The organism is Psychroserpens burtonensis DSM 12212 (genome assembly GCF_000425305.1).
GTDB classification, from domain to species: Bacteria; Bacteroidota; Bacteroidia; order Flavobacteriales; family Flavobacteriaceae; genus Psychroserpens; species Psychroserpens burtonensis.
In genome coordinates this window covers 1-57,671 of sequence record NZ_AUDE01000019.1, presented here as the reverse complement: position 1 = coordinate 57,671, position 57,671 = coordinate 1, and the positions used below count along the sequence as shown (strand labels likewise).

The following is a 57,671-nucleotide window of genomic DNA, read 5'->3' as shown; positions in this document are numbered from 1 at the left end:
AAAAAAAATTAGCGACCACCTTGAGCATAACAAAAAGCATAAATTTTATACTATAGTTGATTATAGTTTTTTTGTCGAGTCTATTAGAAAGCATATTAATGATAAAAAAATTGATATGATAATAATGGGTACAAAAGGTGCCTCAGGATTTGAAGAATATATCATTGGAAGCAATGCAGGCGATGTTGTTACCAAAGTAAAATGTACCACTTTAGTTGTTCCAGAACATGCAAAATATGATAAACTAAAAGAAATTGCATTTCCAACAGATTACAACTTATCTTATGATATAAAAATACTTCAACCATTTACAGCTATTTTAAGTATGGTTAAAGCTAATTTAAGAATTATTCATATTCATAAAAAAGACACCAAACTAAATACTGAGCAGCTCACAAACAAAGATGTATTGAATGATTATTTCGAAGATTTTATGCCGAGTTTTCATTTTCTTACCAATAAAAATGTAGAAAATGCCATACAATGCTTTGTAGAAAGCAAAGGTGTTGATATGATTGTTATGGTTGCCAAAAATCTTAATTATTTTCAAAACATGTTATTTCATACTAGAGTTGAAAAAATAACATATCACACACACATTCCTTTTTTAGTATTACACGAATAAAAAACAGTAATTATGAATCAATCAATTTTTTTAGCAAAGTTTTGGGGCTGGTATCTTATTATTTTCTTTTTAATATTAAGCTTTAACCCAAAACGTATAAAACAAATATTTAATGACCTTAAAGATGAAAAATTCTTAATCCTTTTTTCTTTTCTAGCTATCATTATTGGACTGCTAAATATTTTGTTTCATAATGTTTGGGAACCAAGCTATAAACTTATTATTACCCTAATAGGTTGGTCATCACTATATCTTGGGTTAGTGTTATTTATATTTCCAAAAAAAACTGTAGCTTGGTTAGAAATCACCAATATTAAACTGGTACAAGTGGCTTACACTTTATTATTCCTGGTAGGCCTCTTTTTACTTAATGTGGTTTATGATATCATTACTATATAAATTTTATAACCAAAGAACATGCTCATATAGATTTTAAGTCCTTTTAGCAAACCAAACGCTTAGGAAATAACTAAGGCGATACTAACTAGTTAAAACAAATAATAACCCAACTGATATATATCAGTTAATTTTAATTCACAGTTTATTAAATTTATTAAGTCATCAAACGATGACAGTAAGAATGGGGATTCTTAACAATTTATTTACTATTAATTTTAAAGGAATCCAAATATTAATATTTGGATTCCTTTAAAATTAATAGGCCCTAAAACTAATCCAAAATACGTATTTTACATCCAAAACAATGTGCATACTATAAATTTCCCATTCATTGACGCAAAACCCTAAAAACAAAAATTATGAAAAATAGTTTATCCAAAATCAAGTCAGAATTAGAAACTTACGCAAGAGAATCTAATGTAACAGAATTACAAATTATTGATCAACTGAAAGAGTATTACTTCAATAAAGAAGTGAATGAAAATCTTAAACTTTATAAAAAAAGTAAGAAAAAAGTAAGTGAAATAACAAAAGACTTAAGAATCTCACCTCGTAAATTTTATGCTATTTTAGAAAAGAAAAAAGTAGAACATACTAAATACAAAAAGGCAAAAAACGAAGTGGAATAACATATTAATTTTTGAAAAAAAATAGTCTAAAGCAAAACGTTTAATTATTGCTCAAATCGAAAATTCAGCATATTGCAGTATTACTCACTCAAGCCAATTTAAAAACATAGTCCATCGACATTATTAAAGGTACTATAATTGGGGCATTTATTACACTATTATCTTAATACCTATGCTCCCACAGCAATTTACGAATTAGCCATAAATCCTAAATAACAGCTAAAATAAAAAGAACGAACTAGCGACAATGTCTCTCATTTATTGTTAATTATGACCAACTCATAAAGCCTTGCAGTTTCCCCTCTGATGCGCTCCATTTTTATTTAATTTACTGCTTAACCAAGTAATAAATCAAAGATCAAACGATAACACTACATTCAAAAAAGCAGCCATCTACAAACATTTTAGCGACAACCATGAGCTTCAAAACACTAAGATTGCTAAAAAGTTGTATCTGATATATATCATAGTTTTTACATAGTCAACTATTTAATTTTACTAGTGAATATTAAAAACGATCACTATGTTATCTATACTACTTCCTACAGATTTTTCTAAAAACGCAATGAATGCTATTACCTATGCATTGGAGTTTTTTAAATATCAAAAAACTAAATTCTATTTTATGCATGCCTATCAAAATGAGTTTTACGACCATGAAGAATTGCTTTCACGCGAGGTTTTTGACGATGTATTAGATAACGTTAGACACCAATCTCAAACCAATTTAGAGCAACTGCTTAAAACGGTTAAAGACATGGCTCCAAACCCAAGGTTTACGTATCATATTATTTCGGCATATAATACATTAGTTGAAGAAGCAAACCTGATTACAGATGCTAAAAACATAGATTTAATTATTATGGGGACAAAAGGAAAATCAGACGAGCGTCATATAGTATTTGGAAGCCAAACGTTTCAAGTGCTTAAATATGTACAATGTCCTGTTCTTGCAATCCCATCTAATTACACCAATACACAACCTAAACATATTTTATTTCCAACCAACTATTTAATACCGTATAAGCGTCGTGAACTAAAATTACTGTCAGAATTAGCAAAATCATATAGAAGTACAATAGATGTTTTGTACGTCTCAAAAAGTCATAAATTATCAATGCGACAAGAGGATAATCAATCTTTTATAAAAAACACACTTAGCAACAACGAGGTGAATTTTATCCAGGAAGACAGTAAAAAAATAGCAGATACGATAAAAACTTATATAACAGAAAATGACGTAGACATCATTACAATGGTTAACACACAACACTCCTTTTTAGAGGACATGCTATTTCCATCTACCATTGATAAAGTTAGTCTTGGCTTACATATACCAATACTTGCCATGCAAAATACAGCGCGATTTTAAAATTTTATTATGAAATGAATCATTACAATTAATGCTACTAATCAATAAATACATATCAACAGATGAAACATATTTTATTACCCACTGATTTTTCTGAGAATTCTTGGAACGCTATTAGCTATGCCTTACATCTCTTTAAAGAGGAAGCATGCACCTTTTATATACTGAACACCTATACGCCTGTCATTTACCATGTTGAGTATGTCATGGGATATCCTGCACAATTTGGTTTAGGTGATGCCATTAGAAATACGTCACAAAAAAACTTAAAAGAGTTGGTTGATAAAATCTCTAGTGAATTTGGAAATAATACAAAGCATAAATTTGAAACCATAGCTAGATTTGACACCTTGATTTTAGGCATTAAAGAGGTTGCCATCAAGTACAATATTGATCTTCTAGTCATGGGCACCAAAGGAGCTACTGGAGCAAAAGAAGTCTTATTTGGATCAAATACAGTACATGTATTCAAAGAAATAAAATGCCCAATTCTAGCTATTCCATCCCACTTCAAATATGAAGCACCACATGAAATCTTATTTCCAACAGATTTAGAAGTTCACTATAAAAACGCACAACTTAATATTTTACAAGAAATAGTTGCGACAAATCACTCTAGAATTAACGCGATGCATATTTCTACAGGTTATGATTTAACGCAAAGGCAGAAAGACAATAAATCAAATTTAGAATCCATTTTTGAACACACTGCTTTTTTATTCCATGATGTTAGAAGTATGAACATCACAGAGGCCATTAGTGAATTTCAATTGAAGCATAAAATCAATTTACTAGCCATGATTAATAATAAACATTCATTTTATGAAAATCTATTCTTTAGGAATACGGTGAATCAAATTGGGTTTCATTTAAACATTCCGTTTTTAGTACTCCCTGTGAAAATATAGTTCAATATGTATTATCATTCTTTTAGCTTATCATAATACACGCTAGTTTCCGAAGTAAATTTAGATATTTTTAGATATGAAAAAAAACATCTTATTACCAACAGATTTTTCAGATAACGCTTGGAGTGCAGCAGTTTATGCTTTAAAATTATATTCAAAAGAATACTGCACATTTTACTTTTTACATGCATCAAAAATGGTTGTTTCAACGATGTCTACTATGTCTAATAAATTAATACGTGTTATGGCAGAAAACGCTATGAAAGAGCTCATAGAACTAAAAGACATGGCAGAAAACAGCAATATAAATGCCAACCATAATTTTGAAATTATATTGAGCTCTGAAGACGTCCAAAGTGGCATAGAAACTGCTGTTAACAAACATAACATAGACCTCATTGTTATGGGAACAAAAGGTGCAACAGGAGCTAAAGAGTTTTTCTTCGGAAGTCATACAGTTAAAATTATTAAAAAAGTAAGACACTGTCCTGTTCTAATTGTACCAGATGAGTTTGATTTTGTTGAACCAAAACAAATAGGATTTCCAACAGATTTTAGTCGTTGTTATGATTATAAGGAATTAGACCCTTTAAGAGATCTGGCAGAACTTTATGATTCTAAGATTATGCCTGTTTGCATTCTTTCTAAAGAAAAACTCACAGGTATCCAAGAGTATAATATGGCCTTATTAGAGAGCCATTTAAAAAATCATAATACTAGTTTTCATTTTATGCCTAATTATGCAAAAAAGACTCTTGAAATCAATGATTTTATCGAATCAGCAGACGTGAACATTCTTGCTATGATTAACTACAAACACAGTTTCATAGAGACTATCGTGAAAGAACCAGTGATACATAAAATTGGCTTTCATCCATTAATTCCTTTTTTAGTGATTCCTGCATAACAATATGATATATATCATTTTAAACTACATATTGATGGCTTAATTTTATAGAAACGAGCTTTACCTATTGCAAAGTATGAGCACTTCATAAATTAAACAAAATAGGCATGAATATTCAAAACCAAACAAAAAAAGAACTCATAAGGCAGTTACAGGAATTACTTAAGGAGAATAAGTCTTTAAGACTTTTAGTAGAAACACATTCAGATAAATTAATAATTGCCAACACAGAAATTGAATTTCAAGATAAAGAAAAGGACGAATATGAAACAACGCTAGGTATTGCAAATCTACAAATTAGGTTTCAAGATGAAGAAAAGGAGAAACGAGCAGCAGAGTTAGGTATTGCCAATAAAGAACTTCGCTTTCAAAATAAAGAAAAACAAAAACGGGCAGATGAATTAATAATTGCTAATAGAGAACTGCTATTCCAAAATAAAGAAAAGCAAAAACGGGCAGATGAATTAATAATTGCTAATAGAGAACTGCTATTCCAAAATAAAGAAAAGCAAAAACGTGCCGATGAATTAATAATTGCTAAAGATCACGCGGAAGAAAGCGACAAATTAAAATCAGCTTTTTTAGCTAATATGAGTCACGAAATACGAACGCCGATGAATGGTATACTCGGTTTTGCCGATTTATTAAAAGAACCAGGTCTCACCGGAGATGAGCAACAAAAATATATTACAATCATCAAAAAAAGCGGATTACGAATGCTTAATATTATTAATGATATTATTAATATTTCGAAAATAGAATCAGGACTAATGGAAGTTAATATCCAACAAGCAAATATTAACAAGCAAATAGAATTCATTTATACCTTCTTTAAACCTCAAGTTGAGGCTAAAGGCATACATTTTAAAATTAAAAAAGGTTTAACAAACAAAGAAGCCTTTATTAAAACAGATAGTGAAAAACTGTATTCTATTCTCACTAATCTTGTTAAAAACGCCATTAAATACACCAACAAAGGCACCATAGAATTGGGATATATACTAAAAAGAGAAAAGGACTCCAAAGAACTAGAATTTCAAATAAAAGACACAGGTATTGGGATACCCAAAGACAGGCAAAAAGCTATTTTCAAGCGTTTTATACAAGCTGATATTGCCAATAAAAAAGCACATCAAGGAGCAGGTTTGGGCTTGTCGATTTCTAGGGCATACGCAGAAATGCTTGGTGGAAAAATTTGGATGGAGAGCCAAGAAGGGAAAGGATCTATATTTTATTTCACACTGCCATATCGTACTAAATTTAAAGATAAACTTGTTGATAATAATGAAGATTGGTTTGAAGATTCTGGCGTAACGGTTGAACCTGAAGCTTCGAAACTAAAAGTATTAATTGCAGATGACGATGAAATATCGAGAATACTTATGTCTACCATAGTTAAAAACCACAGTGCGGTAATTCTTAAAGCGGTTACTGGTAAAGAAGCTGTAGATATTTGTCGTGATAATCCTGACATTGATTTAATTCTCATGGACATTCAAATGCCTGATTTAAATGGATATGAAGCAAGTAGACAAATTAGAAAATTCAATAAAGATGTTATCATAATAGCGCAAACAGGATTTGCTCTAAACGGTGACAATGAAAAGGTAATTAAGGCAGGCTGTAACGATTATATTTCTAAACCGTTTAATAAAGTCAAATTACTTGCTGTAATAAAAAAGTATTTCAAATAATAATAATAATAATAATAGCAAATAATCACCATATAGCTCACTCTAAGGTCATTATAACTTGACAGAATCGAAGTACTCACAAGGCGACAATTATTAGACTAAGTCTTAAAGACCAATACTATGAAACATAAAATTTTAATCCCAACAGACTTCTCAAAGAATGCTACCCATGCTTTGCATTATGCTATAGAGTTATACAAAAATGACACTTGTATTTTCTACTTACTTAATGTATTCTTATCTCCAATTAATTTTATGGAAAACATACTCAAAATGGAGCCTGGAAGTGAATTATATGAAACCGCAAAATTAAGTTCAGAAAATGGCTTAGCAAAAACGTATGATATGATTGCTATGACTGAATATGAAAATCCAAAACATGAATTTAAAACAATGTCTGTCTTTAACGACCCTATTGAAGCTATTAAAAATGCTGTAGATCAAAAGGACATTGAAATGATTATAATGGGCACAAAAGGCGAAACACATTCAAGAGCAACAGCATTTGGAAGTACAGCTATATATGTGATGGAGAAAGTACGTAATTGCCCTGTGATCGTTGTACCTCAAAAAGCAAAAATAAAATTACCAAAAGAAATTGTTTTTCCAACTAATTATAAAACCAATTATAAAAGAAGAGAGTTGAACTATTTGATACACATAACTAAAAAAAGTAATGCCTCCATTGTTGTTCTCCATATACGTGAAGAACATGAGTTAGATAAAACTCAAAAAGAAAACAAACAACTACTTGAAGATATTTTAGAGGGTAACGATTATAAATTTCATGATTTGTCCCAAAATAATATAATGAGTTCCATTAATATTTTTGTTGAAAGTAGAGGCAGTGATATGGTTGCATTTACAAACAAAAAACATACTTTTTTTGGAAGTATCCTTACAAATACTTTGGTAAAGGAAATCACATTTTACTTAAACATACCCCTATTAGTAATGCACGATTTAAGAAACTAAAACATATTTAAAATGAAAAAAACAGGCATCTGGTTAGACAAAGACAAAGCACTCATTGTAACTATTGAGAATGACAAGGAAACGCTTCAAACTGTTTCATCAAACATAGAACATTATAATATTCGTGGCGGTTCAGGAACACGTCAAAAAGGGGGCCCACAAGACGTTGTACAAGACAGTAAATATTTAGAACGCGAAAAGCAACAACTAAAGCTGTATTTTAAAAATATAATTGCCAAGATTAGTGATAGTGATGCATTAGTCCTTTTTGGTCCTGCAGGAACAAATAAAAAATTTAGTGAGGAATTACATCAAAATCACACACTTTTGAGCACCAAAATAAAAGGCACAAGAAAGACTGATAGCATGACAGATAATCAAGTAAAGGCCTGGGTAAAAGACTTTTTTGTGTCGCTTTAAAGCTCTACATGTTTAATTAGTTAGTGACGTTAAACTATCAAAACCCGTATTGGGTATGGCCATTTTTAAAACAATAGTATGGAAATTCAAAATATAGAAGTCATTAAATCTTCTGGTGAAAAAGTAAAATTTTCACTCGATAAATTACGATCGTCTTTAAAAAAAACTGGAGCAGATGATACTATTGTTAATCAAATTTTAGACAAAGTTCGTGATGAGTTATATCAAGGCATTTCTACTAAAGAGATTTACAACAGAGCGTTCGCTTTACTTAAAAAAAACAAAAGTCATCTCGCTTCAAAATACAAACTCAAAAAGGCAATATATGAGTTAGGACCTACTGGCTTTCCTTTTGAACGTTTTGTGAGTGCTATTTTAAATTTTTCAGGATATAAGACTCAAGTTAGCACCACCTTACAAGGTAAGTGTGTATCACATGAAATAGATGTTATAGCCTTCAAAAACTATGAAGCAACTATAATTGAATGTAAATTTCATAGTGACCAAGGTCAAAATTGTAATGTCAAAATCCCTTTATATATCAACTCACGGTATCGTGATGTAAGAGACAATTGGTATCAAAGTTCAAAAAAGGAAACTACACTCAATCCAGGTTGGGTTGTCACTAATACAAGGTTTACCAAGGATGCATTGCGATATGGCAACTGCTGTGGTCTATATCTATTAAGCTGGGATCACCCAAAAAATAGCGGTCTAAAAGATAGAATTGATAGATTAGGATTATACCCAATAACAGTCTCCACGCAACTTACAAACAGAGAAAAGCAATTTTTATTAAGTAGAGATATTGTACTCTGTCGCGAATTAATAAATGATAGTTTTTTCTTAGATCATTTAGGAGTATCTGAAACAAGAAAAGAAAAAATTCTAAATGAAATCTCACAACTATGTCTCTAAACAAAAAATCAAAATGGAAAAATTTGTAAAAATTAATTTTTTAGGAGCCGCAGGAGTTGTCACTGGTTCCAAATTTCTTATCGAAACTTCAGAAAAAAACATACTTATTGATTGTGGTATGTTCCAAGGACTAAAAGAGCTTAGAAAACTTAACTGGGTCGATCTCCCTGTAGACGTTTCAACTATTGATGTTGTTTTATTAACACATGGTCATTTAGACCACGTTGGTTACTTACCTCGATTAATACAACAAGGGTTTACAGGAAAAATTATTGGTACAGCACCTACTTTGGCTATAGCAAAAATCATATTAGAGGATAGTGCTAAAATTCATGAAGAAGAAGCCCATAAAGCAAACAAAGAAAAATATAGCAAACATACTCCTGCTCTACCATTTTATACAATTAAAGATACTGAGAGCACCCTAAAATTATTTAATTTAGAATTAGACGATAAATGGATTCTGTTATCTGAGCATATCTCCTATCGTTTTCAATATAATGGTCATATTATTGGTGCAACATTTATAGAAATTGACATCAACGGAAAGCGTTTTGTGTTTTCGGGAGATATTGGTCGACAAGATGACCACCTCCTCAAGGATCCAAAAACTCCTGAATGGGCTGATTTTTTGTTTATAGAAAGCACCTACGGAAATAAATTGCACCCAGCAGACAACACTGAAGATTTTCTCACTGAAATCATTATAGAAACCCTACATAAAAAGGGCAACCTGATTATCCCGAGTTTTGCTGTTGAGCGACTACAAACGCTCATGTATATTCTATGGAAATTATACAAAAAGAATAAAATTCCAAATATCCCAATATTTGTTGATAGTCCAATGGGCAACAATGTATTAGATGTTTTTAAAAGGTTTCCTGCATGGCATAAACTCCCAATAGAGGATTATAATGCGATGTGTAACCATGTTAACATCATTCAATCCTACAAAGAAACTTGGGAAACAATTGATGATAAACGGTCTAAAATAATTATTGCTGGAAGTGGAATGGTCACCGGAGGGAGAGTACTTACCTATTTGCAACAGCTCATTGATGAGCCATCAACTACAGTACTGATAGTTGGGTATCAAGCTGAGGGGACTCGTGGAAGACAACTTCTAGATGGTGCTCACGAAATTCGTTTCTTTGGAAAATATTATCCTGTAAACGCTACAATTAAAAGCATTGAAAGTTTATCGGCTCATGCAGATCAAAAGGATTTAATAAATTGGATGAGTACCATTAAAAACATACCAGAAAAAGTATATTTAGTCCACGGAGAACCTACAGCTCTAGATGCATTTAGAGTAAAGATAAAGGATGTTTATGGGTGGCATGTGAGTATTCCAAAGCTAACAGATGTTGAAAAAGTAATCGTTTAAGTAATGCGTTACGAAACTGATATTTATCATTTTAAAAAGCAGGCTTAATTAGTAACTTAGTGACATGAATAAAGTATAACATTAAAATTCTAAAATTATGTCACTTATTAAATCTAAAAACGGAAACAGACTATTACCATGGTCAAATGACAATCTTAAAAACTTTTTAGGTAGCGATGATTTTTTCAACAATGACTTTTTAGATGAAGACAGTTTAATGCCTGCAATGAATATCAAAGAACACAACCAAGACTTTGAAATTGAATTTGCAGCTCCTGGATTCTCAAAAAAAGATTTTGAAATTACTATTGTGAACAACACACTCAATGTGTGCGGTGAAAAGCAAAAAGAAACCGAAGACAAAGTTAAAGGCTACACTCGTAAGGAGTTTAATTACAATTCATTTAAAAGATCATTAAATCTACCGCAATTAGTTAATACTGATCAAGATGTAAAAGCTATTTACAAAAACGGTATTCTTAGGTTAAAACTTCAAAAGAAAGAAGCAGCAGAAGCGAAACAGAAGCCTAAAAAGGTTATTAAAATTATATAATAATCAAGAAAGCAGATTGTGATTAGAGGGATTACTTTCTGCTTTCTTATATAAAAAATCACACTATGAAAACAATACAAACACAGGCACGCTATGTAGAATGGCTAAGCCCAGAAGACATGCATAATACTTCACAAGAATGGTTATCTGAATTAAAATTCACAAAAGACGAACATCTGTTTTTTGAAGATCTCATAACCACGTTTACAACTCAATTAATTGAATCTGGAAAATTTTCTGATAATAAGGAAATTATTGATGCTATAAATAGATCAGAAAAACAGAACAACCTACTCATAGAGGCTATTAAGATTCATGAAAATGAACTTCAAGTAATGGTAGATGGAATTGATCAATTAGAAGAAGAAAAGGCATACACCAAAGAGCATAGTGATTTAATTATTGCAATTGCAGCTTTTCTAAAAGAATATAAATCATTAAAAACACAACTCTTCAGCATTATAAAAAACATCAAAAAGGAAGAAAAATTAAGACACCTAATCGATAAAAAATAACTGACATAAAAATTGTTATGAAAAAATTAATCTTAATACTAGTAGCCACTATTTTTATGAGCTGCTCTTCAGCTCAATTAGTAGAAAGCTGGAAAAACCCAGATATTGATACGTATGAGCCTTATAAGGTTCTTGTTATAGGATTAACTTCAGACGAAGCAGCAAGACAACAGTTTGAAGAAAAACTAAAAGTTGAATTAGAACTCAGAGGTGCTGAAGCTGTCATTAGTTTAGATATCATAGATGCTACTAAAACTGATAAAATGACGGAGGCCGACTTAGATGCTCTGGAGAGTCAGCTTATTGTAGAGGGGTTTGACACCATCCTACTTACTAAAATCGTAGGTGTTGAAGATAAAACAGCCTATCGTAAAGATTATGAAAATTTTGATGAAACATATCTAAAATTTAAAGATGAGTATTTGCGACATCAAGATGTGTTCTATAATCCTGACTACTATGAGGAATTTAAAATTTATAAAGCAGAAACCTCCATGTATTGTATTTGTCCAACTAAAGACAGAGAACTTATTTGGAAAGGCTATATCAACATCACAGATCCAAGATCTATAGAAAAAACCGTAAATGATTACGTTAGATTAGCTATTGTTGTTCTAGAAGAAGAACAACTAATTAATCCTCTAGTCATAAAAGAAGAAAAAGCGGAAGACATTATTAATTAGTAAAAAGGGACTAGATAAATCTTATTTATTATCCTTTTCTTTCTTCTTCAAAAACCCAAATAGTCCTCGTTTCTTTTTCTTTTTATCTTCTTCGGAAACGGTATCAAACTCGCGTTCTTTTTGATCCTTTTTGAACATACGTTTTAAGAATCCATCACGCTTTTCTGCAGCACAAGCTAAGGCATTGAGAACCTCTTCACTAGGCATTTCAAATTTAGCTTTTGTAATCGTATTGAATTTTTGATCGGCATTCATTTGCTTTAAAAACAAAGCTACTGTTGGTAATGCAGAATTTGCGCCTTGACCAATAGTGGTATTACTAAACCCAATACGATGATCATCATTACCAACCCAAGACAACATAACCAATTTAGGACTAACACCTACAAACCAACCATCTTTATTATTTTGTGTAGTTCCTGTTTTTCCTGCTAAGTCATTTTGGAGTCCGTATTGAGTCCGTATCCGTCTTGCTGTTCCCGTATTTATGGTAGACTTCATCATTTCAACCATCAATTGTCGTGTTTCTTTAGAAAAGGCTTCTGGTAAAGTTTCTGTTGTTGCACGTTCGTAAATAATTGTTCCAAACTTATCTGCAATTTTTGTAATATAGAATGGTTTTGACACGTAGCCTTCATTAGCAAAACTTGTGTATGCGCCAATGAGTTCTAGCATGGACATTTCCGCAGTACCTAAGGCTAAAGAGGGTACTTCTGGTAACACTGAGGTAATTCCCATTTTTCTAGCTTGTGAGATTACAGCGTCAATGCCAACATCTTCGAGTACTTTTACAGCAATTGTGTTAACAGATTCGCTCAATGCCTTCTCAAGCGAATAATTAAGATATCTATCCGTTTCCTGTTTTCCACCATTGGTAGGTGTCCAGTTTTTTTGATTGGTATAAGTTATTTCTTTAACTGGATAATAAGCACAAGGGTCAATACCATATTCTAAAGCAGTTGTATAAACTATGGGTTTAAACGTAGAACCAACTTGTCGTTTTGAAACAGACACATGATCATATTTAAAATGTTCAAAATCAATGCCTCCAACATAAGCTTTTATTGCTCCAGTTTGAGGATCTACAGCGACAAAACCGGTATTCAAGAATTTTAAATTATGTATCATACTGTCAATTATAGAACCTTCTAAAACAGCATCGTCCTCCCAGGAAAAACCAGTAAACTTAGATGTCACATTTAGGCTATCCATGATTGCTTTGTCACTCCATTTTTGCCTTTGTAGTGTTTTATAAAGAGGTAAGCTCTTTATTTTATTTGTAATTAATGTTTTGTTTTTTAGCCATGGCGCATTTTTACCGTAGGCATTTTCAAATTGCTTTTGAACTATTTTCATGTGCTGCTGCATCGCGTTTTCAGCATAGCGTTGCATCGTAATATCAAGTGTGGTATGTATTTTTAATCCGTCTTTATATAAGTCGTAAGACGTCTTATTAGTGGCATTTAAACTATCCAATAGCCCCTTAACTTCTAATCGTATTTTCTCTCTAAAATAAGGAGCGACACCATCAATATGACTAAATTTCCTGTATTCCGTTTCTAATGAAGTATCACTTGTTTCCTTTTTTAACGCGTTATCGATATAATCATGCTTTTCCATTTGCTGTAAAACGACATCACGACGTAATTGACTTCGCTCAGGAAACAATCTTGGATTATACCCGTGAGGAGCCTTCAAAGTTCCAACTAAAGTGGCAGATTGCGCTAAACTAAGATTTTTAGTTTTTGCACTAAAAAAGCGTTGGGATGCACTTTCTATTCCAAAGACATTTTCACTAAAGGGTACCGTATTTAAGTATAAGACGATAATATCTTGTTTTGAATACAAGTTTTCAAAACGCTTAGCCAAAATCATCTCCTTGACTTTATTTACAGGCATTGTAAACCAACCATGGTGCTCTCTTCCATAGATGTTTTTAACCAATTGCTGACTAATAGTACTTCCTCCTCCAGAAGAATTATCATGCATTAAAATAGACTTAAAGAAGACACGCAATAAACTCGTATAATCCACTCCATTATGGTCATAGAAACGAGAATCTTCAGTCGCTACCAAGGCATCAACCAAATGCTTTGGTAGATCTTCATACGTTACAATTTGTCGATCAAAAATAAAATATTTACCGAGTAGTTCATTTTCAGCATCTAATAACAAAGACGCTTCTGCATGTTTGATATCTTTTATATGTTCTTCGGAAGGCAAGGTTCCCCAAAGACCTATATATACAGAAAACCAAAATAAGGCAAGTGCAGAAAACCCTAAAGCAATAGTGTATAACAAACGTTTAAGCCATTTAGACTTGAGAGTGAATTTCATAAACAGTTTTAGTTAGTTCTCCTTTATATACGTGTAAAATGCATGAATAGACGTGACTGTTTTATTTAAGAACAAAGCCTATTTATCTTTATGAGATACCAAATTATAAAATAGTGCCCTCAAATTGCACATCATAGAATTCACTTTTTAGTGATGGTAATAATGGCTAACACTTTGACTGTAAAAACAAGTTTAAAATCATAGTACGAGGACATCGTATGGCGCTGTCAAAATAGATGAAGCATCTTGAAACAAATCACCGTCAAAGAAATTTATAGCTTTTTATTGGTTATCCTCTAGTCTTGAGACTTGGCTATGTGATAGAAGACAAACTTTATAATGTTATAACCTAGTTTTATGATTTTATAAAGAAACCTTAACGATTTATCTCGTAAATTTATAGTGAACTTTTTTTGTAATAAACTGGAATCATTCACGACTTATATTAAGGTTAAACAATTAATTAAAATAGAAAGAATACGACTATGTTAACTTGGAAAGAAATCATAAACTTCTCAGTAAAAGGAAACCCTATACCAGACCGTAGAGTTGAAAAAACAGATGCTGAATGGCGTCAACAATTAACTCCAAAACAATTTAGAATTGCGCGACAAAAAGGTACAGAACGACCATATAGTGGAGAACTGTGTAGTATATACGATGAAGGACAATACAACTGTATTTGTTGTGACACTCCTTTATTTGATTCAACTATTAAATTTGAATCTGGATCTGGCTGGCCTAGTTTCACGCAGCCTATTGCACCTAAAGCGATTAAATACCATAAAGATTCATCTCTTGGGATGGTTCGAGTTGAAGTCATGTGCAATACTTGTGATGGTCACTTAGGTCATGTATTTCCTGATGGACCAGAGCCAAGCGGGTTGCGCTATTGTATTAATTCTGAATCTATGACCTTAGATTCTAAAGTGGAAGAAACAAAATAATGGAAAATAAAAAATTAGAACAATTAACCGTTGGATGCGGTTGCTTTTGGTGTATTGAAGCCGTTTACGACCATGTAAAAGGGGTTGAAAAAATAGTTTCTGGATATAGTGGAGGAACTGTTCCAGGAAGACCTACCTATAGAGAAATATGCTCGGGACTAACTGGTCATGCCGAAGTCGTTCAAGTCACTTTTGATGCGAATGTTATTTCGTATAAAGACTTACTAATCATTTTTATGACCAGTCATGATCCAACTACGCTAAACCGTCAAGGCGCAGATGTAGGCTCGCAGTATCGGTCTGTTATTTTCTATCATGATGATGCTCAAAAAGAAATTGCAGAAGTTGTCGTAAAAGAAATAGCGCCCTATTTTGAAAACCCTATCGTAACAGAGGTTAGTGAACTAGGCGAGTTTTTTGAAGCAGAAGCTGAACATCAAAATTTCTATAACAATAATAAAAGACAAGGCTATTGCACTTATGTAATTGAGCCTAAGCTGACAAATCTCAGAAAATTACATGCTGATAAATTGAAGAATCGTGTTGCATAAACAATAGACATATTGAATGAAAAACAGACTGTTCCAACAATAAAAATTTATGGTGCAAAGAGATGCCATAAAACCCGATTTTATATCAATTTATTGGATGAAACTAAATTGCAATATTCGTTTTTAGATGTTGAAACTAATGAGGACCACGCAGTAGAATTGCGTGGACTTTATGCACATAGAAAACTTAACTTCCCTACAATTACTATAGGTTCTAAAAAATTAAGAAATCCAAGTATTCAAGATCTCGAGAGATGGCTAAAGAAGTTAATTCCTAATCATTAAATAAAATCATTATTTTAACACATCAACCGATTCAAAACTTATGTCACTAATAGATAACATTAGAACCTATTTTAATAAAAAAAGAAACGACGAAACCACAGGATTAGCTCCTAAGGGGATTTGCCCAAATTGTTGGGGAAAGCAACAGTGGGATAATGAGTTTTATGAGGTTATGAAAGGTAGTAAAAACGACAAACGAGATGATACTTATAATAATTTCATTAATAAGATTGTAGAAACTAATATCTCTGGAATTACTATTCATAAAGATACATATACGTGCAAGACTTGTCAAGTTAAATATGACGATTAACACTAAATGACTAGAACAAAAATAGGATTAGGATTAGCAGCATTAGGACGACCAGATTATATAAACATTAGACAAAACTCTAATATTGATAAATCAAAAATCGCATTTAAAAGGAATGCCTTTGAGGTTATGGACTTTGCTTACAAGAATGGTGTGCGTTATTTTGATACTGCGCCATCGTATGGTTTAGGAGAACAATTTTTATTAGAGTGGAAAAATGCCAGACAACACAAAGACCTTATGTTAAGTACAAAATGGGGTTACACTTATGTGGCAAATTGGGAGTTAGGGTATGAAGGGAAACATGAAATTAAAGAGCATTCGGTATCAAAACTAAATGAGCAATGGGAAACGTCTAAAGCACTTTTTCCGCAATTAAAAATCTATCAGGTACATTCTGCTACTTTAGAGAGTGGAATTTTAAAAGACAACTCTATACATGAGCGCCTCTTTCAGTTAAAAAAACAATATGGATTACAAATAGGGATTACGACAAGTGGTTCTAATCAGTCTGAAATTTTAAATAGCGCGAAAGACATCGCAGTAAAAAATAACTTACTTTTTGACAGCTTCCAAGTCACGTACAATGTGTTTGAACAATCCACTTTTAACACCTTACAACAACTTAAAGCTATGGGCAAAACAGTTATCATCAAAGAAGCTTTAGCCAACGGACGAGCATTTACCAACGAACACGCTAAAAAGCAATTAGAAGCACTCTCAAAAACATATGATGTTGGTGTGGATGCTATAGCTCTGCGATTTGTTATAGACACATTGCAACCAAATGTGGTATTAAGTGGTGCGTCAACTTCCAATCATCTGGATCAAAACTTAAAAGCACTTGATTTTAAATTATTATCAAAAGATCTAGAACTTCTAAAAGCTTTAACAATAAATTCTAAAGCGTATTGGGACGAAAGAAGTGATTTGACTTGGAATTAGTTTATTCCTCAAACTTATCAATCCCATCACTTAACCAACTAAAATAGGCGTCAGCATCTGGCGTATAGGCCACAGGAGGGTTTAGATTATTCTCATCATGATCTATCAACACATAATAAGGTTGTGTATTCGTTTTATATTTTATAGTTTGAAGTTCACTCCATTTTTGTCCTATATTTCTTAATTTTTTACCTGGTTTCAATTTAGAATCTGGAGCTTCACCTTCTGGAAAACCTGTTTTTTGATCAACATAGAGAGAAATTAAAACCACATCGTTCTTAAGCTTCTCAAGTACTTTAGGAACTACCCAAACTTGTTGTTCCATCTTACGACAGTTCACACATGCCCAACCTGTAAAGTCAATCATTACTGGTTTTCCAACTTTTTTAGCATATGCTAATCCTTTATCATAATCATTAAATGCCAAAATATCATGTGGCGCTAATAAATGTGCCCCGTCAGGAATATCTTTATTTTGATTGGCAACAATACCTCCCCCTGTTTTCGAGTTTCCTACGCCATAAGGTGATTCGCTATAATCTAAAGGTGGTGGAAATGCACTAATTAAATTTAAAGGTGCTCCCCAAAGTCCTGGGATCATATAAACTGTAAATGACAACGTCAACAATCCTAATAATAATCTTCCTACGGAAATGTTCTTCAACGGAGAATCGTGCGGTAGTTGGATTTTACCAAAGAGATACAAGGTCAATGCGCCAAATATAGCTATCCATATGGCGATAAAGACTTCTCTTTCTAACCAATGTAATTGCAACACTAAATCAGCTTGAGATAAGAATTTGAAAGCAAAAGCTAATTCTAAAAACCCTAAAACAACTTTTACTGTATTTAACCATCCTCCAGATTTTGGGAGCGAATTCATCCAACCGGGAAATGCTGCAAATAATCCAAAAGGTAATGCTAGCGCTAACGAAAATCCAAGCATACCAATCATAGGCGCTAGACCTCCTTCGGATGCAGAAAGCACTATAATATTCCCTACAAAAGGCCCTGTACAAGAAAAGGACACAATTGCTAAAGCTAAAGCCATAAAAAAGATACCTGTATATCCTCCGCTATCTGCTTTTCTGTCAATTTTGTTTGCCCATGAATTGGGTAGCATAATTTCAAATGCACCTAAAAAGGAAACCGCAAAAACCACAAGTACTGCAAAGAAAACAAGATTGAATTCGACACTTGTAGAAAATTCATTAATTGCACTGGCTCCAAAAATTGCGACAACTCCTGTTCCTAGAATCACATAAATTACAATGATGCATAAACCATAAACAACAGCATTTTTAATACCTTCTGCTTTTGTTTTACTTTGTTTGGTGAAAAAGCTAACAGTCATAGGAATCAAAGGAAATACACAAGGTGTAAATAAGGCAATAAATCCTGCTCCTAAACCTAAAATAAAAATGGTCCATAAGCCCTCTTTACTGCCTTCATTTTCGGAAGACGAAGAATTAGTTAAACCTTCTTTTGCATCTACACTCTTAGTTATATCAAAACGTAAGTCTATATACTCTGGAGCCAAGCATTTCTCGTCATCACAAGCCATGAACTCTACTTCACCTTCAACAATAGATAACTCTTGATTTAAGATCTTGATACGTTGTCTAAATTGTGCTTTATCTTCAAAGAACTTAATTTTCATTAGAAAAACTGGATCATCAACCGTATGTCCTTCTTCTTCTTGTGTTGTACCGTTTAATTCATAATCAGCAGTTGCTTTATAAATAAATGTTGTAGGTATTGGACCGTCATCTGGTACACTTTGAGAATACAAGTGCCAACCGTCATCTACAGCAGCTGTAGAAATTAGGTCGTATTCGGTATCTGATATTTTTTCAACAGAAGTTTCCCATTTAACAGGCTCTAGAACTTGAGCGTTTGCAGTAACAGAAAAGACAAGTAAACCACAAAGTGTAATGATTAAGTTTTTCATTTGAAATAATTAGGTTAGTTATGTAACTATTGTAGTTAAACGCAAATACAAGGTGTTACTTACAATACCACATAAAATAATTTGGCTATAGAAAGCTGCTAAATTAGAAAAAACAAAGGAATTAAGCGTTAGCAATTGGACTTGATTGACAAATATCAATTTAGGTCATAAAAAAACCGAACTAAAGTTCGGTTTATAATTTTTATTCGAAAGCTTTTATTTCATATCCAGAAAATTTCCATTGGGTAATTCCCCCTTCTAAATCGTAGACTTTTATAAAGCCAGCTTCTTTAAGTTTTTTAGAACATTTCCCACTGCGTATGCCAGACTTGCAGTACACCATTATTGGTTTTGATTTATCCAATTTAACCAAATCCTCTTCAAAGGTTGGTGATGTATAATCAATGTTTTGTGCCTGTTCAATAAAACCTGTCTTATATTCTTCTAGTGTTCTTACATCTACAAGCTGTATGTCTTCTAATTCTAATAGCTCTTGCATTTCTTCTGCAGAAACCATTATAACTTCGGTTTGTGTTGCGTCCTCGCAACTAAATGTAAATGCAAAAAGTGCGAAACAGTAGATGAATACTTTATTTTTCATTATGATTATTTTTTTAAATTGAAGCAATTTCACCTTGCCAATCGGTAAAACCTCCAATAAGATTATATGCGCTTTTAAAACCTAACTGGTTCATAACACCACAAGCTTGACCGCTTCGACCACCAGACTTACAATACACATAATAGTTTTTAGTTTTATCTAATTTTCCAATATCATCGATAAATCCTTGACCTTTATAAATATCAATTGCAATAGCGTTAGGTATGATACCTTGTGCTACTTCTTCTGGTGTTCTTACATCTAAAATGACTGCGTTTTCATCTACAGATAATTTAGAGGTCCATTCGTGTTGTGTCAAATCAGCCATAGTTCTATATACATCAATAATCATGCAAATTTAACATTTCGTTATGGAAACTTTGCACTAAAGACGAAAAAAAATCCAAAGTGTTACACTTCGGGTCGTTAAATTTAAAAACGAAAGACGTTTAAACCTTTATAGAACAACCAATAGCTCTGGTTTTTGTCTCACTAACTTCTTTTCCATTCAATAATGCATTTACTGCATCTTCAGCATAGGTTTTAGTGACTGCACTTGCATCTTGATAATTGTCATCAATAGCACCAATATATTTTACTTGAGGTCCATTTTTAGATTTCTGTAATATATAAACATGAGGTGTTTTTGTTGCTCCATATTGTGGATATATTTTTTGCCCCTTATCCATTACATAAGGAAATGTAAAACCTTTTGCCTTTGCTCTTGCTTTCATTGCTGCCATATTGTCTCCAGGTTTAACGTCTGTATTATTTGGCATAATCGCAATCACGGGATAACCTTTAGCTGCATATTTCTTATTTAATGCTTCTACTCTATCTTCATAAGCTACCGCATAAGGACACGTATTGCATGTAAATACAATAATAAAGCCTTTAGCATCATTATAATCTGCCATAGACACCATAGTGCCATCAATATTTTCTAATTCAAAATCTGTAGCAATATCACCAATATCATATCCAGTGCCTGCAGTTGTAAAGGCAGAAGCTGTTACAAATACAACCAAGACTAAAAGTGTTTTAAGTGTGTTTTTCATGTGTTTATTTTTAGTGTTATTTTATAAATTGTTTCAATTCAGTTTCTAATTCTAGATAATTAAACGAACGCTCGTAAAACGCCCCTCTATTCTTATTATATATAAGGGTAGCTGGTATTGCTCCAGACCAATCTTTATTTACTTTAGGAATCCAAGTATTTGAGTCCACATCATTTAAAATGACAACCTCACTTCTAAAACCTCTTTTCTTTAAGAAAGGGACGAGCTTTGTTTCTATTTGCTTCGGAAAATCTAAACTCACCAAAACAACTTCAACATTTTTATTTTTATAATTAGTATTTAATGCTTCAAAATACGGTAATTCTTTCACGCAAGGTGCACACCATGTGGCCCAGAAATTAATAACATATGTGTTACCGTCTTTCTTTGAGTTGAGATAAGATTCAAGTTCATTAAAATCAAACACTTTTAATCCTGTAGTGGATGTGGTACTATTATTTTCTTGAGAAGTAAGCACCTGAGCGGTCACATTTCCGAAGTAAAAAAAGACAAGTATTAAAGATAGAAGTTTCACATTCATATCCTAAATTTAAGTATCAAAAAATGAACATTAATAAATTTAACAAAATATTAGAATCTATATCATAAAAATAAATTACATTTGTATATACAAATATTGTACATGAAGGAGTTAAACATTAAATTAAAAACTAAAGCTATTTTACCTTTAGCCAGCCAAACTGTAATTAATTTGCTTTTAACCAATATTACAATTAAAACTGAATTGATGAGTGTTTTAAAACCTCATGAATTATCTCTTGAACAATTTAATGTATTACGCATTTTAAGAGGTCAAAAAGGGAACCCTCTTAATTTACAAGATATACAAGAACGTATGGTTAGTAAAATGAGCAACACAACTAGGCTCATTGACAAGTTGATATTAAAAGATTTTGTAAAACGTACAGAATGTAAAAAAAACAGAAGAAAAATTGAGGTTTACATCACGGCTAGTGGTCTCGACAAATTATTAGAGTTAGACGGTCTTGTAAACGGTGCAGAACAAAAAGTGACCTCGAAATTAACAATTATTGAATTAAAAGAATTAAACAGATTACTCAATAAAATACAATAAACCTTAAAATAAATTAAACCACACAAAATAATGAAAAAGAACATTTTTAAATCAGCAATTATCGTAGTACTAGCGTTATCATTTGCATCGTTTACTACCCTTCTAAAAAAAGAATTAAAAGTTAAAACATCAACTATCACTTGGAAAGGATATAAAGTTACCGGCTCACATGAAGGTAATATAACTTTAAACGATGGTTCACTTATATTTGAAAACGACAAATTGGTTGGTGGAAACTTCTCTATCGATATGACATCAATAACCGTTACCGACTTAGAAGCTGGACAAGGCAAAGAAAAATTAGAAGGACATTTAAAATCTGATGATTTTTTTGGAATTAAAAATCATCCAAATGCTAATTTTGTAATCACAAATGTAGAAGGAGAAAAAGGCGCTTATAAAGTAACAGGAGACTTGACCATTAAAGCAAAAACGAATTCTATGACTATTAATATGAGTATTGCAGATAATACAGCCACTGCAAACCTTAAAGTAGATCGTTCTAAATTTGATGTAAGATATGGTTCTCCTACCTTCTTTAATGATTTAAAAGACAAAGCTATCTACGATGAGTTTGACTTAAATGTATCCTTACAGTTTTAATATTGCAAACAAATTAATAGCCTTTTTTGAAGAAAAATATTTCAAAATTATTAGAAATCTTTTTCTTTTTCATCAAATTAAGTTTGAAAACTAAATTATGATGTATATCTTTGAACTTTAGAAAAAACATGAATACGAATTTAAATCATACTTGGTGGTGGAACTCTCGAAACTCAAACGTCGTGAACTAACCCTATAGGTATATTTAAAACTAAATATAAAAAAGGCTTGTCATTCACGACAAGCCTTTTTTCATTTTCTGCTGAAACCGCTTTAGCGAAATTAATACAACATAAATAAAAATTCTTTCTGCTTTAAAGAAAGGATTTATAAAAAATAAATGAAAACATTTAGTCTATACACACATTACAAGAAAATACTGGCAGACACTATTACACCTGTAAGTATTTACCTTAAAATAAGAGATAAATTCCCAAATAGTATTCTATTAGAGAGCAGTGATTATCATGCTAGTGACAATAGTTTTTCATACATCTGTTTTAATCCTATTGCATCTATCAAAGTAGATAAGGATATCATTGAACAACATTATCCTGACGGCAGCTCTAAAACCAATAGTGCTTTAAATATTTCTGTTACTGAGGAAATTCACAAGTTTACGAAACGATTTAAAGTAAACTCTGACGAAGAATTCAAATTCATCAATAATGGGATTTTTGGGTACACAGCCTATGATGCTGTTAAATATTTTGAGGATATTGAAATTAGTAAAAAACCAGATTCTTTAGATATTCCAGATATTTATTATGCGGTTTATCAAAACATCATTGCCATTAATCACTTTAAAAATGAAGCCTATGTTTTTGCTCATTGCTTTGACACAGAAAACAATATTGACGAAGTGTTGCAACTCATAAGTTCTAAGAACTTTGCCTCTTATACTTTTAAAACAGATTCTAATATTTCATCAAACCTTACAGATGACGAATACAAGAGTCAAGTAGATTTAGCAAAGAAACATTGTGCTAGAGGAGATGTATTCCAATTAGTATTGTCCAAAAAATTCTCACAAGGTTTTAAAGGTGATGAGTTCAATGTCTACAGAGCATTGCGAAGTATCAACCCTTCACCTTACCTGTTTTATTTTGACTACGGAAATTTTAAAATCTTTGGGAGCTCGCCAGAAGCACAACTTGTAGTCAATAAATCTATAGCAGAAATTCATCCCATCGCAGGAACATTTAAAAGAACAGGAAACGATGAAGAAGATCAAAAACTCGCAAAACAACTCGCAGAAGATGAGAAAGAAAATGCGGAACATGTTATGCTAGTTGATTTAGCCAGAAATGATTTAAGTCGACATGGAAGTCAAGTAAAAGTAGAAACATATAGAGAAGCACAGTTCTTTTCTCATGTGATTCATTTAGTGAGCAAAGTGACTGGAAAGGTGCATGACAAAATTCCAACTATGCAGGTTGTTGCAGATACATTTCCTGCTGGAACCTTAAGTGGTGCCCCAAAACATAGCGCCATGCAATTGATCGAAAAATATGAAAAAACGAGCAGAGCTTTTTATGGTGGAGCTATCGGTTTCATGGATTTTAACGGTAATTATAATCACGCGATTATGATAAGAACCTTTATGAGTAAAAACCATGAACTGCATTGGCAAGCAGGCGCAGGACTGGTATCAAAATCAATTCCAGAAAATGAGTTACAAGAGGTATATAACAAATTAGGTGCTTTAACAAAAGCAATTGAAATGGCAGAAGATATTTAGCAAATAATCAACAAAAACAAAAAAGAACATTGGGAATAACAAAACATGGTAAAAATTCGAGTCCCAAATCAATTCAAAGAATTGAACCTTGAAATGCAGAATTAATGAGAGAAGGAATCAGAGATGCCAAGCGAAGCTTAAAGCACATAATTCTGAAAGCCACTGTTCTGAAGGAATTTCATCATTTGAAAACGATTTTTTGGTTTGTTTATTCGTCCATTTTTATTTTTATAGACCCCATATGTAATGCGCAGTCTGCATCAAGGCAAAATGAACAGAAGTAAAAAAAGTTAAGTTTAACAAAATAGATTCCTGCCTTCGCAGAAATAACAGACATATGAAAGTATTAGTAATAGATAACTACGACAGTTTTACATATAATTTGGTTCACTATTTAGAAGATTTAAATTGTGAAGTAACCGTAAAACGCAATGACAAACTCACGCTTGAAGAGCTAGATACTTTTCACAAGATTGTACTGTCTCCTGGGCCAGGAATTCCTGATGAAGCTGGATTACTAAAAGCTATCATTACCAAATATGCACCCACCAAAAGTATTTTAGGTGTTTGTCTTGGTCAACAAGCAATTGGTGAAGTTTTTGGAGGTTCACTTATTAATTTAGAAGACGTCTATCATGGAGTAGCCACTACAGTTGAGATTACTGTTGACGATGAGCAACTATTTAATAATATGGATAAGACTATAGAAGTAGGTCGTTACCACTCTTGGGTTGTCAATCCAAATTTACCAGAAGTTTTAGAAGCGACTTCTGTTGATAGCAACGGACAAATAATGTCACTAAGACATAAATTTTATGATGTTAAAGGTGTGCAATATCATCCAGAGAGTGTGTTAACGCCAAATGGAAAGCAAATTTTGGAGAACTGGATTAAGAGCTAGTAAGCAGTATTCAGTCACAATACGCAGTGCCTACTCAGATAACTGAGAAGTAATACACCTAAAAAATGTCTTCGCTTATTTATAGTGAAAATAAATTTGATTCCAATAAAGGAATTAAAGACGACAGGGTTGATTAATAAAAAAAAGTTGAACTAAAGAGATTCCCATTTTTGTGGAAAGTAAACATGAAACACATATTAAATAGATTAACAAACCACGAAAGCATCTCTAGTCAAGAAGCAAAAAATGTATTGGTGGATATTTCCGAAGGAAAATACAACCAAAGCCAGATTGCATCTTTTCTTACTATTTATATGATGCGAAGTATCACTTTAGAAGAATTACAAGGGTTTCGTGATGCTTTATTAGAACTTTGTATTCCAATCGATTTATCAGATTTTAATACTATAGATTTATGCGGAACAGGTGGTGACGGAAAAGACACATTTAACATCTCAACCCTGTCTTCTTTCGTTACTGCTGGGGCAGGAGTAAAAGTAGCTAAGCACGGAAATTACGGAGTGTCTTCTGCATCTGGTTCATCTAACGTTATGGAAGCTTTAGGTATCCACTTCTCAAATAAATCAGATTTTTTAAAATACGCTATAGACCAAACAGGAATATGTGTGTTACATGCACCTTTATTTCATCCTGCAATGAAAAACGTTGCTCCAATTCGCAAGGAATTAGGTGTTAAAACCTTTTTCAATATGTTGGGACCAATGGTAAACCCCTCATTTCCTAAAAATCAAATAGTGGGTGTTTTTAATTTAGAATTACAGCGTATTTACGGTTACCTATATCAAAACACAGACAAGAACTATAGCATAGTACACGCCATAGACGGTTATGATGAGATTTCTTTAACAGGAAACACTAAAATAATTTCAAACGCAACTGAGACAATGTTAAGTCCATCAGATTTAAATGTTAATCAAGTAAAACAATCAGAAATATTTGGAGGATCAACAGTAAGAGCTGCTGCTAAAATTTTCAAAAACATAATTAATGGAAAAGGTACAGATGCTCAAAATAATGTCGTTTATGCCAATGCTGGGTTAGCAATTGCTACCGTAAATGGAATATCACATCAAGACGGGTTTCAGTTAGCAAAAGAGAGTTTAGAAAGCGGTAAGGCAAAAGCAAGTTTAGAACGATTAATAGAAATGAGTCGTTAGAAGTTAAAAAAAATAACATTGGGATAAAAACAAAACACAGTAAAAGCTAGAGTCCCAAATCAATTCGTAGAATTGAACCTTGAAATGCAGAAATAATGAACGATGGAACAAAGATGCCAAGCGAAACTTTAAGCACGTAATTACGGAAGAGAATGTTCCGCAGGAATTGCTTCATTTCAATATGCTCTTTTGGTTCGTTTTGCGCCAAGGCAAAGTGAACAGAAACAAAAATAGAATGGATATATTACAAAAAATAGTTAATGATAAACGCATTGAGGTTAGTCTTCGCAAGCGACTTATTCCTGTCAAGCAGTTAGAGCAATCTATTCTGTTTGAAAGAGAAACGATATCATTAGCAAAAAAGCTTAGAGAAAGCGATACTGGAATCATCGCAGAACACAAAAGACGTTCGCCTTCAAAACAAGTTATCAATCATGATTTAAATGTATTTGATGTTGCTAGAGGTTATGAAAACGCAGGTGTTTGCGGGATATCTGTATTGACAGACGGCAAATACTTTGGAGGAAGTCTTGATGATCTTTTAACAGCAAGAGCAAGTTGTAATTTGCCTTTATTACGTAAAGAATTCATCATTGATGACTATCAAATTATAGAAGCAAAAGCTTATGGCGCTGATGTTATTTTACTTATTGCTTCCATTTTAACTAGGGCAGAAATCAAGCAGTTTTCAGAATTAGCTAAGCAATTACATCTAGACGTATTACTTGAAGTTCATAATAAGAATGAGCTTCATAAATCAATTATGCCAAGTTTAGACATGCTAGGTGTCAACAATAGAAACTTAAAAACTTTTGAAGTCAACTTGGACACCAGCAAACAATTGTGTGAACTCATACCAAATGATTTTGTAAAAGTATCAGAAAGTGGGATTAGCAGTATTGAAGCCATTAAAACATTGCAGCCTTACGGTTATAAAGGATTTTTAATTGGAGAGAATTTCATGAAAACGAATGATGCAGGAAAAAGTGCTGCACAATTTATAAAAGACTTAGAACGATGAAACTAAAAATCTGCGGAATGAAATACAAAGATAATATAACCGAAGTTGCACAGTTGCAACCCGATTATCTAGGCTTTATATTCTACGAGAAATCAAGTCGGTTTTTTGATAGAGATATTCCGGAGTTACCACGTTCAATTAAAAAAGTTGGTGTGTTTGTAAATGCTTCAATACCTTATATATTAGAAAAAATTAAAAATTACAATTTACAAGTGATACAACTTCACGGAGAGGAATCAGTCAGTTTTTGTGCAGAATTGAAGTTGATGTGTCATACTGAGCGCAGTCTAAGTGCTAACGAAGAATCTAACAATGAGATTCATGTATCCTCAGAAATGCCAGAAGTCATAAAAGTATTTAGTATCAAAGACAAGTTTGATTTCTCAATATTGAAACCTTTTGAAGAGGTCTGCGATTACTTTTTGTTTGACACTAAAGGCAAACTACCAGGAGGAAACGGTTACACATTTAATTGGGATGCTTTAAAAGAATATCCATCGACCAAACCCTTCTTTTTAAGCGGTGGCATTGGATTAAATGAAACTGAGAAACTAAAAGATTTCAAAAACACAGATGCTTCAAAATATTGCTACGCTGTAGACGTAAATAGTAAATTTGAAATTGAACCAGGATTGAAAAATAATAAAGAATTAAAAACATTTAAAAATGAGCTATAACATTAACGAAAAGGGATATTACGGAGAATTTGGTGGTGCATACATTCCAGAAATGCTCTATCCTAACATTGAAGAATTACGCCAAAAGTATTTAACAATAACGGCAGATCCTTCTTTCCAAGAAGATTTCCACCAGTTATTAAAGGATTATGTTGGTCGTCCTACTCCACTGTATTTTGCGAAAAGACTTTCAGAAAAATACAACACAAAAATTTACCTCAAACGAGAGGACTTAAACCATACTGGAGCCCACAAGATCAATAATACTGTTGGACAAATTTTACTCGCACAACGTTTGGGTAAAACTAGAATCATTGCAGAAACCGGTGCAGGACAACATGGAGTTGCTACTGCAACAGTGTGTGCACTAATGGGTATAGAATGTATCGTTTATATGGGAGAAGTCGATATTGCGAGACAAGCACCTAATGTAGCACGTATGAAAATGCTAGGCGCTAAAGTGGTACCTGCATTATCAGGTAGCCGCACTCTAAAAGATGCTACAAATGAAGCGATGCGCGATTGGATTAATAATCCAGTAAACACACATTATATTGTGGGTAGCGTTGTAGGTCCCCATCCCTATCCAGATATGGTAGCACGTTTTCAAGCCATAGTTTCAGAAGAAATCAAAAGCCAGTTACTAGAAAAAGAAGGTACAGAAAACCCAGATTATCTCATTGCCTGCGTTGGTGGAGGAAGTAACGCTGCTGGTACTTATTATCATTATTTAGACAATGAAGAGGTTAAATTAATAGCTGTTGAAGCTGCAGGAAAAGGAATAGATTCTGGTGAAAGTGCAGCGACATCTGTTTTAGGAAAAGAAGGTATTATTCATGGTAGTAAAACCTTATTGATGCAAACCCAAGATGGACAAATTACGGAACCTTACTCTATTTCGGCAGGTTTAGATTATCCAGGAGTTGGACCTATGCATGCTAATTTATATAAAACTGGTCGTGCAGAATTTATTGCTATTACAGATGATGAAGCGATGACTGCTGGTTTAGAATTATCTCAACTAGAAGGCATTATTCCTGCTATAGAAACCTCACATGCTTTAGCAGTTTTTGAGCACAAAAAATTTAAACCAGACGATGTAATCGTTCTTAATTTATCAGGCCGAGGTGACAAAGATTTACAAAACTATATAGATTATTTTAAACTCTAATGAAACACCTTATTCACATCTGTTTTGGAATTGTATTTTTTGCTGGTCACGCTCAAGACAAAGCTAAAGCAATTGATGTGTCTGTCATTGCATCAGTTGTGATACCGAAACATTACCTTATATCCAAGACATCTGAGAATATAACTGTCGATGGCAAAGCATCAGAGTTAAGTTGGGAAAATGCCGATTTTACAGATTATTTTATCGATATAGAAGGAGTTATAGACCCCAAGTATAAGACTAAAACAAAGATGCTTTGGGACGACCAATATTTATATGTGTATGCTGAACTCTCTGAACCACATATTTGGGGAACCTTAAAGCAGAGAGATACCATCATATACTATAATAACGATTTTGAAGTATTTATTGACCCTTCTCAAACGGGCATTGGCTATGGTGAAATTGAAATTAATGCTCTAAATACCGTATGGGACTTATATTTAAATAAACCCTACAGAATTGGTGGCCATGCGAACTTTGAATGGAATTTAAATGAGCTAAAATCAGCAATTCAAATTCATGGGTCATTAAACAATCCTAATGATATTGATTCATTGTGGACCGCAGAAATGGCAATTCCCTTAAAACCTTTAATAGCTTTAAAAAATAGACCTAAATCAGTACCAAAAGAAGGAGAACAATGGCGTATTAATTTTTCTAGAGTGCAGTGGGACCACGATATTATTGATGGTGAATATTATAGAAAAAAAGAAGATGGTAAATTTTCACATGAACACAATTGGGTTTGGAGTAATCAAAAAGTTATCAATATGCATGAACCTGAAAAATGGGGTATATTACAATTTACTGAAAAGTCAACAGCACAAGGTGTACCATACATAAAAGATGAAGATTTACTCATCAAGCAAACTGCATTTGCTCTATTTAGGAAAACAAGATACAAGAATTTAAAGTATCTATTAGATGAACAACAAGGCAACAAAAAAGAATTGAATGTTACGATGTCAAAAGATAATTCTGTAAAAGCCATTTTTCATAAAACCTTGTTTGGATTTGAATATAAAATTAAAAGCCCAATTACAGATATTACATACATCATCAATCAAGAAGGCACCTTAAAAAAATTATGAAAAAAGCACTCTTATTTTTAACAGCTATATGTTTCATGTCTTGCAAAGAGATAATAGTTGAGAAAGACTTAGTCGTAAAAACCAATGAGGATAAATTTGTATTTGCTTCATGGGCTCATGCAAGAGGCACTTTTGATGCGTCTAAATGGGAAACCAAATTAGCCAGCTACGATTCGCTAGGCATTTCAGAACTTTTGATTGGAGGAAGCCCAGAATTTTATGAGAAATTAATTCCTTTAGCTTCAGAAAAAAATATAAAAATTCATGCTTGGATGTGGACACTAAATCGTCCTAATGACACTATTGCCAATAAACATCCTGAATGGTATGCTGTAAATAGAGCAGGGAAAAACTCATTAGAATATAGAGCTTATGTAGATTATTACCAATGGTTAAGTCCCTTTCACCCTGATGCACGAGCTCATATAAAAAACAACGTTCGTAGGCTATCAAAAATAGAAGGCTTAGCATCTATTCACTTAGATTATGTTCGCTATGTTGATGTGATTTTAGGTAAAGATTTACAACCAAAATATAATTTAGTACAATCGACAGAAATGCCTGAATATGATTATGGCTACCATCCAATTGCTAGGGAAGGGTTTAAAGCAATTTTCGGAAAAGACCCTCAAGATTTTGATCATCCTGAGTTAAGTACGGAATGGCGTCAATATCGCTTAAATGCGGTGAGTTCTTTAGTCAATGAACTTGTAAAAATTGCTCACGATAGTAATCAAAAAATGACTGCTGCCGTGTTTCCGTTTCCTGAAATGTCACGTCAGATGGTAAGACAAGCGTGGGACGACTGGAATCTAGATGCTGCCTATCCAATGGTCTATAATAATTTTTATAGAGAAAATGTAAATTGGATTGGTTTTGCAATTGAACAAGGTGTTAACGATGTAAACTTTCCCTTATATGCTGGTTTGTATAGTCCCGCTTTAGCTGATCCAAAAGATTTAGAAAAAGCCATTAGACTGGTAAAAGAGAAAGGAGCTCAAGGAGTTTCCATTTTTACCGCAGATAATTTAAGTAAGGAACAAAAAGCTGTATTTATTAAACTGAAAGAAGAATTTAATGATGAATAGAATAAACAAAAAACTAAAAGAAGACAAAAAGCTCTTATCCATTTACTTTTCCGCAGGCTACCCTCGTCTAGAGGATACAAAATTAATTATTGAAAACTTGGAAAAAAACGGAGTAGATATGATAGAAATAGGATTACCCTTTAGTGATCCCCTAGCAGATGGTCCAACTATACAAGCAAGTTCTACTCAGGCTTTAAAAAATGGTATGTCTAGCGAAATTCTTTTCAACCAATTAAAAGATATTCGTAAAACCGTTTCCATACCGTTAATTATTATGGGTTACTTTAATCCCATACTGCAGTATGGTGTTGAAGCCTTTTGTCAGAAATGTCAAGAGACGGGTATCGACGGACTCATCATTCCAGATTTACCAGTAGATGTTTATAATGAGCAATACAAAGCCATCTTTCAGAAATATGGTTTAATCAATGTGTTTTTAATCACACCACAAACCTCAATAGAGCGTATTAACTTTATTGATTCCATTTCCGAAGGATTTATATACATGGTAAGTAGTGCAAGTGTTACTGGAAGCAACTCTGGCTTTGGAGATGAACAAACAACCTATTTTAAACGTATTGCAGATATGAATCTCAAAAACTCGCAAATTGTTGGGTTCGGGATTTCTAACAATGAAACGTTTACTCAAGCCACTAAACACGCAAAAGGTGCCATTATTGGAAGTGCTTTTATAAAACACCTATCAACTCACGGTGTCGATAAAATTAAAACGTTTACCAGCTCGATACGGAATTAAATTTTATAGTTGGTGTTAACTGACTAAGAAACCAAATTTAATGGAGTGGTATTTAAAAGTCGTAAGCGATAATTATGCAAATTTTACTGGAAGAGCTAGACGCCAATAATATTGGATGCTTGTATTATTCAACCTCATTTTTGTTATTGCAATTGCGATGGTATCTGGCGTATTAGCCCGTTTACTTGATGCTCCTATATTTATGGGACTATACATGATTTATGTACTAGGTGTGTTTATCCCAAGTTTAGCGGTCGCAGTAAGACGCTTACATGATATTGGTAAAAGTGGATGGTTCTATTTCATTGGACTAATCCCATTGATAGGAAGTATCTGGCTCATAATTCTATTTGTTACTGAGGGTGATGCGGGTTCAAATGCATACGGTCCTGATCCTAAATCGGCAAATAATGAGGACATTAATACAATTGGAACAACAACGATTTAATAATTTCAACTTCAAATATAATATAACCTACTCCCATAAGAGTAGGTTTTTTTTATGATTAAATTGAACGATCTAAATCAAAATAAACTACAGCTCAAAACAATGTACAAGTCATCTTTATAAGTAACGGGATATTGGTCATGTTTGATATCTCGTTTCTTCACAACAGATAGTAAATTTGACTCTGGCAATCAAGGTACTGACTTAAATATCTTGTTGGTTTATAATAACGTTGAAGATATCTTTAGCATAGAAGCATAATATTATATTTTCGATTTTATAAATACCATTGTATTGTGCCTTACCTTAGAGGTATCTCCTTTTTTTTTAAAAGTCTTATATCTTCGCCAAATTGGAAGGGATTATTGAAGATCGCCCAATGGCAAATACGGTTATAAAACGTGTGTTCTATTTTTTGATTTCAAGGGTTTCATTTTATGATAGTTTAACACTATATAGTGGATATTTAACGGGCTCTTAAGAGTGTTTCGATTTGCTTTTATCATATTGAGCTAAACTAAAACACAGTAGTAAATTATGGGCATGATAAAAGATAGAAAGAAATTTAAAACAACAATAAAACAAAAAAATCCAACAAACCCAACAGGATATACCAAAGAAGACACTAATAATTTCAACCGCGATAATAAAACAATAAAACAGCAACAAAATAAAACGACGAGCTAATTTAAAATTAGACTTATAACTTGACGCCTATTCATTACTTTTGAATAAGATTTTGTTTATGAAACTACTTAATGATTATAGAATCATCATTCTACTTTGTTTGACATTGGGTCTAGCACCATTTTTTCCTGAGCCTCATATTTGGGGAAAATTAAAATGGATTGCAGGAGGCGCTAATGGTATGGGAATTCGAGATTGGTTTGACCTGTTATTACATGGGTTTTCATGGATACTATTAATTCGATTAACTTTAATAAAAATCACACGAAAACATGGCGCTTAATATTGTTTTATTTGAACCCGAAATCCCAAATAATACTGGTAATATCGGTAGACTTGCCTTAGCATCTGGTTCTAAATTACATCTCGTAAAACCCTTTGGTTTTGAATTAAGTGATAGCCGTTTAAAACGTGCTGGTTTAGATTATTGGCAACATTTAGATGTCGTGATCTACGATTCTATTGCCGCCTTTTTTAGTGACAATAAAGAGGCTCAGTTTGCTTTCTTTTCTAGTCATGGAGAACAACCTCATTGGGACATTAAATTTGAGGAAAATCTGTTTCTTATCTTCGGAAAAGAATCAGCTGGCCTACCTAAATCTATAATTGAAAATCATAAAGAACACCTTTACAAAATCCCATTATACAGTAAACACATTAGAAGTCTAAATCTAGCAAATGCAGTAGCTATTGTTATATATGAAGGACTGAGACAACTACAATAATAAAGATATGTTAACAAAACGTACTAAATTTTATCAGCTCTTTTCAGAATATTTCCAGATTGCTCTCGGGATTATTCTCGCAAGTATAGGCCTCAAGGCGTTTTTATTACCTAATGGATTTTTAGATGGAGGCGTCACAGGTATTGCTATTTTATTGAATTCGCAATTTGATATTAACGTGTCATTACTACTTGTTGTATTCAGTATTCCTTTTTTAATTTTAGGGTATTATACAGTTTCCAAACGCATTGTAATAAAATCTATTTTAAGCATCTTAGGGTTAGCTCTTTTTATACACTTTGAAAATTTTCAAACTATTACAGAAGATAAATTACTAATCTCCATTTTTGGAGGACTTTTTGTTGGAGCTGGTATTGGGATTGCCATACGAAATGGATCTGTTTTAGATGGCTCAGAAATATTAGGCATATTTATTAACGATAGATTCGGAGTTAGCATAGGTAAAGTCATTTTAGTTTTTAATGTGATCTTATTTAGTGTTACTGCCTTTGTGATTTCTACAGAAATTGCGATGTACTCCATCCTTACCTATATCATTACCGCGAAAGTGACGGACTTGATTATTGAAGGATTTGAAGATTTTATTGGTGTTACTATTGTGTCAAAAGACTACGAAAAGATAAAGACTGCAATTATTACAGAACTTGGCGCTGGAATAACCGTTTACAAAGGACGTATAGGCTTTGGCAGTACGGGTGAAATTGAAGATTTTGATATTATTCACACCATTATTAATCGTATTGATATCAAGAAAATGTATCGCGTTATTTCTAATATTGATGACAGCGCTTTTATAGTAGAATTTGATGTCAACAATGTTAAGGGAGGCGTTTTAAGACACTACCTTAACAGGAAAAAAAACAAAAAACTAATAACGCATCCGTTAAAAAACTCATAAGCGTTTAGGTTACGATGTCGAGTAAAAACATCTCGTTAGCGTCAAAAATAACAAGGACTATTAATACTTTATATTTAAGAACTATGAAATACCATATTATAATAAATAGTGTAACCACTGTTGATGTCTTACAAAATACTTGGACGACTGAAGATTACATTCAATTATTGAATGCTTTTGGACTGGAGGACACTGGAAGTTCAAATCCTTCGGAATTATTAGAGCTCCTCTTTATGGCTATTTCAGATTTTGAACCCAATGAAGCTGCAGCATTAATTTTAGATTATAAACTAAGTGATCATTTAAATGAGAATCAAATTGAACAAATGTCTCACGATATGTTGTTGGATAAAATTTCCGAAGAATATGCAGATATATCCCTACATCATCAACTTTTTAATATTAATCAATTACTTCATAAAGCATATAATGGAACGTTTCCCAGTGCGAAAGCAACTCTTATAGAATTTGAAATAAGCCCCAATAAGGAGGTATCCAAAGAGGTGATTTTAAAAGTATTAGATAAGACCTTAGCAAGTAATAATGTTATAAAACGCCTATTCTCAAATCAATTAGCAGGTAAAGAATCTTTTGAGGAAGCAGAGGATATTATTTGGGATTTAAAAACTACTGGTCCGTCATCTTACATTTTAACGACATCTGAATATTGGATGAGTAGAGATGAATTTAAAGACGCCGAGTTTGATGCGACTGCTCAAGAATTTGAAGAGGACGACGAGGATTAATTTACCGTTTATTTTTAAGCATCTTTAAGTACATATATTCAACTTTTGTTCGTGCCCAAGGTGTCCGCCTTAAAAATTTGAGACTTGATTTTATAGATGGTCTATCATTAAAACATTTAATATTAATGATAGTACCCATATATTCCCAACCGTAATACGCTTCTAAATCGGTTAGGATTTGCTCTAATTTTATTCCGTGTAGCGGATTGTTTTTTTGAGTTTCCATTACAATTGCTCTACCATTTCTTTAATTTTTACTGCGCTCTCAAAATGATCTAATTGGTGTGTTTTAATCCACCAAGTAGCGACTTCCATCAATAATTCTGGAGTATCATTTTTGTTCTTAAAAAAAGCATATAACGAGAGGCCTACATTAGCCCCTTTTTGAGCAATTTTTTTATCACAAACGTCAATAATCTTTTGCTTTAAAATTGTTGTCATTCTCCAATTTTAGAGATTTCTTGTTGCGAAACGAAACCTACGATAACACATCTAATAGTTAGTTACGTCGTCTAGAGTTACTACTTCGACCAGAACTACTACTTCGATTAGAACTACTTCTGCTACCTCCAGAGTTACCACCTGAGTTTCTAGAACTAGAATTTCGGCTTTGGTTTCTATTCCCACCTCCTTGTCTACCTTGACCTTGTTTAATTGGCTCAGTAGATGCATTTGGATCTGGTTCAAAACCTTCAAGTATTTCAACTTCGATTTTCTCACCAATCAACTTTTCAATATCACGCAAAAATGTCGTTTCATCTGCACTTACTAATGAGATTGCTTTCCCGTTAGCTCCTGCTCTACCAGTTCTACCGATTCTATGCACGTAATCTTCAGAAATATTAGGCAACTCAAAATTAACAACATGTGGCAACAATGGAATATCCAAACCACGAGCTGCAATATCTGTAGCAACCAATACTTTCACACTTCCATTTTTAAAACCAGCAAGAGCTTTTGTTCGAGCACCCTGACTTTTATTACCATGAATTGCTGCCGCACTGATTCCTGAAGAAATAAGTTTCTTTGTTAACTTATTCGCACCATGTTTCGTTCTATTAAATACAAGCACTTGTTTCCACTTCCCTTCGGAAATGAGCTTAATTAGCAAATCAGGCTTTTTTGCTTTAGCAACACGATATACTTTTTGAGAAATAGCTTCTACGGTCGTATTTTCTGGAGTTGCTTCTACCTGTACAGGATTATTTAAAATTCCTTTGGCAAGCTTTTTAATGTCTTTTGAAAAGGTTGCAGAGAACATTAAATTTTGACGTTTTGCAGGCATGGCATTCATGACGCGCTCTATATCTCTTAGAAACCCCATGTCTAGCATACGATCTGCTTCATCTAATATAAAAACCTCAACACGTTTTAAAGATAGTAGATTTTGATTATGTAAATCTAATAGGCGGCCTGGCGTTGCCACCAATATATCAACACCACGACGAATCGCAGCTGCTTGTGGCTTTTGATTAACGCCACCAAAAATCACAGTACTTCTAATATCTAAAAACTCACTATAATCTCTAACACTCTCATGTACTTGAGCTGCAAGCTCACGCGTTGGTGTTAAGATTAATGCACGTATTGGTCTAAATTTTTCCTTTGGATTCTCAGATAAATAATGTAATAATGGTAAGGTAAAACCTGCGGTTTTACCTGTTCCTGTTTGAGCCGAAGCCAATACATCTCGCCCATCCATTACTAGAGGAATTGCTTTTTCTTGAATTGGACTTGGAGTTGTGTATCCTTTTTTACTAATAGCTTTAAGTAAAGGCTCAGATAGGCCTAAAGATTTAAATGACATATATATATTTTGGTCAAATTAGTGTTTAAATGACCTACTGTGTATTAAGCGTCATTTTTTGTTGTTCGCAAAGGTAATACTAATAAATTTGGTAAGTAGATTAAAGTTTGGCTTCTCGTGAAAATTAGCGAACTTTGAAAACATGTGGCTTTTCATTCTCATAACAGCTGATCTCTTAACACGTCCTTATAAATAAAAAACGGAATACGATTATATTATAGTAGGAAGTGGCTTTGGAGGCTCGGTTAGCGCCTTAAGATTATCAAAAAAAGGATATAAAGTTTTAGTTGTTGAGAAACGATATTTAATAAAACTACTTCTGTTTCTTAAACTCAAAAACTTAACAAAAGGATGCGTAGTTCAACTTACAGCGCATCAGTATAATTACTAAATACTAAAATTTCTGCAGCTACAAAATCAGTATAAGTAATCGCATTTCGCATATCTTGATTAAAATCTAGAATTCAAAGTTGTACACATTTCCGAAGAACATATAAAATAAAAAATGAGCCTGCACACGAAGTACAAGGCCCATTTAAACTCAAATGTAATATAAAAATACCAAAGGAAAGTTTAAAAATAAGCCTACCCTTTAGCTAGCAAATTCATTTTAAAAATTGAAAGTTAATCTACTAAAGATACGTGTACCATCTATACCAAACTGTGTTGTTTGCCATGGGTATTTGAATCTTCCAACAAAATCAAGGTTACGATCACTAGGTACGCCACCTGTAGACGAATAAGCATCTGCAAATGTGTCTGGATATATGTTAAAGAGATTGTTTGCTCCTATCGTGAAATTAAGCTTATCTGTAAATTCATAAGAGAAACTTAAATCTGTAAGTGTCTTTCCTCCATAAGTTGCGTCATTAATAGGATCTGATGGATGTCTATACGTCACTTTTCCGTAGTTTAAAAACGAAAGATTGGTGGAGAAACGTTCTAAAGCATAGTTTACTGTAGCGACGATCTTTTGTCTAGGTCTCCATGTTTCAACACGTGAGATATCTTCTCTTGAAAACAAAGCATCTCCCAAGTCATTTTGATCAATAAAATCAGGAAAGTTTAATTCACTCACCTCCGTCTTATTAAAGTTAGCTGCAACACTACCTCCTAAGACACCCCTACCAAGCTTTATATTATCGTATGTAAATACGATATCTATCCCTTGTGTACGCGTATTGATTGCATTTAAGAAAAAACCTGCGGCACCAACATTCACGCTACTCAAAGTTTGATCAATGGGATTACTAGGATCTCCTGTAGGTGTTACCTGTCCAGACAATACGATGCGATTATCTACATCAATTTGATACGCATCAATAGTAATTCCCATATGTTTGTTAATACGGTAGGTCGCACCTAAACCGATATTAAAAGCGGTCTCAGCATCAAGTTCAGGAATCCCTAAAGCGCGTAATGCAGGATCAGAATTATTTAAAATTCCGTTTTGCTGAATCCCGTTTTCTGTAAGTGTCGTAGTAACTGCAGTATAAAATAACTGGTGTAGAGATGGTGCTCTAAACCCACTACTCAATGACCCTCTGATACTTAATTTATTATCTAAAAGCTTATAACGAGAGCTTAACTTCCAGCTTACTTGTGTTCCAAAATCGCTATAATCCTCAAAACGAAGGGCGCCACCTATTAAGAAACTTTCTGTAAGATCTGCTGTGACATCTGCATAAATACCTAAATTACTTCGGTAGTCATCTGAAGCGTTTTCTGGTTTAAAACCACCAAAAGATTCAGAGCCCGTTCGATCTGTAGGATCGTCAGGAGTACCATCTGCATAAGAGGCAACCTCACCTGCTTCGGTCACAAAACGCTCAGTTCTGTGCTCAGCACCAAAGGCTACAGTTAATGCATTGATTCCTGCATCTTCAAATGTACGTACCACATCTAGATTATTTACGACGTGGCTAAACTGATGCGCACCATTGTAAAAGTCTGATGGACTAGAAGCTCCATATGACTGGTTGAATGAATTAGTGATGTAATAATCGATTCGGTTTTTACCCATTGTAGAACTCAAGTCGAAGTTCCATTCGTTATAAACAGTTTTTAATCCTAATGAAAACGTATTATCAACAATTTGTGGAGACATTTCTGCTAAGAAAAATTCTTGTCCTGGATAAATTTGCTCAAAACCGGAGACCCAATATGGCACTCGTGCAAACTGTGGAGCAGAACCACTACGATTGGTAAGGGTACCAAAAGAGTATATTTCAGTTTGTGATTCTTCATCAAGCGTATATCCCATATTATATGAAAAGTTAGTAATCTTCATATCGGGTAAACCAACTTGAAATCCTGCACTAGGATTTCGGTCTAAAAACCCTTCTAAATCGGTAGTATTAAAATCACTTGTATCTGTAACACCCCAATAATCTGCCTCATCCTGCACACTACTAACTGTACCTGCTCGTTGCGATCTTTTTTGGTCAAAATAATTAAATGTAAAATTAGCATAACCTTTTTCAGTAATATCCATTCCAAAACCTGCTTCAAGCTGATATTGCTCACCATCACCTTCTGTAGTGGTGCTAAAACTCGTGTTTATAAAAGGATCTGATTTTTTCTTGAGTACAAGATTAATAACACCTGCGATAGCGTCAGAACCATACTGCGCTGCTGCACCATCTCTCAAGACCTCAACACGCTCTAAGGCGGCTGTTGGTACAGATTTCATATCAACACCTACTTCTCCTCGTCCTGGAGTCACATAACTATACACTAAAGCACTCGCATTTTTACGTTTTCCGTTGACAAGAACCAAAGTTCTAGAAGGTAATAAACCTCTTAGATCTGCTGGACTAAAATGTGCTGCTGCATCAGAGATAGGCTGTTGTGTTGAGTTGTATGAAGGCACTTTAAACATTAACTGCTGGTCAAGAACGCCTCGACCTGTTAGAGCTAAATCTGCAGTACTTAAGTTATCAACTGGCACAGGAGAGTCCATCGCTGTTCTGGGCTTACCTCTACTTCCAACTACCACTACAGCATCAAGCTGTCCTGCATCTTCTTGTAGCTGTATGGTAACCTCAGATTTTCCTGTCACATCAACTTCTGTGCTTTTAAAACCTATGTAAGACACAACAAGAATAGTACTTCCCTCTGGAACATCAATAGTAAATTCTCCATCGAAATTAGTTTGCGCTCCTACAGTAGTTCCTTTTACCAAAATATTTGCACCAGGAAGTGGTACGCCAGCAATATCTGTAACAGTCCCTTTAAGCACCTGTTGAATTGCCATATTTGTAGGCTTCATCACTACCTTAGGAGTAAGCACTACTTGTTTTTCATTAATAGTATAGTCTATAGGTAGTTTTGCAGAGATCTTTTTGAGCACCTGCTCTAAAGTTTCCTTTTTTGCAACGATACTAAGGTTCATTTGATCCTGAACCTCGTTTACGTTGTAGAAAAAACTATACCCAGTTTGTTCTTTGATTTCATCAAGAACTAACTTTAAAGATGTGTTCTTCATGTCGAGCTGAATCTCGTTTTGCGAAAACACATTATTTGCTGAAACCTGCATAGCTAGAAGCAGTAAAAAGGCAAAACTCAACCGCATCTTAAAACTGATGGGATTTGAGCTTCCCTTAAAGGAATCAAATAACTGTTTAATTAAATTTGTCATGATTTTTTGGTTTTTGTTAGACATTAATAATTAGTTAAAAAGCAAGATTTTGCGCCGAACACGTCCCGCTTTATTTATTGGTAATCGTGATTATTTTATTGTTTATACTATAATTAAATGGCGTGCTTATAGCCATCGTTTGAAGAATCTCTTCTACAGATTCGTTTTTGAATGCTCCCCTAAACATCTCATTATCTAAATTTTTGGCTTTATTGATAATCGTAATATCATCCCTGCGCTCTAGCCTTCTTAAGATTTCTTTAAATCTTAAATTGTTTATGATTAATTTGCCTTCCATCCATGCTGTATAAATTGTAACCTCCACAATCTCTTTAGTCATACTTTTTAACTGAATATTGTAGCGCAATTGTTCGTTAGGTACTAAAACAGTTTTTATTTCTGGAACCAAATCAGTACAAACTGATACAGATCCCTCTACTAGTGTTGTGGCAACAGCATCGTTTGCCTCGTAAGCAGAGACATTAAATTTAGTTCCCAAAACTTTTACATCGAGTTCCCCTGCGTTTACTATAAATGGAAGTGTTTTATCTTTTGCTATTTCAAAAAAAGCTTCTCCAACTAAGAATACAGAACGTGTTTTTTTAGATGATATGAATTGCTGCGGAAATTTAAAGTACGTACCTGAATTTAACCAAACTACAGAACCATCAGAAAGTTCTAGTTTGAGTTTTTTGCCATTAGGAATAGTAATCTCATTATAAACTAATTCCGTAACGGAAGAACTCGACTTTTCAAATCGGAGTGTGGCGTCTTTCTTGCTAGCCACCAAATTACCTTGAGCATCTGTAATACCGACTTCTTCGTCTTCGTCGAGAATTTGAATTGTGCCGTCCGCTAGCTTGATTACAATTGCGTCAACGTCCTGAGAAGACTCTGCAGTAACAATTGAATTCTCGATTTTCACTCCTGAATCCAAAATTAAGGCTCTGCTTATGAAGCCCAAAGCACAGATACCTATAAAAACAGCAGCATATCTATAAATTATATTTAGTCTGCGTACTTTAGAAGCAGAACGCTTTTGAGAGATGCTATGGTTAAAACGCTCTAAAGCGACTTTGGTATCAAAATCAAATTCAGACCGTGCGTCACAGGCTATGATTTCTTTTTCAAATAGATTCCTATTTTCATCAGACTCCTGTACCCAGGTTTTTAAACGCTCTTGTTCATCAGGAGAAATCGATTCTTCTAGATATTTTTTAATCAGGTTTTTCATTTCAATAATTCGTAAAGTTTTGCACGCTTCTCTGATAAATAGATGCATACTTTTCAAAAAACCCCTACTTATTTATCATTTATTAATAATTTAATTATACATTGAACAATGATCAATGAGTCAAAACTTCTTGAACGCCTGAGTAAAAACGACGCTTCCGCCTACAAATTATTATTTGACACCTATTATATCTGGCTCTGTAATTATGTTTGTAGTTTATGCAATGATCCCGAACTTGCGGAAGATCTTGCGCAAGAAACCATGATAAAATTTTGGGAAAAGCGTAAAAAAATTATCGTAAAAATATCTTTAAAAAATTATCTCTTTAGAACCTGTCACAATGAATTTTTACAACACATTCGTAAAAAAAAGATTAAAGTAGACTTTTTAGACCAAGTTCGTTGGGATGCTTTGACAGCAGTTTATGAAGAAGAAAAAACACCTGAATCTAACCGAATCGAAATTCTAAATAAGCTTATTGACCAACTACCTCCTCGATGTAAAGAGGTTTTCATCCTTAACAAACTGGAGCGTCGAAAATATAAAGAGATTGCTAATGATTTAGGGATTTCAATAAAGACTGTAGAAAATCATATGTCTAAAGCTCTCAGCTTTTTAAGAGAACACGCGACATCTTTTATGCTTTAAATTTAATTGATTATCTCAGAATGTATAAAACCCTAAGCACGATTTACAGTCTACCTTTATACATTACTTTCCCATCTTAAATTCCAAAAACTTTACAAAAGGATTCGTATCCTTGTTTTTAGCAGCATGAAGACTACTGCTTACAACTAAAATACCTGCAGCAGTAAAGGCAGTATATGCAATCGTAGTTTGAATATCGTGATTTGCTACTCCAATCGCAATCAAAGCCCAGGCACCTACGAGTGCAAATTCACGCATGTTACGTTTCCAAGTAATTATAAGGTTTAGTAGTGTAGCGATAACTATCATAATGAGGGTCCAAGTTATTGGAGAAATCCCAAAACCATCCCAACCTATTTTTACTAAATAAGCCGAGACGTTTGCAATACTCGCCACAGTGACCCAACCACTGTAAATGACAAATGGCCACCATAAAAATGCTATAATAGATATTGGTGCATCCCATAATTCCATGCGATTATTCCACACTATTTTAAGCAATGAGTACAAGAGTAAGAAAATAAAAAAGCATGATAAGCCTGTATATCCATAAACCCAACTCACGACCCAACAACTATTTGCGATACATGACAATATAAACCACCAACCTACCCGAATCACAAAATCATCATCACGAACTTTAACAAACAAACTTCTACCTTGATAGATACCAAAACCTAGAAGTAGAAGATATATAATTCCCCAAATAGAAAATGCATAACCTGCAGGCGTTAATAACGTTCGTAATCCACCTGAAATTTCACCAATAGTAGTGTCATTCATAAAACCCGTATTGGATAGATAATTCATAAAAATAGTGGCTATTAAGGCAACTCCATTACTTATTTGTAGTATTTTTTTCATATTTATTTTTCACAAAAGTGGAACTCTATTTTACTAATTTTTACAAAAATGAGAAACTGTTGGTTATTACTGAATTTGATGTACTGATAATTTAACTCAACAAATAACTCTTTACTTGTTATACAATTTACAATTTCTGCGCGGGAATAACCACTCATCTCACCTACTCCACCTCAAAATCAAAAAACGTTTCTGGAAATGGTTCCCAGCGCAAAGTAAAATGCCACCACTCTTTAGGATAATTTCTAAAGTTATGTTTCAGCATTATATTTTGTAATAATTGTCTGTTAGCTAATTGTATTTTTGTAAGATCTGGATAATCTACCCACGATTCTTTTCCGAAGAAATCATACGGACTACCCATATCTATCGGCTCGTTTGTGTTTCCATCAATAATGGTGAGATCTAATGTGCTTCCACGACTATGACCAGAACGTGACGCGATATAACCATCTCTAAATAGGTGACGTTTATTCACCTTTGGATAAAATTCTCGTTTTTGTAATGTATCATTTAAGTCATTTGCCCATCGTGAAAAATGGTTCACAGCTCGCTGAGGACGATAGCCATCATAAACCATCAAACATAAATTTTGATCTTGTAAGTCATTTTGAACTTTTTTTAAAGCCTCTGCAGATTGCTTTGTCAATATCAATCTATTGCCTTTATAACCGGCAATAGTATCACCTACAAAATTATGTGTCGAAAAATAGCGTAACTGCACATTCAAGTCTGGAATAATGTCCTTCACATAAACAAACCCGTCTGGTAGCCTTTTTTGCTCTTGCAGAGAAAATACAAAGGTAATAATTACACTTACCAGCAGTAATATTTTGTGAATCTTCATGATATAGCTAAATTAGTGGCTGGTCGAAAACATAACAACATTAAATTTATTTCTTTTTGATGCCCTTTCAATTTATTTTTAATCTGACGCTAAGCTATCAACTCATGAAAAGGCATCAAAAACAATTTAAATTATAAAAAGAATCTGTTTAACATCAGACACTAAATTAGATAAAAATTACGCGATGGACTTATTTTCCGCAGAAAAAAAGCATTTTAATCTACCAAATGCCGAATTACTTTATATCGAAAACTTTTATAATGCGACAAACGCAGAGTACTATTTTGACATTCTGAAAAAGACTGTAAACTGGCAACAAGATGACATTACCCTCTTCGGCAAAACCTACAAGCAGCCAAGGCTCACTTCATTGTATGCTAATAATAGTAAGCCTTACAGCTACTCAAATATTACAATGCAACCTACTATTTTCACTTCGGAATTGCAGCAGATTAAATCAGATATCGAACAAGAGGTTGAGCATCAATTCACGTCTGTTTTACTCAATTTGTATCGCAATGGAAACGATAGTAATGGATGGCATGCCGACAATGAGAAAGCGTTAGGGAAAAATCCTGTAATTGCCTCGCTAAGTTTTGGCGAAACAAGACCATTTCATTTTAAACATCGTCACATAAAAGACGAACGACACAAAATAAATCTCAATCATGGGAGTTTATTATTGATGCGTGGAGAAATGCAGCACTATTGGCTACATCAAATTGCTAAGACAAAAAAGACCATTGGAGAGCGCATCAACCTCACCTTTAGAACGATACTATAATTATAAAATATTATGAACTGAGTTAGTTGAAATGTAGAAATCATCAAATTATTACAGAATAGTAGATACGAAAAAACCAAGGTCCCTCAACCTTGGTTCTTCTTAATTTGCTTTTTATATGTGGTAGATTTAGGGTCTCTAATTCATAACACATGCAAATATTAATTAATTAATCCATTGAACTAAAAACTAAATTCTAGTACACTTCAAATATATAACTCTATTTGGATGTACAAGTCAAAATACACTATTAATCGATGAAATACACTTAATTTTAACATATATAGATGAAATAGTCTATTTTATCGATTAAATACATATTTTTAAATTTAAATTTTAAGGAAATTATGATACTAAAAAATCAAAAAACCTGTTTTAAATTTGATTAACTTTGAAATATCTACATTGAAGCCTAGCAAAAAAAACATGAAACGAGTATGTTACATACAAAGGGCGTGTCATCGTTAAAAATCAGAAATACAACACATGAATTATTGTTTAAACCTTTTATTAATTTGTTTCAGTTTCACTACAAACAGTCAAGAACTGAGTTATAGCACTCAAGATATTGCAATCAACAACCTCATCGATGGCACACTGTTAACTCCAAATGATGGAGACAAACCTAGGCTCGCCGTTATTATCGCTGATTCTGGACCAACAGATAGAGATGGAAACCAGAATTTTTTAAGAAACAACTCTCTTAAAAAGCTTGCTGAAGCTTTAACTAATAAGGGTATTGCAACTTTTAGATATGATAAACGTATTGTAAAACAAATTAGAAAAAATAATGTAGATCCTAATATTAAGTTTGATGACTTTGTGACTGATGCTATTTCTGTAGTTGATTATTTTAAAAAAGACAATACGTACTCTAGTATTTATGTGATTGGACATAGTCAAGGCAGTTTAATTGGTATGCTTGCTGCAAAAGACAGAGCAGATGGGTTTATCTCACTTGCGGGTTCAGGACAATCTATAGATAAAGTCATCACAGAACAAATTGGCGCTATGGATCCCTCGCTTCTTGAGGCCACAAAAAAAGCGTTTGAAAGCTTAAAATCTGGAAAAACAACAACAGATTATCCTCCTCCACTTGCTCCTGTATTTAGAGCAGATGTGCAACCCTTTATTATGAATTGGATGCAGTATAATCCACAAGAGGTTATTAAGTCTTTAGATATTCCTGTTCTTATTATAAATGGAACAAACGATCTTCAAGTTTCTGTTGATGAAGCACAATTACTTAAAGTTGCTTCAAAAGATTCTGAAATTAATATCATTGAGAAAATGAACCATGTTCTTTTCATAATTGAAGGGAATCAATTAGTCAATTCAAAAAGCTACAATGAGTCGTCTCGTAAAATTTCGGAAAAACTCATTTCTATAATCTCTAGTTTTATCCTGAAATAGAGGTAACAACAACCTATTCAAATAAAAAACGCATCTCAAAAGAGATGCGTTTTTATTAACTAACCAACCAAATGTAAATGTTACTCCGTTATGCGAGGTAATCACTCCTCTTCTAAGATCATCATAATCACTTACAATTTATTTAAAGCAAATGGCGTGCCAAACTTCATTTGTGTCATATAAATTTTTGATGTATATTTGATATCAAAATAATATCATATTGAATTATTTAACTAAAATATAAAACCAATGAAAGAAGAAAAAATCATCGTTCCAGCAAATGGATACCTTATGCTCTTTGTAGTCCTTATTTTATTCTTCGGAAGCATTGTTGTAATGATCTATTTAAAAAACCCAATTTTTCTCCTATCTATACTCTTTGCTATCTTTATAGCCCCTGGATTTATAATGGTACAACCTAATGCGTCTCGCGTATTGCTTCTCTTTGGTAAATATATTGGCACAGTAAAACTGAATGGTTTCTATTGGGTAAATCCATTTTATACAAAAAAGAAAATCTCGCTACGTGCCAGGAACTTTGATAGTGAGCGTTTAAAAGTAAATGACAAGCTTGGCAATCCTATTATGATCAGTACGATTTTAGTTTGGCGAGTTCAAGACACCTATAAAGCGGCATTTGATGTAGACGTTTATGAAAACTTTGTTAGAGTTCAAACTGATGCTGCTGTACGTAAGCTCGCGAGTATGTATCCTTATGACAATTTTGCAGATGAAGGAGTTGATGAAGACATCACATTACGATCTAGTGTTAACGAAGTAAGTACTGCCCTAGAAAAAGAAATTGATGAACGTCTATCTATTGCAGGTATTGAAGTACTCGAAGCTCGTATTGGATATCTTGCTTATGCTCAAGAAATAGCAAACGCCATGTTGAAACGCCAACAAGCTACTGCAATAGTTGCTGCAAGACACAAAATTGTAGAAGGCGCTGTAAGCATGGTAGAAATGGCAATTGAAGCACTTGAAAAAAAGCAAATTATTGAATTAGATGGAGATCGTAAAGCTGCCATGGTTAGCAATTTAATGGTGATTCTTTGTGGAGATAAAGAGGCATCACCAGTTTTGAATACAGGTACTTTAAATCATTAAAATGAATACAAAACAAACCTATAGTATTGCCATGGGTGTCGCACTAGGCATAAGTATTGGAACGACTGTTGGAGCTGTCATTGGTGATGTTGCCATGGGAATTGTTTATGGTTCTGGAATAGGAACTATAATAGGCGTCATACTAGCTTTAGTGATTTTTAGAGACGATGAATCCAAGAACGAATAATTCTGAAAATATGAAAAGCAACAGAACGAGTTTCTGAAATTGAAACCTTTGTAAAAAAATAAAATGGCCAAGAAAAAAGCATTTGCCTTACGTATCAATGAAGATATGCTCAAAGCAATCGAGAAGTGGGCTTCTGACGAGTTTAGAAGTACTAACGGACAGATGGAATGGATGCTCATGCAATATCTCAAAGAACAAAAAAGGCAACCAATGCCTAAAAAACCCAATAATAACAACGAAAGCGACTCTTAATTGAATCGCTTTTTTTATGCAGTTTAATTTTGGTATTTTGCAACACAATTAATATATCAATATGGACACGACGCCTCTTTTCACAAATGACACCATCGTTTTTGGTCTCTTAATGCTCTCATTGGGTTTTGTATTTTTTACAGAATCTATCAAAACAGGATTTTGGTCAAAATTCTATAAAATAGTTCCCGGACTTTTTATGGCGTATATGGTTCCTGCGATACTAACAACTGTAGGTTTAATCTCTCCAGAATGGACATCCGTTTCAGAGGCTGGTATAGAAACCGAAGGCCGTTCCAGTTTATATTACGTTGCAAGTCGATACCTATTGCCGGCAGCTTTGGTTTTAATGACTCTAAGTATTGATTTGCGAGCAGTATTCAATTTGGGTTGGAAAGCGCTCGTTATGTTTTTCACAGGGACAATAGGTATTGTCATAGGCGGACCAATTGCCATATTAATAATTGCCTATTTTTCTCCAAGTACAGTTGGAGGTATTGGTCCAGATGCGGTATGGAGAGGATTATCAACCTTAGCTGGAAGCTGGATTGGTGGTGGCGCCAACCAAACAGCCATGCTTGAAATTTATGAATACAACCAAGCAAAATATGGCGCTATGGTTTTTGTAGATATTGTTGTTGCCAATATTTGGATGGCTATTATTTTAATTGGTATTGGAAAACGTGACCGCATCAATAGATGGTTAAAAGCAGATACATCATCTATTGAAGAATTAAAAGAAAAGGTCTCTACTTTTTCTGAAAAAGTAAAACGAAACCCATCACTTACAGATATAATGATTATCGGCGCTATTGCATTTGGTGCTGTTGGCACAGCACATTTATGTGCTGGATATTTAGCACCCTTCTTTGATAAGCTAGTTGCTGGCATAGAATCACCAACCACACGTAATATTTTTACTTTTTTAGGATCTTCTTTCTTTTGGATGATTAGCATTTCTACATTAATTGCAATTGTACTTTCTTTCACAAAAGCTAAAAATTACGAAGGCGCAGGTGCTAGTAAATTTGGAAGTGTATTTATCTATATTCTAGTTGCTTCCATTGGTATGAAAATGGACTTAACCTTAATTTTTGATAATATGGGACTAATAGCAATTGGTGTTATCTGGATGACTATCCATGCTCTCATGCTTATTGGAGTCGCAAAACTAATCAAAGCACCTTACTTTTTCTTAGCTGTAGGGAGTCAAGCTAATGTTGGTGGAGCAGCTTCTGCACCCATAGTAGCATCAGCATTTCACCCCTCTTTGGCTACTGTTGGAGTACTACTTGCTGTTTTTGGTTATGCTATTGGTACCATTGCTGCCATAGGTTGTACAATTTTAATGGAATTGGCAGCTGTGAGTTAGTATTTCAAAGATTTTTATAAGATATTTACGCACATTAAAAACTCACAAAATGAAGCAGATTATTGTCCTATTAATAACACTTTTATTTTTTTCCTGCGGAAATGGACCAACTCAAGATTTTACACTTAAAGGTTATGTCAAAGGCCTAAAAAAAGGAACCGTATACCTCCAGCGACAGAATGATACGCTTATGGAAACCATCGATTCATTAGAAGTCAATGGGAGCCCAAACTTTGAATTACATGCTGCACTCTCAGAACCTGAAATGCTGTTCTTAAAATTAGACAAAAACGATAATGATGAAGGAACAGTCGTGTTTTTTGCAGATAAAGGGGTTACTGAAATTAATTCGACATTAAAAAACTTTAATTACGACGCTACTGTAAAAGGTTCTAAACAACATGAAACATTAGAAGAGTACTTACTTATGATGTCAAAATTTAGCGATAAGAATTTAGAACTTATTCAAGAAAGCTTAGAAGCGAGTAAAGCTAACGACACTACTGTTTCATTTGAAGACAATTATAACAAACTTATTAAACGTAAGTATTTATACACAATTAACTTTGCTGTAAATCATCCAGATAGCGAAGTCTCTCCTTATTTAGCTATAAGTGAAGTCCCGAATACAAGTGTAAAGTTTTTAGAAGAAATTTATAATGCTTTAAGTGACAAAGTCAAAGCATCAAAATACGGCGTACAACTTAAAGACATGATTGAAGAACGCAAAGCAGAATAATTTTATTCTTCTATTCTTAAAGACAGACAAAAAACTCTAAACTTCACGTTTAGGATTTTTTATTTATTACCACTATAAAACAAAAAAGTCTCCATCATAAAGATCAAGACTTTTAAATAAAATAGAGCCGATGGAGGGACTCGAACCCACGACCTGCTGATTACAAATCAGCTGCTCTAGCCAGCTGAGCTACATCGGCTTTTAAGCGTTGGCAAATATAATATTGCTATTGTAATTTCCAAACACTCTTTGAATAAATTAAGCTAATTTATTCAATTTCTCGATTAGCGCTCTTCCTTGTGTTTCAAGATCGCTATTAATCGCTTTAAAATGTGCCTTTTTATTTTCTGCACTTCTATCATTTACTCTTGCAATTAACCCATCAAAAGTCTCAATTGCTTCGTCAATAATAGCTTCACTTTTCTTAGTGTCTTTATCTGTGTTTGTATATTCCCAAACATAAACTGCTTCAATAATATCACCTAAAACAAAATTTATGTCTTTTTTAAGGTCTCTAATATTTGCCATAATCTTAATCTTATATTAATTTGAGACAAAATTAAACATAAACTTCTAAAAGTCTCACATTAGGAGAAGTTATTTTATACGTTTCTATAGTTGCTGGAAGTAATACTGTTTCTCCTTTTTTAATTAACTCTGTACCTGTTTCGGTTTCAATCATTGCTTCTCCTTCAACACAGATATAGATAAAGAACGAATCCTTAGTGTTTTGTTTTAAAATAGGCTTTGTAATGTGCAAAAAATTAGTCGTAAAATATGGACAGCTTACCATACCATTTGATGTGTTTTCTTCTATTTTATATTGTACTCTAAAGTTGTCTGGCATATTAAAATCAAAGGCATCAATAGCTAAATCATTATGCAACTCTCTCTCGTTGCCCTCATCATCAACACGATCCCAATCATAAACTCTATACGTAATGTCACTTGTTTGCTGTATTTCAGTAAGCATAACCCCTGCTCCAATAGCATGCAATCGACCAACTTCTATAAAATAAGTATCTCCTGTTTTTATCTTATCAAAATTAAGAATTTTGGTAAGCGTTTTATCCTCGAGATGTCTAAGATACTTTTCTGGTGTCATTTCCTGATTGAATCCAACAATCAAATTAGCATCATCATCAGCTTGCATAACGTACCACATTTCTGTCTTTCCGAAGGAATCATGGCGCTCAGCTGCTAACTCATCATTTGGATGCAATTGAATAGACAAGTCTTTTTTAGCATCAATAAATTTTATAAGTAAAGGAAATTTATTTCCGAAGATATTATAATTTTTTTTTCCTATTAAATCTGATTTATAGGTTTCTAAGAGCTCTTTAAGTGATTGGTTTTTTAAGTTCCCGTTAGCAACAATAGAGGTATCTCCTTCCACATCACTTATCTCCCAACTCTCACCAATATTTGGCAAGTTAGACCTTTTATTAAGTAAGGCTTTCAACTTCTGCCCTCCCCAAATTTTATCTTTTAATATCGGTTCAAACTTTAGTGGATAGAGCATTTCTTTCATTCTCCAGAATAACTTACAAAATTTCGAGGTGTTTCATAAAGTGTTACTTCCATATCCAAATCTGCATTTAATTTAGATTTAAGTTTGTTATAAATGACGACCACAATATTCTCTGCTGTTGGATTAAGGTCCTTAAAATCTGGAACATCAACATTAAGGTTTTTATGATCAAAAGCATCTTCAACTTCAGATTTGATAAGATCCTTTAATATTTTTACATCCATGACGTATCCCGTTTCTGGATCTATTTCTCCTGTAACACTTACGATAAGGTCGTAATTATGACCATGATAGTTTGGATTATTACATTTCCCGAAAATTTCATCGTTTTTCTCAAAACTCCAATCTTTGCGATATAGGCGATGTGCTGAATTAAAATGTGCTTTTCTACTTACGGTAACTCTCATTATTTCGTGATGTTTATATGTTCATAAAACTTATCAAAAATGATTTTAAACCATTCTGTATAGAGTTCTGGGTTTAATTCTATATCGATTTTAACAGCTTCTAAAGTCATCCATTTCCATGCTTCAACTTCTTCTGGATTAATGCTTGGCTCGCTATTAAAATGCCCTACCATGACATGGTCAAATTCGTGTTCTGTTAAGCCATTATCAAAGGGCGCTTTATAAATGAATGATATGGTCTCTTTTAAATCAACGGCGAAACCCATTTCTTCCATTAATCGACGTTTTCCTGCCTGCAAATTACTTTCACCAACTCTTTGATGACTGCAGCATGTATTGGTCCACAATAGTGGTGAATGGTATTTGTGTTTAGCCCGTTGCTGCACCATCAATTCATTTTGATCATTAAATATAAATATGGAAAATGCACGATGCAATAAGGCCTTCTCATGAGCTTCTAATTTAGGCATAGTACCTATTTGCTCATCTTTATCGTTAACTAGAATTACTTGTTCTTCAATCATAGTTTACAAAAATAACAACTATATTTCATAAAACCATCACGAATAAAAAAAGCTGCCTTAAGAAAGGCAGCTTTTAACTATTATTTAAGATAAATTGTTACCTATCATTCAGGACACTTCTTCCCATTAAGGCTTGTAATTATAAATTCACTACGCCTGTTAAGTTGGTGTTCTGCTTCACTACAAGCAGAATCATTTGTTGGTTCACAACCACAATCATTCACTAATCGTGACTCTCCATAACCTTTAGCTGTCAAACGAACTGCTGTAATACCATTATCAATTAAATATTGCCGTGTTGATTTTGCTCTATTCTCAGATAAGCGTTCATTATAGGCAGCTGTTGCTCTACAATCTGTATGACTACGAATATCAATTGTCATTGTTGGGTATTTATTTAACACTGCCAATACTTTTTGTAACTCTAACTCCGCATCTCTTCTTATATTGAATTTATCGAAATCAAAGTATATGATTGGGATATCTAAAATCTTAGCTAAATCTGCACAGGGCTCTAATTCTATTTCGTCTTTAACTAACACTGACTTCAACTCCAGTTTTTGTCGTTTATTAGGTGTTGTAAATCGTTGTTCTACCGTAGCATAAGTATCTGCTTCAATTCTTATGAGATACTCTTTTTCACACGCTAACTTTTCAAACTTATAGACTCCATCTGCACCAACTATTTGTTGGTTAAGCGCATTAATATCGGCATCCAACAGGGTAACCTTAGCTCCTACAATTGGGGCTTCTGTTTCTCGGTCTCTCACAACACCTTCTACAGTTTGCTCACATTCTGGCACTGTAAAACTATAAATATCATCATCTCCTTTTCCACCATCTCTATTTGATGTAAAAAAACCTTCTTTGGTACCTAAATTCTCATAGTAACCAAAATCGTCCATAGGACTGTTAATTGGTCGTCCAATATTCTCTAATGCCATTGGCTGTTTTAGTTCTCTTTTATTTTCAAAATCTCTAACGACAAAAACATCTAGTCCTCCTAATCCATTAAATCCATTAGATGAGAAATACAAGTCACCCTCCGAATTGATAAAAGGGAACGTCTCTTGACCTTCTGTGTTTACTGATGGTCCTAAATTTATAGGATCTCCTAATGAACCATCTTCTTTGATGTCTACTTCAAAAATATCTGACATTCCTAAAGTACCTAACATGTCTGACGCAAAATACATTTTAGTTCCTTGAACATTAATTGTTGGGTGTGCGGTACTATAAGCATCACTATTAAAATGAATAGATTCAACGTCATCCCAGTGGTTATTATCATTTAATGTTGCTTTAAAAATTTTCAACCGATTTGTACCATCTTCATCCTTTTTATATTTTTTATTGAAATAGTTATTTCGTGTAAAATACATCACTTTGTCATCTGGTGTAAATGCTACAGTAGATTCATGGTATTTTGTATTTATATTTGAATCTAAATTCTCAACATTTCCATACGTACCATTCTCTTGTTTTTCTGCGGAAAACAAATCTAAAAAGGGTTGCTCGTTCCATCCGTAGTTCTTTCCGCCTCCACGTGAGGATGCAAAAATTAATTGGTTTTGGTATTGCGTGGTTCCAAAATCGGAAACATCAGTATTCAGATCTAAGTTATTAACTTCAAAAGCTCTACTCACCTCATCAATCAGTGCTAGGTAATCTACGGTTGAACTAAATGCGCGTCCTCGTAAATCACTACGATCTGAATCTGCGAATTTTTTCATCCATTTATCAGACTCCGTATAATTTTCTACAGATTTCAATGCTTGTGCATATCTAAAGTAGTATTCAGAATCAATATTTTCGTTTATTGTCATTAGTTCTCCATACCACTTGGCGGCCTCTTCCATTTGATTGTTGAAGTAAAAGGAGTTGGCCAATTTCTGAAGTAAATCAACGGAGGTATATCCTTTCTCTGCAACTTCCAATAGGATCTCACTGGTCTTTAAATACGCTAGATTATCATACTCTTTTGTTGCTTGTCGTATTTTTCCTTTTTGTGCATAACCTGATGAGAAAACTAAACTTAACGCCAGGATATATATAATTTTATGTGTTTTCATAATCTTTTTTTTAGAAGAATCTTGGTGATAATATTCTACCTACTTTTTGTAACTCAAAGCGTAACATGATCTCATGTGAACCGCTGTTATAGTTGTTTAGATTTGTTGTGGTCGCGTCATATGAATAACCAATATACAATCCATCTGTCACTTGAAATCCGGCTAGTCCACTTACGGAATCATCCCATCGCCACGCCACACCTAGCGTGAACTTATCATTGAATAAAAAGTTTGCTGATACATCTGCTATAATTGGTGCACCTGCTATTGCTTTCACCAATGCCGCAGGTTTAAACTTCGTTTTGGCACTTAAGTCAAACACGTAACCTGCTATCAGATAGTAGTTCATGCGTTCTTTTGCAATAGACACTTGATTATCATCAAAATGTTCTGTCCTCAAAAAATTAGGGGCAGACAAACCTACATACCATTTGCGGTTATGAAGATATAAACCAGCTCCTATAGTTGGAGAAAAAACACTTAGATTATCTGCAAAAGTTGGATCACCGAGTTGTTGAATCACACCTTCACTCCAATCTGAAGTTAAGCTATGTAAACCTGCTTTTAATCCAAATGATAATTTTGTGTTGTTATCACTAACCGGAATTGTATAGGAAAAATTAGCGTCAATATAATATTCATTTACAGGACCTAATGCGTCATTAACAATAGATAAACCTAAGCCTATTCTGTCATTTCTAAGTGGTGCATGAATACCTAATGTTTGGGTTTGTGGCGCTCCATCTATTCCCACCCATTGTGTACGATGTAATCCTGTGACACTTAGCACCTCTCGTTGACCAGCATAGGCTGGATTTACACTCATGGTATTATACATGTACTGCGTATACTGCGGGTCTTGCTGCGCAAAACTACTTGTATTAACAGTTAATGCTACAAACACTAACAGTATTAATCCTTTTAACAATGATGTTTTCTGTATCATTTTAATATCGTTTTTAATCTTGCCTTATTAATACTATCTGTTTATGTATAACCAACCTACTCGAGGCTCTGAACCATTCCCTAAGTCTATAACGTAGTAATATGTACCTACTGGTAATTTATCACCTTCACCTAAGACTGCTCGTCCGTTTGAAGTGCCGTCAAAGTCATTTCTATATCCTTTAGTTTCATAAACTATATTACCCCATCTATTATAAATCTCTATAGAGTTATCAGGATAATTCTCGATACAATCTATTACAAATACATCATTTACGCCATCACCATTAGGAGAAAACTCATTATAGATTGTTAAACATATGGGGTCCACACCAGCTGAATCGGTATTGTTATCCTCATTTTGATCATCTCCACCTACAAAGTATGAAATAGAAGCAGTATTTAGATAGTCACCAAATCCTAAAACTTCTACAGTGATTGCTAAAACTTGAACTTGTCCTGGATTTAATTGACCAACAACCCATTCTCCCGTAGACTCGAAATAAGTATCTGGATTTGTACCCGTTGTAGCAGCATAAGAAACAAATGTATATCCACTCGGTATAAACTCTTCAACAGTTACTCCTGTAGCAGTAACAAAACCTTCGTTTGAAACTGTTATTGTAAATGTTACGTTATCTCCAATTAATGGTTGAGTTATATCCACTTCTTTAATAACTGATAATTCGAAAACTGTCTCTGTAAATGTATCTGTTGAATCATCGTCAGTATTGCCATCTGTATCGTCACCATCGTCACTGATATCTGTAACTGTATCACCTTCTGGATCGTCTCCAATTGCTACTACACTATTACTAACACCTCCAACATCTACATCATCTTGCGTAATTATGTAAGTAGCTATATACGTCGCTATTTCACCTGCTAATAAAGTTCCTTCTATACTACCTTGATCTGCACTATCATATGTTGGACCGGTTGTTAAGGTTAACACATTTCCGTCTATATCAGTAAATACATCAATTATAATCACATTATTTAAAGTAACATTCCCTGTGTTTTTTATTGTAATAGAATAATTAATTACGTCATCTACACCAATTACACCATCTCCATTATCTGTGATTGTGGCACTCTTCTCTGCTAGGATACTTGGATCTTTTGAAATTACCGTATCTGTTGGGTCATCTGGATCTCCATCATTATCTGGATCGACATTATCTGTATCATTTGGATCATCACTAACATCGGTAACATTAGTACCATCTGGACTATCTCCATCTGCCAATACTGTATTACTAACACCTCCTGCATCTACATCATCTTGTGTGATGACATATGTTGCTAAGTACGTTACAGTCTCATTAACTAATAGTGTCCCCTCTGTACTTCCTGCATCTGAGCTATCAAATATTGGTCCTGCTGTTAAGGCTAATATGTTTCCATCAAGGTCTGTTAGTGTATCTGCGATACCTACATTGTTTAATGTTACATTTCCTGTATTCTCTA

Annotated in this window: 64 protein-coding genes, 1 tRNA gene and 1 pseudogene (1 of these 66 running past the window's edge); 45 read left to right on the top strand and 21 right to left on the bottom strand. The window is 33.5% G+C overall.

Annotated features, from left to right (window positions below; all coding sequences use genetic code 11):
• The 14 genes from H593_RS0108935 to H593_RS0108870 form a co-directional block, all read left to right on the top strand.
• On the top strand, positions 1-625 hold the 3' portion of the coding sequence (locus H593_RS0108935; protein ID WP_028872142.1) for a universal stress protein. The gene continues 218 nt to the left of window position 1, outside the view; 625 of the gene's 843 nt are visible here — the last part of the coding sequence; the start codon falls outside the window, past its left edge; it ends in the stop codon at positions 623-625.
• 12 nt (positions 626-637) lie between these two features.
• Positions 638-1,024, top strand: coding sequence for a hypothetical protein (locus tag H593_RS0108930; protein WP_028872141.1), 387 nt, complete (start codon positions 638-640; stop codon positions 1,022-1,024).
• A gap of 359 nt (positions 1,025-1,383) precedes the next feature.
• The gene (locus H593_RS0108925) at positions 1,384-1,653 is read left to right on the top strand and encodes a hypothetical protein (protein ID WP_028872140.1); all 270 of its coding nucleotides are present in this window, start codon (positions 1,384-1,386) and stop codon (positions 1,651-1,653) included.
• 523 nt (positions 1,654-2,176) lie between these two features.
• Positions 2,177-3,025 (top strand): universal stress protein, encoded by an 849-nt coding sequence (locus H593_RS0108920; RefSeq protein WP_028872139.1) that lies wholly within the window; start codon positions 2,177-2,179, stop codon positions 3,023-3,025.
• A 62-nt stretch (positions 3,026-3,087) separates the two neighbouring features.
• The gene (locus H593_RS0108915) at positions 3,088-3,933 is read left to right on the top strand and encodes a universal stress protein (RefSeq protein ID WP_028872138.1); all 846 of its coding nucleotides are present in this window, start codon (positions 3,088-3,090) and stop codon (positions 3,931-3,933) included.
• Between the two features lie 76 nt (positions 3,934-4,009).
• Entirely contained in the window at positions 4,010-4,840 is an 831-nt protein-coding gene (locus H593_RS0108910) for a universal stress protein (protein WP_028872137.1), read from the top strand.
• A 107-nt stretch (positions 4,841-4,947) separates the two neighbouring features.
• Positions 4,948-6,534, top strand: a complete 1,587-nt coding sequence (locus tag H593_RS0108905) for an ATP-binding response regulator (protein WP_028872136.1) — start codon at positions 4,948-4,950, stop codon at positions 6,532-6,534.
• A gap of 120 nt (positions 6,535-6,654) precedes the next feature.
• Positions 6,655-7,509 carry a universal stress protein gene (locus tag H593_RS0108900; protein WP_028872135.1) on the top strand — a complete coding sequence of 285 codons (855 nt, stop codon included), beginning with the start codon at positions 6,655-6,657 and terminating at the stop codon, positions 7,507-7,509.
• A gap of 12 nt (positions 7,510-7,521) precedes the next feature.
• Positions 7,522-7,929: a hypothetical protein gene (locus H593_RS0108895; protein ID WP_028872134.1), complete on the top strand. Its 408-nt coding sequence runs from the start codon at positions 7,522-7,524 to the stop codon at positions 7,927-7,929.
• A gap of 78 nt (positions 7,930-8,007) precedes the next feature.
• Positions 8,008-8,847, top strand: a complete 840-nt coding sequence (locus tag H593_RS0108890; RefSeq protein ID WP_028872133.1) for an ATP cone domain-containing protein — start codon at positions 8,008-8,010, stop codon at positions 8,845-8,847.
• Positions 8,848-8,860: 13 nt separating this feature from the next.
• Positions 8,861-10,234: an MBL fold metallo-hydrolase RNA specificity domain-containing protein gene (locus H593_RS0108885; protein WP_028872132.1), complete on the top strand. Its 1,374-nt coding sequence runs from the start codon at positions 8,861-8,863 to the stop codon at positions 10,232-10,234.
• Positions 10,235-10,331: 97 nt separating this feature from the next.
• Positions 10,332-10,787, top strand: a complete 456-nt coding sequence (locus tag H593_RS0108880) for an Hsp20/alpha crystallin family protein (protein ID WP_028872131.1) — start codon at positions 10,332-10,334, stop codon at positions 10,785-10,787.
• A gap of 65 nt (positions 10,788-10,852) precedes the next feature.
• On the top strand, positions 10,853-11,302 hold the full coding sequence (locus H593_RS0108875; RefSeq protein ID WP_028872130.1) for a hypothetical protein: 450 nt from the start codon (positions 10,853-10,855) through the stop codon (positions 11,300-11,302).
• 17 nt (positions 11,303-11,319) lie between these two features.
• Entirely contained in the window at positions 11,320-11,985 is a 666-nt protein-coding gene (locus H593_RS0108870; protein ID WP_028872129.1) for a hypothetical protein, read from the top strand.
• A 21-nt stretch (positions 11,986-12,006) separates the two neighbouring features.
• Here H593_RS0108870 and H593_RS18790 read toward each other — a convergent pair whose 3' ends face one another.
• A complete protein-coding gene (locus H593_RS18790; protein ID WP_037051903.1) occupies positions 12,007-14,322 on the bottom strand; it encodes a transglycosylase domain-containing protein in 2,316 nt (771 codons plus the stop codon).
• 485 nt (positions 14,323-14,807) lie between these two features.
• Here H593_RS18790 and msrB point away from each other — a divergent pair, with 485 nt between their 5' ends.
• From msrB to H593_RS0108840, 5 genes are read left to right on the top strand one after another with little or no spacing between them, the layout of a single operon-like run.
• Positions 14,808-15,269, top strand: coding sequence for a peptide-methionine (R)-S-oxide reductase MsrB (msrB, locus tag H593_RS0108860; RefSeq protein ID WP_028872128.1), 462 nt, complete (start codon positions 14,808-14,810; stop codon positions 15,267-15,269).
• Complete coding sequence (gene msrA / locus H593_RS0108855) at positions 15,269-15,820, top strand: peptide-methionine (S)-S-oxide reductase MsrA (RefSeq protein WP_028872127.1); 552 nt, start codon at positions 15,269-15,271, stop codon at positions 15,818-15,820. The genes msrB and msrA overlap by 1 nt, the downstream gene beginning before the upstream one ends.
• A gap of 12 nt (positions 15,821-15,832) precedes the next feature.
• A complete protein-coding gene (locus H593_RS0108850; protein ID WP_037051902.1) occupies positions 15,833-16,105 on the top strand; it encodes a glutaredoxin family protein in 273 nt (90 codons plus the stop codon).
• A gap of 40 nt (positions 16,106-16,145) precedes the next feature.
• On the top strand, positions 16,146-16,418 hold the full coding sequence (locus H593_RS0108845; RefSeq protein ID WP_028872125.1) for a hypothetical protein: 273 nt from the start codon (positions 16,146-16,148) through the stop codon (positions 16,416-16,418).
• Positions 16,419-16,424: 6 nt separating this feature from the next.
• On the top strand, positions 16,425-17,363 hold the full coding sequence (locus H593_RS0108840; RefSeq protein ID WP_028872124.1) for an aldo/keto reductase: 939 nt from the start codon (positions 16,425-16,427) through the stop codon (positions 17,361-17,363).
• 1 nt (position 17,364) lies between these two features.
• Here H593_RS0108840 and H593_RS0108835 read toward each other — a convergent pair whose 3' ends face one another.
• From H593_RS0108835 to H593_RS0108815, 5 genes are all read right to left on the bottom strand, one after another.
• Positions 17,365-19,314: a protein-disulfide reductase DsbD family protein gene (locus H593_RS0108835; protein ID WP_028872123.1), complete on the bottom strand. Its 1,950-nt coding sequence runs from the start codon at positions 19,312-19,314 to the stop codon at positions 17,365-17,367.
• 202 nt (positions 19,315-19,516) lie between these two features.
• Positions 19,517-19,915: a rhodanese-like domain-containing protein gene (locus H593_RS0108830; protein WP_028872122.1), complete on the bottom strand. Its 399-nt coding sequence runs from the start codon at positions 19,913-19,915 to the stop codon at positions 19,517-19,519.
• A gap of 13 nt (positions 19,916-19,928) precedes the next feature.
• Complete coding sequence (locus H593_RS0108825) at positions 19,929-20,243, bottom strand: rhodanese-like domain-containing protein (RefSeq protein ID WP_028872121.1); 315 nt, start codon at positions 20,241-20,243, stop codon at positions 19,929-19,931.
• Positions 20,244-20,364: 121 nt separating this feature from the next.
• Positions 20,365-20,973, bottom strand: a complete 609-nt coding sequence (locus H593_RS0108820) for a thioredoxin family protein (protein ID WP_028872120.1) — start codon at positions 20,971-20,973, stop codon at positions 20,365-20,367.
• A 16-nt stretch (positions 20,974-20,989) separates the two neighbouring features.
• On the bottom strand, positions 20,990-21,514 hold the full coding sequence (locus tag H593_RS0108815) for a TlpA disulfide reductase family protein (RefSeq protein WP_028872119.1): 525 nt from the start codon (positions 21,512-21,514) through the stop codon (positions 20,990-20,992).
• Between the two features lie 102 nt (positions 21,515-21,616).
• On the opposite strand from H593_RS0108815, the gene H593_RS0108810 reads away from it, so the two are divergent.
• From H593_RS0108810 to H593_RS0108730, 17 genes are all read left to right on the top strand, one after another.
• On the top strand, positions 21,617-22,069 hold the full coding sequence (locus tag H593_RS0108810; RefSeq protein ID WP_037051901.1) for a MarR family winged helix-turn-helix transcriptional regulator: 453 nt from the start codon (positions 21,617-21,619) through the stop codon (positions 22,067-22,069).
• A gap of 30 nt (positions 22,070-22,099) precedes the next feature.
• Positions 22,100-22,672, top strand: a complete 573-nt coding sequence (locus tag H593_RS0108805) for a YceI family protein (protein ID WP_028872117.1) — start codon at positions 22,100-22,102, stop codon at positions 22,670-22,672.
• A 340-nt stretch (positions 22,673-23,012) separates the two neighbouring features.
• Positions 23,013-24,413, top strand: coding sequence for an anthranilate synthase component I family protein (locus tag H593_RS0108800; protein WP_028872116.1), 1,401 nt, complete (start codon positions 23,013-23,015; stop codon positions 24,411-24,413).
• Between the two features lie 337 nt (positions 24,414-24,750).
• A complete protein-coding gene (locus H593_RS0108795) occupies positions 24,751-25,314 on the top strand; it encodes an anthranilate synthase component II (protein WP_028872115.1) in 564 nt (187 codons plus the stop codon).
• A 185-nt stretch (positions 25,315-25,499) separates the two neighbouring features.
• Entirely contained in the window at positions 25,500-26,492 is a 993-nt protein-coding gene (gene trpD, locus H593_RS0108790; RefSeq protein WP_028872114.1) for an anthranilate phosphoribosyltransferase, read from the top strand.
• 235 nt (positions 26,493-26,727) lie between these two features.
• Positions 26,728-27,513 (top strand): indole-3-glycerol phosphate synthase TrpC, encoded by a 786-nt coding sequence (trpC, locus tag H593_RS0108785; RefSeq protein WP_028872113.1) that lies wholly within the window; start codon positions 26,728-26,730, stop codon positions 27,511-27,513.
• Positions 27,510-28,190, top strand: a complete 681-nt coding sequence (locus tag H593_RS0108780; protein ID WP_028872112.1) for a phosphoribosylanthranilate isomerase — start codon at positions 27,510-27,512, stop codon at positions 28,188-28,190. The genes trpC and H593_RS0108780 overlap by 4 nt, the downstream gene beginning before the upstream one ends.
• Positions 28,180-29,361: a tryptophan synthase subunit beta gene (gene trpB / locus H593_RS0108775; protein WP_028872111.1), complete on the top strand. Its 1,182-nt coding sequence runs from the start codon at positions 28,180-28,182 to the stop codon at positions 29,359-29,361. Before H593_RS0108780 ends, trpB begins: the two co-directional genes overlap by 11 nt.
• Positions 29,361-30,455 carry a carbohydrate-binding family 9-like protein gene (locus H593_RS18785; RefSeq protein WP_051229677.1) on the top strand — a complete coding sequence of 365 codons (1,095 nt, stop codon included), beginning with the start codon at positions 29,361-29,363 and terminating at the stop codon, positions 30,453-30,455. Before trpB ends, H593_RS18785 begins: the two co-directional genes overlap by 1 nt.
• The gene (locus tag H593_RS18780; RefSeq protein ID WP_037051899.1) at positions 30,452-31,543 is read left to right on the top strand and encodes a family 10 glycosylhydrolase; all 1,092 of its coding nucleotides are present in this window, start codon (positions 30,452-30,454) and stop codon (positions 31,541-31,543) included. Before H593_RS18785 ends, H593_RS18780 begins: the two co-directional genes overlap by 4 nt.
• Positions 31,536-32,300, top strand: coding sequence for a tryptophan synthase subunit alpha (gene trpA, locus H593_RS0108760; RefSeq protein ID WP_028872110.1), 765 nt, complete (start codon positions 31,536-31,538; stop codon positions 32,298-32,300). Before H593_RS18780 ends, trpA begins: the two co-directional genes overlap by 8 nt.
• Positions 32,301-32,415: 115 nt before the next feature.
• Positions 32,416-32,748, top strand: a complete 333-nt coding sequence (locus H593_RS18775; protein WP_315969372.1) for a DUF805 domain-containing protein — start codon at positions 32,416-32,418, stop codon at positions 32,746-32,748.
• 543 nt (positions 32,749-33,291) lie between these two features.
• Positions 33,292-33,435, top strand: a complete 144-nt coding sequence (locus tag H593_RS20980; protein WP_169338354.1) for a hypothetical protein — start codon at positions 33,292-33,294, stop codon at positions 33,433-33,435.
• Between the two features lie 58 nt (positions 33,436-33,493).
• Positions 33,494-33,718, top strand: a complete 225-nt coding sequence (locus H593_RS0108745; RefSeq protein ID WP_028872109.1) for a hypothetical protein — start codon at positions 33,494-33,496, stop codon at positions 33,716-33,718.
• Positions 33,708-34,160 (top strand): tRNA (cytidine(34)-2'-O)-methyltransferase, encoded by a 453-nt coding sequence (locus tag H593_RS0108740; RefSeq protein WP_028872108.1) that lies wholly within the window; start codon positions 33,708-33,710, stop codon positions 34,158-34,160. The genes H593_RS0108745 and H593_RS0108740 overlap by 11 nt, the downstream gene beginning before the upstream one ends.
• Positions 34,161-34,167: 7 nt before the next feature.
• Positions 34,168-35,079 (top strand): YitT family protein, encoded by a 912-nt coding sequence (locus H593_RS18770; protein ID WP_037051897.1) that lies wholly within the window; start codon positions 34,168-34,170, stop codon positions 35,077-35,079.
• An 83-nt stretch (positions 35,080-35,162) separates the two neighbouring features.
• The gene (locus tag H593_RS0108730; protein WP_028872107.1) at positions 35,163-35,825 is read left to right on the top strand and encodes a hypothetical protein; all 663 of its coding nucleotides are present in this window, start codon (positions 35,163-35,165) and stop codon (positions 35,823-35,825) included.
• A gap of 1 nt (position 35,826) precedes the next feature.
• Here H593_RS0108730 and H593_RS0108725 read toward each other — a convergent pair whose 3' ends face one another.
• Genes H593_RS0108725 through H593_RS0108715 form a run of 3 tightly spaced genes read right to left on the bottom strand, consistent with a single transcriptional unit; the run spans position 35,827 to position 37,632 of the window.
• Complete coding sequence (locus tag H593_RS0108725; protein ID WP_028872106.1) at positions 35,827-36,051, bottom strand: VF530 family protein; 225 nt, start codon at positions 36,049-36,051, stop codon at positions 35,827-35,829.
• Positions 36,051-36,266, bottom strand: a complete 216-nt coding sequence (locus H593_RS0108720) for a DUF6500 family protein (protein WP_028872105.1) — start codon at positions 36,264-36,266, stop codon at positions 36,051-36,053. The genes H593_RS0108725 and H593_RS0108720 overlap by 1 nt, the downstream gene beginning before the upstream one ends.
• Before the next feature lie 58 nt (positions 36,267-36,324).
• Positions 36,325-37,632 carry a DEAD/DEAH box helicase gene (locus H593_RS0108715; protein ID WP_028872104.1) on the bottom strand — a complete coding sequence of 436 codons (1,308 nt, stop codon included), beginning with the start codon at positions 37,630-37,632 and terminating at the stop codon, positions 36,325-36,327.
• Positions 37,633-37,846: 214 nt separating this feature from the next.
• Here H593_RS0108715 and H593_RS21510 point away from each other — a divergent pair.
• Positions 37,847-37,930 (top strand): annotated as a pseudogene (locus tag H593_RS21510) (NAD(P)-binding protein); the annotation flags it as partial.
• 312 nt (positions 37,931-38,242) lie between these two features.
• On the opposite strand, the gene H593_RS0108710 reads toward H593_RS21510, so the two are convergent.
• Positions 38,243-41,272, bottom strand: coding sequence for a TonB-dependent receptor (locus H593_RS0108710; RefSeq protein ID WP_245585026.1), 3,030 nt, complete (start codon positions 41,270-41,272; stop codon positions 38,243-38,245).
• A gap of 70 nt (positions 41,273-41,342) precedes the next feature.
• A complete protein-coding gene (locus H593_RS19980; protein WP_169338355.1) occupies positions 41,343-42,506 on the bottom strand; it encodes a FecR family protein in 1,164 nt (387 codons plus the stop codon).
• A gap of 108 nt (positions 42,507-42,614) precedes the next feature.
• On the opposite strand from H593_RS19980, the gene H593_RS0108700 reads away from it, so the two are divergent.
• Positions 42,615-43,154 carry an RNA polymerase sigma factor gene (locus tag H593_RS0108700; RefSeq protein ID WP_037051895.1) on the top strand — a complete coding sequence of 180 codons (540 nt, stop codon included), beginning with the start codon at positions 42,615-42,617 and terminating at the stop codon, positions 43,152-43,154.
• Between the two features lie 63 nt (positions 43,155-43,217).
• Here H593_RS0108700 and H593_RS0108695 read toward each other — a convergent pair whose 3' ends face one another.
• A complete protein-coding gene (locus tag H593_RS0108695) occupies positions 43,218-44,018 on the bottom strand; it encodes a hypothetical protein (protein ID WP_028872101.1) in 801 nt (266 codons plus the stop codon).
• A 163-nt stretch (positions 44,019-44,181) separates the two neighbouring features.
• The gene (locus H593_RS0108690; RefSeq protein WP_028872100.1) at positions 44,182-44,865 is read right to left on the bottom strand and encodes a M15 family metallopeptidase; all 684 of its coding nucleotides are present in this window, start codon (positions 44,863-44,865) and stop codon (positions 44,182-44,184) included.
• A 184-nt stretch (positions 44,866-45,049) separates the two neighbouring features.
• On the opposite strand from H593_RS0108690, the gene H593_RS0108685 reads away from it, so the two are divergent.
• The 7 genes from H593_RS0108685 to H593_RS0108655 all read left to right on the top strand — a co-directional run bounded on the left by H593_RS0108685 (position 45,050) and on the right by H593_RS0108655 (position 50,722).
• A complete protein-coding gene (locus H593_RS0108685; RefSeq protein WP_028872099.1) occupies positions 45,050-45,649 on the top strand; it encodes an alpha-ketoglutarate-dependent dioxygenase AlkB family protein in 600 nt (199 codons plus the stop codon).
• A gap of 486 nt (positions 45,650-46,135) precedes the next feature.
• Positions 46,136-47,062: an alpha/beta hydrolase gene (locus tag H593_RS0108680; RefSeq protein WP_028872098.1), complete on the top strand. Its 927-nt coding sequence runs from the start codon at positions 46,136-46,138 to the stop codon at positions 47,060-47,062.
• A 249-nt stretch (positions 47,063-47,311) separates the two neighbouring features.
• A complete protein-coding gene (locus tag H593_RS0108675; RefSeq protein WP_028872097.1) occupies positions 47,312-48,172 on the top strand; it encodes an SPFH domain-containing protein in 861 nt (286 codons plus the stop codon).
• A 1-nt stretch (position 48,173) separates the two neighbouring features.
• Positions 48,174-48,359, top strand: a complete 186-nt coding sequence (locus tag H593_RS0108670; protein ID WP_028872096.1) for a hypothetical protein — start codon at positions 48,174-48,176, stop codon at positions 48,357-48,359.
• A 63-nt stretch (positions 48,360-48,422) separates the two neighbouring features.
• On the top strand, positions 48,423-48,611 hold the full coding sequence (locus H593_RS0108665; protein ID WP_028872095.1) for a type II toxin-antitoxin system antitoxin: 189 nt from the start codon (positions 48,423-48,425) through the stop codon (positions 48,609-48,611).
• 61 nt (positions 48,612-48,672) lie between these two features.
• A complete protein-coding gene (locus H593_RS0108660; RefSeq protein ID WP_028872094.1) occupies positions 48,673-49,983 on the top strand; it encodes a DUF819 family protein in 1,311 nt (436 codons plus the stop codon).
• A 49-nt stretch (positions 49,984-50,032) separates the two neighbouring features.
• On the top strand, positions 50,033-50,722 hold the full coding sequence (locus H593_RS0108655; RefSeq protein WP_028872093.1) for a DUF4369 domain-containing protein: 690 nt from the start codon (positions 50,033-50,035) through the stop codon (positions 50,720-50,722).
• Between the two features lie 125 nt (positions 50,723-50,847).
• Here H593_RS0108655 and H593_RS0108650 read toward each other — a convergent pair.
• The 8 genes from H593_RS0108650 to H593_RS0108615 all read right to left on the bottom strand — a co-directional run.
• A tRNA-Thr gene (locus tag H593_RS0108650) sits at positions 50,848-50,921 on the bottom strand.
• Positions 50,922-50,980: 59 nt separating this feature from the next.
• Complete coding sequence (locus H593_RS0108645; RefSeq protein ID WP_028872092.1) at positions 50,981-51,250, bottom strand: hypothetical protein; 270 nt, start codon at positions 51,248-51,250, stop codon at positions 50,981-50,983.
• A gap of 31 nt (positions 51,251-51,281) precedes the next feature.
• A complete protein-coding gene (locus H593_RS0108640; protein WP_028872091.1) occupies positions 51,282-52,253 on the bottom strand; it encodes a type I phosphomannose isomerase catalytic subunit in 972 nt (323 codons plus the stop codon).
• Positions 52,250-52,660, bottom strand: a complete 411-nt coding sequence (locus H593_RS0108635; protein ID WP_028872090.1) for a 6-pyruvoyl trahydropterin synthase family protein — start codon at positions 52,658-52,660, stop codon at positions 52,250-52,252. The genes H593_RS0108640 and H593_RS0108635 overlap by 4 nt, the downstream gene beginning before the upstream one ends.
• Positions 52,660-53,184: an isopentenyl-diphosphate Delta-isomerase gene (gene idi, locus H593_RS0108630; RefSeq protein WP_028872089.1), complete on the bottom strand. Its 525-nt coding sequence runs from the start codon at positions 53,182-53,184 to the stop codon at positions 52,660-52,662. Before idi ends, H593_RS0108635 begins: the two co-directional genes overlap by 1 nt.
• A gap of 104 nt (positions 53,185-53,288) precedes the next feature.
• Positions 53,289-55,256, bottom strand: a complete 1,968-nt coding sequence (locus tag H593_RS0108625; RefSeq protein ID WP_028872088.1) for an OmpA family protein — start codon at positions 55,254-55,256, stop codon at positions 53,289-53,291.
• Positions 55,257-55,266: 10 nt separating this feature from the next.
• Complete coding sequence (locus H593_RS0108620; RefSeq protein WP_028872087.1) at positions 55,267-56,202, bottom strand: PorP/SprF family type IX secretion system membrane protein; 936 nt, start codon at positions 56,200-56,202, stop codon at positions 55,267-55,269.
• A gap of 33 nt (positions 56,203-56,235) precedes the next feature.
• The coding region (locus H593_RS0108615; RefSeq protein ID WP_028872086.1) for a T9SS C-terminal target domain-containing protein at positions 56,236-57,671 on the bottom strand (1,436 nt) is incomplete at its 5' end.

Excerpts from the sequence above, each read along its gene's own strand:
- H593_RS0108715 (WP_028872104.1), bottom strand. The coding sequence starts at position 37,632 with ATGTCATTTAAATCTTTAGGCCTATCTGAGCCTTTACTTAAAGCTATT.
- trpC (WP_028872113.1), top strand. The coding sequence starts at position 26,728 with ATGGATATATTACAAAAAATAGTTAATGATAAACGCATTGAGGTTAGT.
- H593_RS0108830 (WP_028872122.1), bottom strand. The coding sequence starts at position 19,915 with ATGAAAAATAAAGTATTCATCTACTGTTTCGCACTTTTTGCATTTACA.
- H593_RS18775 (WP_315969372.1), top strand. The coding sequence starts at position 32,416 with ATGCTTGTATTATTCAACCTCATTTTTGTTATTGCAATTGCGATGGTA.
- H593_RS0108695 (WP_028872101.1), bottom strand. The coding sequence starts at position 44,018 with ATGAAAAAAATACTACAAATAAGTAATGGAGTTGCCTTAATAGCCACT.
- H593_RS0108915 (WP_028872138.1), top strand. The coding sequence starts at position 3,088 with ATGAAACATATTTTATTACCCACTGATTTTTCTGAGAATTCTTGGAAC.
- H593_RS0108820 (WP_028872120.1), bottom strand. The coding sequence starts at position 20,973 with ATGAAAAACACACTTAAAACACTTTTAGTCTTGGTTGTATTTGTAACA.
- H593_RS18785 (WP_051229677.1), top strand. The coding sequence starts at position 29,361 with ATGAAACACCTTATTCACATCTGTTTTGGAATTGTATTTTTTGCTGGT.
- H593_RS0108745 (WP_028872109.1), top strand. The coding sequence starts at position 33,494 with ATGAAACTACTTAATGATTATAGAATCATCATTCTACTTTGTTTGACA.
- msrA (WP_028872127.1), top strand. The coding sequence starts at position 15,269 with ATGGAAAATAAAAAATTAGAACAATTAACCGTTGGATGCGGTTGCTTT.
- H593_RS0108835 (WP_028872123.1), bottom strand. The coding sequence starts at position 19,314 with ATGAAAAACTTAATCATTACACTTTGTGGTTTACTTGTCTTTTCTGTT.
- H593_RS0108845 (WP_028872125.1), top strand. The coding sequence starts at position 16,146 with ATGTCACTAATAGATAACATTAGAACCTATTTTAATAAAAAAAGAAAC.
- H593_RS0108660 (WP_028872094.1), top strand. The coding sequence starts at position 48,673 with ATGGACACGACGCCTCTTTTCACAAATGACACCATCGTTTTTGGTCTC.
- H593_RS0108870 (WP_028872129.1), top strand. The coding sequence starts at position 11,320 with ATGAAAAAATTAATCTTAATACTAGTAGCCACTATTTTTATGAGCTGC.
- H593_RS0108780 (WP_028872112.1), top strand. The coding sequence starts at position 27,510 with ATGAAACTAAAAATCTGCGGAATGAAATACAAAGATAATATAACCGAA.
- H593_RS0108620 (WP_028872087.1), bottom strand. The coding sequence starts at position 56,202 with ATGATACAGAAAACATCATTGTTAAAAGGATTAATACTGTTAGTGTTT.
- H593_RS0108685 (WP_028872099.1), top strand. The coding sequence starts at position 45,050 with ATGGACTTATTTTCCGCAGAAAAAAAGCATTTTAATCTACCAAATGCC.
- H593_RS0108840 (WP_028872124.1), top strand. The coding sequence starts at position 16,425 with ATGACTAGAACAAAAATAGGATTAGGATTAGCAGCATTAGGACGACCA.
- H593_RS0108905 (WP_028872136.1), top strand. The coding sequence starts at position 4,948 with ATGAATATTCAAAACCAAACAAAAAAAGAACTCATAAGGCAGTTACAG.
- H593_RS0108920 (WP_028872139.1), top strand. The coding sequence starts at position 2,177 with ATGTTATCTATACTACTTCCTACAGATTTTTCTAAAAACGCAATGAAT.
- H593_RS0108930 (WP_028872141.1), top strand. The coding sequence starts at position 638 with ATGAATCAATCAATTTTTTTAGCAAAGTTTTGGGGCTGGTATCTTATT.
- H593_RS0108805 (WP_028872117.1), top strand. The coding sequence starts at position 22,100 with ATGAAAAAGAACATTTTTAAATCAGCAATTATCGTAGTACTAGCGTTA.
- H593_RS0108655 (WP_028872093.1), top strand. The coding sequence starts at position 50,033 with ATGAAGCAGATTATTGTCCTATTAATAACACTTTTATTTTTTTCCTGC.
- H593_RS0108725 (WP_028872106.1), bottom strand. The coding sequence starts at position 36,051 with ATGGAAACTCAAAAAAACAATCCGCTACACGGAATAAAATTAGAGCAA.
- H593_RS0108815 (WP_028872119.1), bottom strand. The coding sequence starts at position 21,514 with ATGAATGTGAAACTTCTATCTTTAATACTTGTCTTTTTTTACTTCGGA.
- trpB (WP_028872111.1), top strand. The coding sequence starts at position 28,180 with ATGAGCTATAACATTAACGAAAAGGGATATTACGGAGAATTTGGTGGT.
- H593_RS18770 (WP_037051897.1), top strand. The coding sequence starts at position 34,168 with ATGTTAACAAAACGTACTAAATTTTATCAGCTCTTTTCAGAATATTTC.
- H593_RS18780 (WP_037051899.1), top strand. The coding sequence starts at position 30,452 with ATGAAAAAAGCACTCTTATTTTTAACAGCTATATGTTTCATGTCTTGC.
- H593_RS0108675 (WP_028872097.1), top strand. The coding sequence starts at position 47,312 with ATGAAAGAAGAAAAAATCATCGTTCCAGCAAATGGATACCTTATGCTC.
- H593_RS0108665 (WP_028872095.1), top strand. The coding sequence starts at position 48,423 with ATGGCCAAGAAAAAAGCATTTGCCTTACGTATCAATGAAGATATGCTC.
- H593_RS0108680 (WP_028872098.1), top strand. The coding sequence starts at position 46,136 with ATGAATTATTGTTTAAACCTTTTATTAATTTGTTTCAGTTTCACTACA.
- H593_RS0108825 (WP_028872121.1), bottom strand. The coding sequence starts at position 20,243 with ATGGCTGATTTGACACAACACGAATGGACCTCTAAATTATCTGTAGAT.
- H593_RS0108645 (WP_028872092.1), bottom strand. The coding sequence starts at position 51,250 with ATGGCAAATATTAGAGACCTTAAAAAAGACATAAATTTTGTTTTAGGT.
- H593_RS0108795 (WP_028872115.1), top strand. The coding sequence starts at position 24,751 with ATGAAAGTATTAGTAATAGATAACTACGACAGTTTTACATATAATTTG.
- H593_RS0108690 (WP_028872100.1), bottom strand. The coding sequence starts at position 44,865 with ATGAAGATTCACAAAATATTACTGCTGGTAAGTGTAATTATTACCTTT.
- trpA (WP_028872110.1), top strand. The coding sequence starts at position 31,536 with ATGAATAGAATAAACAAAAAACTAAAAGAAGACAAAAAGCTCTTATCC.
- H593_RS0108910 (WP_028872137.1), top strand. The coding sequence starts at position 4,010 with ATGAAAAAAAACATCTTATTACCAACAGATTTTTCAGATAACGCTTGG.
- H593_RS0108640 (WP_028872091.1), bottom strand. The coding sequence starts at position 52,253 with ATGAAAGAAATGCTCTATCCACTAAAGTTTGAACCGATATTAAAAGAT.
- idi (WP_028872089.1), bottom strand. The coding sequence starts at position 53,184 with ATGATTGAAGAACAAGTAATTCTAGTTAACGATAAAGATGAGCAAATA.
- trpD (WP_028872114.1), top strand. The coding sequence starts at position 25,500 with ATGAAACACATATTAAATAGATTAACAAACCACGAAAGCATCTCTAGT.
- H593_RS0108740 (WP_028872108.1), top strand. The coding sequence starts at position 33,708 with ATGGCGCTTAATATTGTTTTATTTGAACCCGAAATCCCAAATAATACT.
- H593_RS0108730 (WP_028872107.1), top strand. The coding sequence starts at position 35,163 with ATGAAATACCATATTATAATAAATAGTGTAACCACTGTTGATGTCTTA.
- H593_RS19980 (WP_169338355.1), bottom strand. The coding sequence starts at position 42,506 with ATGAAAAACCTGATTAAAAAATATCTAGAAGAATCGATTTCTCCTGAT.
- H593_RS0108875 (WP_028872130.1), top strand. The coding sequence starts at position 10,853 with ATGAAAACAATACAAACACAGGCACGCTATGTAGAATGGCTAAGCCCA.
- H593_RS0108900 (WP_028872135.1), top strand. The coding sequence starts at position 6,655 with ATGAAACATAAAATTTTAATCCCAACAGACTTCTCAAAGAATGCTACC.
- H593_RS0108700 (WP_037051895.1), top strand. The coding sequence starts at position 42,615 with ATGATCAATGAGTCAAAACTTCTTGAACGCCTGAGTAAAAACGACGCT.
- H593_RS20980 (WP_169338354.1), top strand. The coding sequence starts at position 33,292 with ATGATAAAAGATAGAAAGAAATTTAAAACAACAATAAAACAAAAAAAT.
- H593_RS0108635 (WP_028872090.1), bottom strand. The coding sequence starts at position 52,660 with ATGAGAGTTACCGTAAGTAGAAAAGCACATTTTAATTCAGCACATCGC.
- H593_RS0108885 (WP_028872132.1), top strand. The coding sequence starts at position 8,861 with ATGGAAAAATTTGTAAAAATTAATTTTTTAGGAGCCGCAGGAGTTGTC.
- H593_RS0108800 (WP_028872116.1), top strand. The coding sequence starts at position 23,013 with ATGAAAACATTTAGTCTATACACACATTACAAGAAAATACTGGCAGAC.
- H593_RS0108895 (WP_028872134.1), top strand. The coding sequence starts at position 7,522 with ATGAAAAAAACAGGCATCTGGTTAGACAAAGACAAAGCACTCATTGTA.
- H593_RS18790 (WP_037051903.1), bottom strand. The coding sequence starts at position 14,322 with ATGAAATTCACTCTCAAGTCTAAATGGCTTAAACGTTTGTTATACACT.
- H593_RS0108810 (WP_037051901.1), top strand. The coding sequence starts at position 21,617 with ATGAAGGAGTTAAACATTAAATTAAAAACTAAAGCTATTTTACCTTTA.
- H593_RS0108890 (WP_028872133.1), top strand. The coding sequence starts at position 8,008 with ATGGAAATTCAAAATATAGAAGTCATTAAATCTTCTGGTGAAAAAGTA.
- H593_RS0108710 (WP_245585026.1), bottom strand. The coding sequence starts at position 41,272 with ATGACAAATTTAATTAAACAGTTATTTGATTCCTTTAAGGGAAGCTCA.
- H593_RS0108720 (WP_028872105.1), bottom strand. The coding sequence starts at position 36,266 with ATGACAACAATTTTAAAGCAAAAGATTATTGACGTTTGTGATAAAAAA.
- H593_RS0108925 (WP_028872140.1), top strand. The coding sequence starts at position 1,384 with ATGAAAAATAGTTTATCCAAAATCAAGTCAGAATTAGAAACTTACGCA.
- msrB (WP_028872128.1), top strand. The coding sequence starts at position 14,808 with ATGTTAACTTGGAAAGAAATCATAAACTTCTCAGTAAAAGGAAACCCT.
- H593_RS0108880 (WP_028872131.1), top strand. The coding sequence starts at position 10,332 with ATGTCACTTATTAAATCTAAAAACGGAAACAGACTATTACCATGGTCA.
- H593_RS0108625 (WP_028872088.1), bottom strand. The coding sequence starts at position 55,256 with ATGAAAACACATAAAATTATATATATCCTGGCGTTAAGTTTAGTTTTC.
- H593_RS0108670 (WP_028872096.1), top strand. The coding sequence starts at position 48,174 with ATGAATACAAAACAAACCTATAGTATTGCCATGGGTGTCGCACTAGGC.